Here is a 56392-nt window from a genome sequence, read left to right as displayed (position 1 = left end):
GTCGTTGAGGCCCCAGGCCCAGACGGTGCCGTCGGCCAGCAGCGCCACCGTGTGGTGGTAGGCGCCGACCAGCTGGGTGACCGAGCGCAGGCCCGCGACCTTCTGCGGGGCGGCGCGGTCCTCGGTGGTGCCGTCGCCGAGCTGGCCGCGGTCGTTGAAGCCCCAGACCGAGGCGGTGCCGTCGGCGTGCACGACCATGCTGTGGCCGCCGCCGGCGCTCAGCTTGACGGCCGGCTCCAGGTTCTCGATCACGGCCGGGCGCGGCCGGCAGTCGAAGGAGGCGGTCATGTAGGAGCGGACGATCCGGCCCTCGCGGGTCGAACCGGGGCCGTCGCCCAGCTGGCCGCGGTCGTCGCGGCCCCAGGACCAGACGGTGCCGTCGGCCTTGAGCGCGAGGTTGTGCGCACCGCCGACCGCCAGCTCGACGACGTCCTCCAGGCCGTCGACCCGGACCGGGACCGGCTGCACGCCGAAGTTGGCCTCGCCGAGGGCGCAGAAGAAGCCGGCGCCCCAGGCCCAGACGGTGCCGTCCTCCAGCAGGGCGGCGGTGTGGCCGCCGCCGGCGCCGACCGAGCGGACCCGGCCGGGCAGTCCGACGGTGCGGACCGGGGTGGCCTGGTTCTCGGTGGAGCCGTCGCCGAGCTGGCCGAAGGCGTTGCGGCCGAAGCCCCAGAGCTCGCCGTCGCCGGTCAGGGCCAGCGCGTGGCCGCTGCCGGCCGCCACCTTGACCACGTTCTCCAGGCCCTTGATGTCCTGCGCGGTGGTCCGGTTGACCGTCCCGCCGTCGCCGAGCTGGCCGTTGGTGTTGTCACCCCAGCTGCTGATGATGCCTGCCATGATGATGCGACCTCTCAATAGTCGGGGGGCGGTCAGGCCCAGAACTGGTCGACGGCGTACTGGTCCTCGGGGTAGGTCCAGAACTCGGCGATCAGGCCGTCCTGGATCCGCGCGACGTTGACGAAGGGCATCTCCAGGCTCTTGCCCTCACGCTCGTAGCGGGTGAAGACGGTGGCGAAGGCGAACGAGTCGCTCGCGCCGATCTCGTGGATCTCCATCGTGATCCGGCCCTGGCAGATCTCGAACATCCGGCCGGCGAAGGCCAGTGCGGACTCGATGCCCTCGTGCGCGCCGGACAGCTCGCTGGTGCCCGGGTAGTAGTGCACGCAGTCCTTGGTCCAGTAGCTGGCCGCCTTCTGCACGTCGCCCACGGTGAACGCGGCGTAGACCGCTTCCATGAGCTTGGCGTTGGGGTGGTCGACGACCTTCATGACTCTCCTCCTGTAGCTGTGCGACGGTGCGATGCGGGGCCGTGCGGTACAGCGGGGCCGTGCAACAGAGCGGGGCCGTGCGGTACAGCGGCGTCGCTCGACGAGGCGGAACCGGCGTCGCTCGACGCGATGGTGACGATGCGTCAGTTGGCGGCGCGGCGGACGATGTCGACCAGGGTCGCCCGGTCCGGGGCGGGGAACGGCGGGGGCCCGCCCGCGACCGCCTGCTTGACCCGCAGCCGGATCTCCTCGTCCTCGTACAGGCCGGCCGGGTTGTCGAGCGACATCATGGTGCGGACCAGCCGGCGCCAGACCACCTCGTCGGTGCCGGCCGCCTCGGCGACCGTGCCGAAGGTGAGCACGTCCGGCGGCAGCGGCGGCAGCTGCTGGCCGGCCACGGTGGCCCGCCAGAGCCGGGCCCGGCCCGCGTCGTTGCGGACGGCGTCCTCGAACCACGGACGGAAGGTCCGCCCGGCCAGGCCGGCCGCCAGTGCGGCCTGCTCGGCGTCCGGCTCCGGGTGCTCGCGCACCAGGTCGGCCAGGCCGAGCACATGGGCGATGGCCAGCGAGACGCCGCGGCCGAACGCCGGGTTGGTGGTGCAGACGGCGTCGGCGACCGGAAGGAAGCCGGGCACCGGCTGGGCGTCCTGCCCGTACAGCTTCAGCGAGTTGTCCAGGCCCGCCATCGCGTGCACCGGCGAGATCGGGTCGGAGGCCTCCGGCGACACCCAGGGGGCGAGCAGCGGGGTGGCCCGGACCACGGCGGTGAAGACGTCCTCGGCGCGCATCTGCTTCAGCTCGGTGTCGTCCGGCAGGATGCCGAACGAGATGGCGAAGGTGTTGTTGTCGCCGAGGAACATCACGCCGGTGTAGTGGTCCCAGAGCCCGCCGGCGCCGAAGCCCCGGTTGAGCGGGCCGACCGGGCGCGGGCCGTGCGCGCGGTAGTAGCGGGTGTAGTAGGTGATGTCGGCGCTCTGCGCGACGAGTTCCGGCTCGGCCAGGCCGTGCTCGCGCAGCCACTCGTGGCCCTGCGAGCGGCGGCCGCTGGCGTCGATCACCAGATCGGCGGCGATGGTGCGGCCGTCCTTGGTGACCACACCGGTCACCCGGGCCGGGCCGCGGTCGGCGACGGTCAGACCGCGCACCGTCTCGCCCCGGCGCAGCGAGATGCCCGGCTTGCGCAGCGCCTCCTGGCGGAGGACCAGCTCGAAGGTGGTCCGCCGGCTGCCGAGCATCCGCAGCTCGGCGTCGGCCGGGTGCGGCGTCTTGTCGGCCAGGGTCGGCGGCATCGCCTTGCCGAGCTCGATCTCCCGCACGCCGGCCGCGACCAGCGCCTGGTAGACGGAGGGCAGCCGCTCGCGCAGCAGGTTGGTGCCGAGCGAGCCGAAGGCGTGCGAGTGGTGGAGCTGCGGCACGGTCGGCCGCTGCCAGTCGCCGTGCGCCTCGTCGACGGTGTCGGGGGCCTCGTTGGCGTCCCGCTCCAGCACGGTGACGTCGTGCCCCAGGTCGGCGAACGCCAGCGCGGCCACCAGGCCGGCGACGCTGCCGCCGATGATCAGAGTCCGTGTCATGACCTCACCCCGCGGTGGTAGGAGTGGAAAGGCCCGCCTTCGGGGTGTCCCGCGAGGTCTCGGCCTTGATGTGGAAGCGGATGGACTTCGCGTCGCTGAAGCACTCGCGCATCGGGCGCACCAGGTCCCGGTGCTCCTCGGTCCGCTCCCAGGCGACGAAGTCGTCCAGCGAGCGCCACTCGCTGGTGATCAGCCACTGCTCCGGGTCGGTGGAGGACTGGCAGACCTGGTCGCGCACGTGTCCGGGGACGCCCTCGGCGACCAGGTGGCGGATCTGCTCGTACGCCTTGAGGAAGTCCTCCCGGCGCTCCTCCTTGACGGTGATCAGGAAGAGCACGCGGCCCTGTGCCGCGCCCTCGTCGACCGGCATGACGGTCTCCTTCCGGGTCGTGGTGCTCGTGGGTGTCAGGAGTGCGCGCGCAGCAGGACGGCGCTGTTGAAGCCGTCGAAACCGCGGGCGCCGATCAGCGCGGTGCGCACCTCGGTGGACTGCTCCTCGCGGACGAAGGCCAGGTCGCAGCCGTCCGCCGGACGGGCCGGGCCCGCCGAGGGCGGGATCAGGCCGTTGTCCATGGCGAGCACCGCGGTGGCCGCGTCCAGTGCGCTGCCGCCCTGGTAGAGGCGGCCGGTGAGCGGCTTCTGGGTGGTGACGGCGGCCGGGCCGGCGTCGCCGAAGACCGCGCGCAGCGCCTCGGCCTCGGTGCGGTCGTAGGCGGGCAGGCCCACCGCGTCCGGGAAGGTCACGTCGACGTCCCCCGGGGTCAGGCCGGCCCGTTCGACGGCGGTGCCGAGCGCCCTGGCGTACTGGCGGACCGAGCCGGAGGCCGTCCGGCTGGCGGCCACGGCGTCCTGGGTGGCGGACCAGCCGGCGATCTCGGCCCGGATCCGGGCACCGCGGGCGAGCGCGTGGTCGAGGTCCTCGACCACGAACACCACCCCGCCCTCGCCCGGCACGTAGCCGGCCGCCCGCTCGTCGAAGGGCAGGTAGGCCTCGGCCGGGTCGGAGCCGGTGTAGAGCCGGCCGCTGCGCTGCTGGCAGGCGAGCGCGTACGGGCCGAGCGGTGCCTCGGTGCCGCCGGCGAGCACCACGTCGGCGCCCCGGCGGACCAGCCGGGCGGCGTGGGCCAGCGAGTCCAGGCCGCCGGCGCCCTCCGAGACGAGGACGCTGGACGGGCCCTTGGCCTGGTGCTTGATGGCCAGCTGCCCGACCGTCGCGGCGTAGAACCAGGCGATCGACTGGTAGGCGCCGACGGTCCGCGAGGTGTCCGGCTGCCAGAGCCGCTGGAGCTCGCGCTGGCCGAACTGGTTGCCGCCGGAGGAGCTGGCGAGCGCCACCGACAGCTTGTACGGCTCGACCGTGGACGGGTCCAGCTCGGCCTCGCCGAAGGCCAGTTCGGCCGCCGCGTAGGCCAGGTGGGTCCACCGGTCGGTCTGCACCTGGAGCCGGCGCTCGACGTAACGGCTGACGTCGAAGTCCGGGACCTCGCCGGCCAGCGTGGTCTCGTACTGGCCGGCGTCGAAGAGCGTGATCGGAGCGATCCGGCTCTCCCCGCCGCAGACCGACTTCCAGTGCGCCTCGCTGCCGATGCCGCTCGGCGCGACCACGCCGATGCCGGTGATGACGGCACGTCGTGCGCTCATCGGCCCCTCCCCAGCTTGGCGAAGAGCATCGCGGACTGGAAGCCGCCGAAGCCGCTGCCGACCGAGAGCGCCGCGCCGACCCGCACCTCGCGGGCGGTGTTGGGCGTGTAGTCGAGGTCGCACTCGGGGTCGCGGTTCTGCCAGTTGGCGGTCGGCGGGACGACCCCGCGGTCGACCGCCAGCGCGCAGGCGGCCATCTCGATCGCGCCGATCGCGCCCAGCGAGTGGCCGACCATCGACTTGATCGAGCTGATCGGGACCCCGTAGGCGGCGTGGCCGAGCGAGCGCTTGAAGGCGCCGGTCTCGTGCCGGTCGTTCTGCCGGGTGCCGGAGCCGTGGGCGCTGATGTAGCCGATGTCCTCGGGGTTGAGCCGGGACTGGCGCAGCGTCTCGGTGATCGCCTCGGACATCTCCAGGCCGTCCGGGCGCAGACCGGTCATGTGGAAGGCGTTGCCGCGGTTGGCGTAGCCGACCACCTCGCAGTAGATCCGGGCGCCGCGCCGGCGGGCGTGCTCCAGCTCCTCCAGGACGAGCACCGCGCAGCCCTCGCCCAGCACGAAGCCGTGCCGGTCCCGGTCGAACGGCCGGGAGGCGTGCGCCGGGTCGTCGTTGTCCGGGGTGGTGGCCTTGATGGCGTCGAAGGAGGCGACGGTGACCGGGGAGATCGGGGAGTCCGAGGCGCCGGTGATCATCACCTCGGCCTCGCCGTCCATCAGCAGCTGGTAGGCGTGGCCGATGGCGTCGATGCCGGAGGTGCAGCCGGTGGAGACGACCACCGCCGGGCCGTGCGCCCCGTGCCGGACGGCCACGTCGGCGGCCAGGCTGCTCGGGATCAGGCCCTGGTAGAGGAACGGGCTGGTGACGTCGGGGTCGACCAGCCAGTTGCGGCCGGAGTCACTGGCGACGACGAACTCGTCCTCCAGGACGATGGTGCCGCCGACCGCCGAGCCGAGCACCACACCGGTGGCTTCCCGGGTGCGCTCGTCGAGCTCCAGTCCGGCGTCCAGCACCGCCTCCTGGGAGGCGGCCAGCGCGAACTGCACATAGCGGTCGGCGCGGCGCAGCTCGAGCGGGGTGAGGCCGGCCGCGACCGGGTCGAAGTCGGCCTCGGCGGCGATCTGCGAGCGGAACGCCGAGGGGTCGAAGGCGGAGATCCGACGGGTCGCGGTGCGGCCCGAGGTGATCAGTTCCCAGAAGGTCTCGCGGGTGGTGCCCCCGGGGGCCACCACGCCGATCCCGGTGACCACGACGCGGCGGTCACCCGTGGACGGGGAAGCGGTCATCGCTCCCCCAGCACTATGTGGCCCTCGGCCTTGGTGCCCGGGCCGTCCTCGGTGTCGACGTGGCCGAGCTCGGGGGACGGCGCCAGCGGGCCGAGGTGGAAGACCGCGAAGGCCTCCTCGGAGCCGGTGTTGCGCAGCCGGTGGCGGATGTCCTTGGGGATCAGCACGCCCTGGCCGGCGAACAGCTCGAAGGGCTTGTCGTCCAGGTCGAGGGTCAGCTCGCCGCGGACGAGCAGCAGGAACTCCTCGCTGTACGGGTGGTAGTGCTCGGTGATCCGCTCCCCCGGCTGGAGCCGGGCGGTCCCCATGAAGCCGGAGGTCGCGCCGCAGGTGGCGGGCGAGAGCACCGCGCGGGTCTCGCCGCCGCGCTTGCGGTTGGCGGGGACGTCGTCGGCGGAAATGATGCGGATGTTCCTGGCAGCCACGGCGCTCACTCCTTTTCGGCGGGGACGGCGGTGGAACCGGCGGCGAGGGCCTCGACCTTCTGCCGGATGATCTCCAGCTGCACGGGCGAGTTGATGTTCAGCCGCTCGGTCATGCCCTGGTCGTCGACCGGGGCGACGGGCTTCATGGAGAAGTCCTGGATCCAGGTCATCCGGACGCCGCCCTCGGGCAGCTCCTCGTACCGCCAGTGGATCTGCATGTAGGCGAACGGGCCGGTCTCCACCCGGTGGGCGTGGACGGTGCGGTCGGCGACGTTGACGGTGCGGTCGCTGACCCAGCTCCAGATCCGGCCCTCCTCGTCCGGGTGCATGGTGAGCCGGAACCGGACGGTCTCGCCACGGCGCTCGACGATCTCGGCGGACGCGTACTCGGTGAACAGATCCGGCCAGCCGGCGACGTCGTTGGTGACGTCCCAGACGAGCTTGAGCGGGGCCTGGATGACAATGCTGTTCTCGGTGTGTCCGGCCATCGCTCAGCCCACCGCCCCGGCGGTCTGCAGCTCGGCGACGATCTGGTCGACGCTGAGGGCGACGGCGCCGTCCGGGACCTTCAGGCCGTAACGGTCGGCGATCACCGCCTCCAGCTCCAGCACGGCCAGCGAGTCGAGGCCGAGCTCCTCCAGGGGGACGTGCCGGGAGCCCTCGAACACGTCCGGCGCCGCGCCGGCGCTGGTGATGAGGACGTTCTCGATCTCCTCCGCGGTGACGACCGTGGTCGTCCCGCCGGCCTGGTGGTCGGTCATGGTGCTGCCTCTCGTTTCTCCGGTGTAGGGACTGCTCCTGGGCCCCGCGGCGCGGCCGTCCGGGGTGAACGGGCCCCCGTTCGGCCGGCGCCGCCGGCGGAGGGCGGGCTCACCGACCGCCGGTGCCGGACTCCCAGGTGTAGAAGCACTGGGCGACCGCGTCCTGCGGCGAACGCCAGGTGGGCAGGTAGGGGGAGATGAACGGGGTGAGCCGTTCGCTGACCCGGGCGAACTCCGGGTGGCGGCGGGCGGCGTCGACCGCCTCCTGACCCGGGTCGTCGGTCTCCAGCAGGTGGACGTAGGCATCGCCGAGCTTGTACAGCGAGCGGTGGGTGACGCCGGCGAGACGGGGAAGTTCGGTCTCGTCGGACTCACCGAACACGCGGGCGACGTCGCCCTCCGCGCCGGGCAGCATCCGGGCGATGATCAGTGTGCGGTGCATGCGGGCTCCCCTCGGGGTACGGGCTCTCTCGGACTCTCTCGGACTCTCTCGGACTCTCTCGGACTCTCTCGGACTCTCGGCGGGCTCTTCCGGGCCGGTGTTCGGCGCCGCGGCTTCAGTGCTGCGGGCGGCCGACCGGCTGGATGGCGCCGATGTCGAGCAGGATCCGGGGCACGTTGTCGCCGATCCAGGACTCGACGACGCGGCCGTCGACGATCCGGTGGCAGGACATCTCGTGCACGGTGACCGGCTTGCCGGTCGGCGGGATGTCGAACAGCTGGCCCTGGTGGGTGCCGCGGGTGGTGAACCGGGCGTAGACGCGGTCGCCGTCGCCGGCCACGTCCTCCACGGTCACGTTGACGTCCGGGAAGGCGTTGCGCCAGAGCAGCACGGCCTGCCGGAAGGAGTCCGGGCCGGGGGGCATCGGGGGCAGGCCGGGGGCGTGCACCACGTAGTCCTCGGCGAAGCGGTCACCGATGGCGGAGAGGTCGCCGTCGTTGAACGCCCGCTCGGTCAGCTCGCGGATGAGGGCCTTGTTGGCCTCCACCGCGCTCTCGGTGGACGAGGTCATGACAGTCCTTTGCTCGGCGGACGGCCCCGGCCGGTGCGCGGCCGAGGGCGGTCCGGGTGGGCGTGGGGCGGCGGCCGGTCCTGGGTACGGGGAGGCTCCGGGAGCCGGCCGGTGCGCACTGCGGCGCGAGGTGCGGGGAGCGGACCGGTCAGATGAGCGAGGCGAGGACGAAGCAGGCCGCCGCGCCGATCGCGCCCATGGTCCGGGTCTCGTGCGCCAGGTGCCAGCGGCGGCGCTTGCCGCGCCACGCGGCATCGGTGTCGCGGTACGGGCTCCAGCGCTCGATCTGGCGCCAGATCGGCCGGTTGACACCCTCGGAGGCGACCGCGACGGTCGCCATGCCGACGGTGCCGGCCGCGTACAGCACCTTGGCCACCTTGCTCTCCGACCGGACGGCCTTGGTGGCGCCGACAGCGGCGGTGGCCAGGCCGTTCCAGAAGGCGATCGGGTGGAACACGTGCATGTCGATCAGCTGGCAGGTGTTGACGTACCGGTCGTAGGGCAGGGAGTTGAGCATCGGCAGGATCGAGGTCTTCATGATCCAGAGCGTGCCGAGCTGAACGCTGGACGAGGTAACCAACCAGACGTCCGAATTATCCTTCATGTCCTTCATATCGATTCCTCGAATCGATCCGGGATCGCGGAATGTCCGCCGCGTCGATGCGGCGAACCGGGGCGGGGTCGCCCGATGCGAGAGACACGGGACCCCGGGGGCCGGGGCATCTCGGCCCCCGGGGCTGCCCCGCCGCCTCATCCTTGCCGCCGGGCGGTCCCAGTGTCAGGAGGCATCCGTCTCCACCGGGCTGGGACGTCGCCCCGGCCGTCACGGACCGCGTCCCGGCCGTTCCGGGCCGTCCGCCCAGCCGGTTCGTTGCACCAACCTCCCGGATTCCGGGCCATGTTGACGCGCCCACCGGACGCACCCTACGGTGCGAGCGGGCACTCACTCACCGAGAGCCCAGGGCCCGCGACCACCCCGCCGTGCCGACCGGCCGGCGGACATCCCAGGAGGTGCCGAGCCGATGACGATCGATGTGCACGGCCACATCACGTCGCCCGAACTCTTCCGCCGCTTCCCCATGCCGCCGAGCCTCGTCGACGTCGACGGCATGGTGGAGCTCAAGGCGGCGGCCGGGATCACCATGTCCCTGGTCGGCAGTCCCGTCGGCGCGGGCACCATGGTGCGCACGCCCGGGCTGGACAACTACCGCCAGCCGCTGGACACCCTCGAACGCTTCCACGACTGGCTGGGCGAGCAGGTCCGGGCCCGGCCCGCGGCGCTGCGCGGCTACGTCTACACCAACCCGCTCGGCTCCGACGCCGAACTCGCTGCCGCCGCCAAGCGGTTGGAGCAGGACGAATTCGTCGGACTGATGGTCAACTCCAGCATCGAGGGGCGGTTCCTGGACACTCCGCAGGCCGACGCCTTCTTCGCGATGGCCGCGCAGTACCGCACCCCGGTGATGCTGCACCCGCCGGCCGAACCGGCCGGGGCCGGGGAGCTCGACGACCTGCGGCTGGTCGAGCAGATCGCCCGGCCGTGCGACGTCACGCTGGGGACGGCGGCGGTGCTGTTCGCCGGGTGGCTGGAGAAGTACCCGGAACTGCGGATCGTCGCCCCGGTCTGCGGCGGCGGGCTGCCGCTGCTGCTGGAGCGGCTGGAGCTGGCCCGGCGGATGCCGGTCACCTTCGGCCGGCCGGGCGCGGTCCCGGGCGGGCCTCCCGGCGGTGCGCCGGGCGGACCTCCGGCCGGCGCTCCCGGCGGGCCTCCGCCGGGGGTCGGCGGTCCCGGGGCCGGCGGTCCCGGCGGACCAGGGACCGGTGGGCCGGGCAGGCCGGGGGGACCCGGCGGACCGGGAGGCCCGGGCGCCGCGCCGACCGGGCCCGTCGTCCCGCCGCTGGCCGAGGCCCTGCGCCGGGTCTTCGTCGACACCGCGACCCCGAGCCTGCGGGCCGTGGCCGCCGCCGTCGACGCCTTCGGGGCCGGCAACGTCATGTTCGGCACCGACTCCCCGCCGATGAGCGCGCCGCTGGACGCCTCGCTGGCCCGGTTGGACGGGCTCGGCCTGGCCCCGGCCGATGTCGCGCGGATCCGGCACGACAACGCCGCCGGGCTGTTCGGCCTGCCCGGCGCACCCGACGCGAACTGAATCCGGTCCCGCCCGCACCGGGCGGGACCGGACCCGACGCCGGCCGAGCGGACCCGGACAGCACCGGGCCCGGGCTCATCACCACCCCCGGCGTCCCCCGATCCGACGCCCCGTCGGATTCCCCGCACCACCGACACGCGACAGGGAGGTGCTGTCATGACGGCAGCCGCACCGACCCCACCGTCCGGGCCGCCCGGCGGACGCCCCGGCGGCGGACCGCCCCCCGGCGCCGGCGGACCGCCCCCTGGCTTCGGCGGGCCACCCCCGGGGGCCGGCGGGCCGCCGCCGGGATTCGGAGGACCGCCCGCCGGCTTCGGCGGCCCCCCGCCGGGAGCCAGCGGGCCGCCCCCCGGCTTCGCCGCCCCGCCCCGACCTGCACCCGAACGCGTCCCCGCCGACCGGGAGTTCCTCGGCAGCCGGGTCCTGCTGGTCGGCGGCTACGGCAGCATCGGCGCCGCCGTCGCCGAGGACCTCGCCGCCCAGGGCGCCCGGGTCGCGGTGGCCGGCCGTTCGCTGAAGAAGGCCGAGGAGACCGCCGAGCGGCTCGCGCCGCTGGCCGCCCGCGGCGGCACGGTGGCGCCCCACGCCGTGGACGTCGCCGACCGCGCCGACGTGGACCGGCTGGTGGCGGCCGTGACCGCCGACTGGGGCGGCATCGACGTCCTGGTGAACTGCGCCAGCGCGCTGGTCACCGTCGGCGCCGAGGAGATCTCCGAGGAGGACTGGCGCACCATCGTCGACACCAACCTGCTGGGCGCCTTCTGGCTCTCCCAGTCGGTCGGCCGGGCGATGATCGCGGCCGGCGGCGGCCGGATCGTCCACCTCTCCTCGGTGCGCGGCAAGTTCGGCGCCCGGCGCGGCTTCAGCGCCTACGGCGCCAGCAAGGCCGGACTGGACCTGCTGGTCAAGCAGCTGGCCGCGGAATGGGGCCGGCACGGGATCGCGGTCAACGCGGTCGCCCCCGGCTTCGTCCGCACCGACTTCGTCCAGGAGAACGCGAGCAACCCGGAGTTCATGCGGATGGTGCTCGGCCGGATCCCGCTGGGCCGCACCGCCGAACTGCACGAGGTGGCCGACGCGGTCACCTTCCTCGCCTCGCCGCGGGCCGGCTTCATCAGCGGCCAGGTGCTGTACGTGGACGGCGGCGTCACCACCAGCCAGTGAGACCCCGCCCGCACCGCCCCACACCCACCGACGGGCCGAGCCCGGCCCGGAGAACCCAGGAGACGACCATGAGCACGTGGCACGCGCTGTACTACCCGCTGCTGCCGGGCAGCGAGGACATCGTCAAGGACCTGTTCCGCAAGAGCGGCCGCCCGGACTTCGACGTCAAGAGCCCCGACGGCACCGTGGTCGGCAAGCTCCTCGGCACCCAGGCCTTCGTCGGCAAGGAACTGGCCGTCCGGGTGATCGAGATCGAGGGCCCGCTGCCGCTGGTCGCCGCGCACATGAGCCAGCAGCCCGCCGTCCGCGAGTTCGAGCGGGAGCTGGAGAAGCACCTCGCCGTCCCGCGCGACATGACCAGCCGTGAGGGCGCGCAGGCGTTCTTCCGGCTGGCCTCGATGGAGAACGTGCTCTCCCGCCGCCACGACCAGCCGCTCGAAGGCGAGTGAACGCGATGAAGATCGGAATCGGACTCCCCACCTCGCTGGCCGGTGCGGCCGGCGCCGACGTGGTCGCCTGGGCCCGGCTCGCCGAGCAGGCCGGCTACTCCACCCTCGGCACCATCGACCGTCTGGTGCACAGCAGTTGGGAACCGCTCACCACGCTGGCCGCGGCCGCCGCGGTGACCGAGCGGATCGGCCTGGCGACCAGCATCCTGATCTCGCCGCTGCGCGCCAACACCGCGCTGCTGGCCAAGCAGGCGGCCACCGTGGACCGGCTCTCCGGCGGCCGGCTCACCCTCGGCATGGCGGTCGGCTCGCGGCCGGACGACTTCGAGGTCGGCCAGGTGGAGAAGGCCGGCCGCGGCGCCCGGACCGGCACCCAGGTGGCCGAGCTGCGGCGGCACTGGGCCGACGCGCAGTCCGGCCGGGAGCCCTCGGTCGGACCGGCCCCGATCCGGCCGAACGGGCCGGAGCTGATCCTCGGCGGGCACTCCCCGGCCGCGCTGTCCCGGGCGGCCCGGCTGGGCGACGGGTGGATCGGCGGCGGCACCGGCCCGATCATGTTCGCCCAGGGCGCCCAGGCGCTGCGCGAGCAGTGGGCGGCCGAGGGCCGGGAGGGGGCACCCCGACTGGTGGCGCTCGCCTACTTCGCGCTCGGCGCGGACGGCACCAAGCACACCGAGGGGTACCTGCGGTCGTACTACCGCGACGCCGGGCCGTTCGTCGAGCACATCCTGCGCGGCGCGGCCGACAACCCCGGCAAGCTGCGCGGGCTGGTCGGCAAGTACGCCGAGTCGGGCTGCGACGAGCTGCTGCTGATGCCCTGCGCCGGGGACCTCGGCCAGGTCGAGGCGGCGGCCCAGGTGCTGGGGCTCCAGGGCTGACCACGGCGGGAGCGCGGGGAGGGGCGGGCGGCCACGGGCCGTCCGCCCCTCCCCGTTGCCGCACGCCCGCGCGGAGTCCGGTCCCGGGCGTGCGAAGCCGGCACCGGCGCGGATCCGGTCCCGGGCGTGCGAAAAGCCCGTCGCCCGGCGGTTCTCGCCGGGCGACAGGCCACTCCGCGGTTCGGCGGGCCCGGTGGTTCAGCGGGCCCGGTGGTTCAGCGGGCCTTGGCGCGGCCCCGCGCCGGCGCCGGCGCCGACTGGGCCGGGGCCAGCGTCCGCCAGAGCTGCCGGACGAAGGCCTCCGCCTCCCGCAGCGGCTCCGACCCGGTGCCCGGGGCGGCGAACACGCCCCCGTAGGCGGCCAGGTAGCAGGCGCCGAGCAGGAGTTGGGAGGACGCCACCGGATCCGCGTCCCGGCTGACCAGATCGGTCCGCTGGGCCCGGCGCAGGTAGTCGGCCAGCAGCTCGACGGCCCGGTGCGGCCCGGCGTTGTTGGCCTGCATCCACTCCCGGTGGCGGTCGAGCAGCTTGGGCTCGGCGAAGACGGACAGCAGCATCGGCATCGACGCGCGGTAGAACGCGAGCGCCTCCTCCGCCACCTGCTGGAGGGACGCCCGCACCTCGCCCTCGCTGCCGATCTCCTCCGGCAGCGCCCGCAGCACCGGCAGCAGGCCGGGCAGCCGCTCGGCGAGGACGGCCAGGAAGACGTCCTCCTTGCTGCGGAAGTGCCGGTAGATGGTGCCCTCGGAGCAGCCCGCCACCTCGGCGATCTCCTTGGTGGTGCAGCGGGCCAGGCCGAGGTCACGGATCACCCGCTCGGCGGCGTCGACGATCTGCTCGCGCATACTCATGAAGGCTCCGAAGGAACGGGGCGGCCGGCTTCCGAGCGGGCCGCGGCTGCGGAGGGGCACCCGAAGGATAGCGTGCAGGTGAGTACCCGCTCACCTCTTTCGCCGGGCACCCCGAACGGCGCGCCGGCCCCGCCGCCCACGAGGGGCGCCGGGGCCGGCGAGGCAGGCTTCAGCGGTGGCACCGCTCAGCGCGGCGGCCCGGCGGGCCCGCCGACACCGGGCGGCGGCCCGACCAGCTGCACGCCGAGCGGCGCCAGCTCACCGAGCAGCCGGGCGAAGTCCGGCGGGCCCTGGAGCGGCGGCGGCAGCTCCAGGCTGGTGGCCGGCTCGCCGGTCTTGAAGAACCACTCCTCGAAACCGGCCGGGGTGCCGAGCACCAGGAAGCGGGTGCCCTCGGTCTCCACCCGGTACTGGTGCGCGATGCCGCGCGGCGCGAAGACCGTGGCGCCCGGGCCGACCTTGTGCTCGTCGTCGCCGATCCGCAGCACCATCTCACCCTCCTGGACGATGAAGAACTCGTCCTCGCGGGTGTGCAGGTGGACCGGCGAGGCGTAGCCCGCCGGGGAGAGCTGCTCGGCGAGCCAGAACTGTCCATTGGTCTCGGCGCCGGTCGCCTTGAACTGGAGCAGCGCGCCCACGTGCCAGATGGCGCGGCCCTCGTCGGGCTGCTTCACGAACGGTTGGGACGTCACTCGGTTCCTCCTCGGTCGGCGGGCCCTCGTTCGGGGCCCGGCAGCACAGCGGTACGGAAACTGATCGATCGTCAGCGCGGCTGGACGGCCGCGTCCTTCACCAGGCCGGTGGCGCGCACGGCGGCGGCCACCTGGTCCGGGCCGGGGGCGAAGGCGTCCTCCAGCTCGGGGCTGAACGGCACCGGCGCGTGCGGCCCGGTGACCATCCTGACCGGCCCGCGCAGGGCGGCGAAACGGTCCTGCGCGACCTGCGCGGCGATGTCGGTGGCCAGGCTGCAGCGCGGGTGGGCCTCGTCCACCACGACCAGCCGCCCGGTCCGCTCGACGCTGCCGTAGATGGTCGAGGTGTCCAGCGGCGACAGGGTCCGGGGGTCGATCACCTCGATCTGCACGCCCTCGGCGGCCAGCTGCTCGGCGGCGGCGAGCGCGACCGACACCATCCGGCCGATCGCGACCACCGTGCAGTCGGTGCCGGGCCGGACCACCTTGGCCGAGCCGAACGGGATCGCGTACGGCTCCTCGGGCACACCGCCGGGCACGAAGTAGAGCATCTTGTGCTCCAGGAACAGCACCGGGTCGTCGTCCACCAGCGCCTGCGCCATCAGCCCCTTGGCGTCGTACGGGTTGGACGGCGCGACCACCTTGAGGCCGGGCAGGTGGACGAAGAGCGGGTGCAGCGCCTGCGAGTGCTGGGCGCCGCGGCGCAGGCCGGTGCCCCACATCGCGCGCAGCACCAGCGGCACCGAGATCCGGCCGCCGGCCATGTAGCGCAGCTTGGCGGCCTGGTTGGCGATCTGGTCGAAGGCGACGGTGGCGAAGTCGATGAACAGCAGGTCGACCACCGGCCGCAGTCCGGTCGCGGCGGCGCCGACCGCGGCGCCGACGAAGGCCGCCTCGGTGATCGGCATGTCGAGCACCCGGTCCGGGAACTCCAGGTGGAGGCCCTTGGTCGGGCCCCAGGCATTGGTGCTGTCCTCGCCCATCAGAACCACCGAGCGATCGAAGCGCATCTGCTGCGCCAGCGCCTCGCCGATGGCCTGCTGGTAGGTGATCGTGCGCATGGGACTCCCTCCTCGGAGCGGGTCAGCGGGTGTAGACGTGGTCGAGCAGGGTGCGCGGGTCGGCCGTGAAGGGCTCCGAGGCGGCCGCGACGGCTGCCTCGACCAGGGCGGTCGCGTCCCGGTCGACCCGGTCCAGCTCGAAGGCGGCGGGTCCGGCCACGGTGCCGTCGGCGATCCGGGAGCGGAGCAGCAGCAGCGGGTCGGACTCGGTGCGCAGCCGCTCCGGGTCGGCGTCCGGCCGGTAGGACTGGTCGTCCCAGAGCTCCATGTGGCCGTGGAAGCGCTCGGCCCGGAACTCCAGCACGGTCGGGCCCTCGCCGGCCCGTGCGCGCCGGACCGCCTCGGCGGTGGCGGCGTGCACGGCGATCACGTCGTAGCCGTCCACCACCGCGCCGGGGATCCCGAAGCCGGCCGCGCGCTGGGCCATGTCGGTGCCGGAGAAGTGGGCGGCGGCCGGGGTCGCCTGGGCGTAGCCGTTGTTCTCGATCGCGAAGATCACCGGCAGGTCGAGCATCCGGGCCAGCACCAGGCTCTCCAGCACGGCGCCCTGGTTGGCACCGCCGTCGCCGGTGAAGGCCACCGACACCTGGCCGGTGCCCTGCTGACGGGCCGTCAGTGCGGCCCCGCAGGCGAGCGGGACGCCGCCGCCGGCCAGGCCGTTGGCGCCGAGCATGCCGCGGTCGAAGTCCGCGATGTGCATCGAGCCGCCCTTGCCGCCGCAGATCCCGTCCGGCCGGCCGTACAACTCCTTCATCATCGCCTCGACGTCGCAGCCCTTGGCGATCGCGTGACCGTGGCCGCGGTGGGTGCTGGCGAGGTAGTCGTCCGGGGCGAGGGCCGCGCAGACACCAGCTGCGACGGCCTCCTGCCCGCTGTAGAGGTGGACCGCGCCGGGGAGGCTCTTCGCCAGTCCGTGCAGACGGTCCTCGAAGGCCCGGATCACACTCATCGTGCGGTAGATCTCGACGATCTGGTCCAACGTCAGATCGGTGGTGCGGGATGTGCCCATGGGGTCGCCTCCTCGGCTCTCCGGGGGACGGCCGGCGGGGCGCCGCGCGCCTCGTTCGCCGGTCTCGCTCGTGGCCCGACTCCATGAGGGTAAGTGCTCACTCACATGGGTGCAACCAAGTGTCCGAATCCGTCACCGCCCCCTCCCCCACCCGGCCCTCCCACCCTTGCGCCCTGCGCAACCACGCCCCTAAGGTCTTGTCCCGGGTGGATTGGGATCACGGCATGGAAACGAACGACGGACCGATACTCAGAGGTCCGCCGTGCCTGTTTTCGGACATGCCCGAGGAATTCCATTTCCCCGCGCCAGGAACGCCCGTGCACAGTGGGTAAGACGCGAGCGACGGGGGGATCTCAGGAACCATGCTGGACCAGATACTCAAATCCTCCGGCAGGGCCGACCGAAGACCGACAAACCTGGCCATGAGCGGCGTCGGAGCGCTCGCTACGCGCGGTGAACGGAACACCTCCGACCGGATCGGTCGGCTGGTGAACACCCTGCTCGGGCTGGTCACCGGCCTCGGCGCAGCCGGCCTGCCACCGGCGCAGCCACGGCCCCGACCGGCCGGAACGCCGGTCGACGAAGCGGAGTCCGGCTGTCCGGCCGCCGCCGCCCGACTCGACGAACGCCGCCGTGTCCGCAGGGAGTTGCACGACTCACTGGCGCCCAGGCTGGCCGCTCTGCACATGCGCATGGAACTCGCCGGTATCGACCTGACCGGCGACGCCGACCAGGCCCCGGCCCTGCTGGCCCAGGCCCGGGAGGATGTCAGCACCGCGATCGCGGATGTCCGACAGGTGATCCGGGACCTCGACACCTCCGAGCCCCGGACCGTCGCCGCCGCCGGCACACTGCGCCAGTTCCTGCACCGGCAGGCCCGCGCCTTCGAGGAGGCCGGGGCCGGCCGGCTCCGGGTCGTCACCGAGCTCCCGGCCGTGCTGGACGATTTTCCGACACGTGTCCAAAAAGAATTGAAGAACATCTCCGGCGAGGCCGTCGCGAATGTCGTCCGGCATGCCGGGGCATCGTTCTGCCGGATCTCCGCGTCGATCGGCCCGGAGGGCCTCGTCCTTTCCATCGAGGACGATGGGATCGGCATTTCCGGCGACGCGGTCGGCGGAATCGGACTTCCTTCGATGTGCCTGCGCACCAGAGAACTCGGCGGCTTTTTCTCGATCGGGACCAGGGCCCCGCACGGCACCGTGGTCCGGGTCCGGCTGCCCCACTCGGCGCTCGTCGACGGCACCCACCGGCTCGACTGACCGCCCTCGTCCTCCCTCCCCCGCCACCGGCGGCCACGGACTCCGTGCCCGACCGACCCGTGCCGTTTCCCTGTGTCCCCGTGCGCCCACCGAGTTGACCGTGTTCCCTCACCCTCCCCTTAGGAGCCCCCATGGATCCGGCCGTACCTCGAAACCTCCGCATCCTGGTCGTCGACGACCATGAGCTGTTCCGGGCGGGTTTGCGCCAACTCCTCGACCGGATCGACTCACTGACGGTGGTGGGCGAGGCCTCCAGCGGGGCCGACGTGCTCTCCGCGGTGGAGCGGCTCGCGCCGGACGTCGTACTGATGGACATCAGCATGCCCGGCACCGACGGCATCGAGGCGACCCGGACCCTGCTCGCCCGCCACCCCCGGGTGGCGGTGGTGATGCTGACGGCCGACGACAACGACGACTCCATCGTCTCGGCGGTCCGCGCGGGCGCGCGGGGCTACCTGGTCAAGGGCGCGGGCCTGGACGACGTCCGCCGGGCGATCACCGCGGTCAGCCAGGGCGGGGCGCTGTTCGGCCCGGAGGCCGCCGCCCACCTGCTGGCCCAGGTGCGCCGGCCGGCTCCGGAGCGCGAGCCGTTCCCCGACCTGACCCCCCGGGAGATGGCGGTCCTGACCATGCTGGCCGACGGCCGCAACAACGCGCACATCGCCAATGAGTTCGGGCTCTCCATGAAGACGGTGCGCAACTACCTCTCCCGGATCTTCAGCAAGCTCCAGGTGGCCGACCGCGCCGAGGCCGCCGTCCGGGCCCGGCGGGCCGGGCTCGGCAGCTAGGGCCCGGCGCCGGTCACTCCCGGCCCGGGCCGATCCGGGCCGGGCCGGCCGATTCGTTTTGGGCCGATCCGGCCGATCCGATCCGATCCGGCCGATCCGGGCCGATCCGATCCGGGCCGATCCGGGCCGATCCGGGCAGCCGTTCGCTCCCGGGTCCGAGCCGGTCGAGGGAACGGGCGCCCGGGGCCGGGCCGCAGGGGCCCGGTCAGCGCTCCAGCAGCTGCGCCCAGAGTTCCTCCTCGCGCCGGCTCAGCGGCTCGGCCGGCGCCGAGGTCCGTTCCGGGTGCCACTCCGGCACCCCCACCGGAGGCAGCACGTCCTCCGGCTTCCGCGCCCCCGGCAGGGCGGACGGCGAGGTCATCGCCCCCATCGCCAGACCGAGCCAGATCAGCCCGTCCGCCAGGTAGCGGCCGCCCCGCCGCATCCAGCGGCGCAGCAGCAGACGGCGGTGGGCACGGCGCAGGGCGGTTCGCATCGGGGAGCCTCCGACGGGACGGCAACGGGGGGAAGCGGTGCTACCGCCATCCTGCGGACCGGCCGTCCCACCGTCATGGGTCGGGAATCCCCAACACGCTGGGAACCTTTCCTGCCCCGTCCCCGGCCGCCGCCCCCCTGACCGGGGACAGGAGTACGGCGGCCCGGGCGCGCCCCGTGCCCTGGAGGCGCGCCCCTTCGGTCAGGCCGCGGCCGGGACGAGCACGATCTTCCCGGTGATCGCGGCGGTCTCCATCGCCCGGTGCGCGTCCGCCGCCTCCTCCAGCGGCATGGTGCGGCCCACCCGCGGCTTGACCAGGCCCTTCTGCAGCAGCTCCAGCACGGTCGCGAGGTCCTGCTGGTACGCGGCCGGGTGGGACTTCTCCAGACTCCAGGCGTTGTAGAACAACGTCCGCTTGCCGTCCGGGACCAGCTTCGGCAGCACGATGCCGCCCAGGAAACCCTGGGCGCCGGTCAGCAGGTCCCGCTGGTTGCCGCGCAGCGCGGCGTTCTGGCCGAAGCCGACCATCACGCCGCCGCGCCGCACCGCCTGGTACGAGCGGAGGAAGTGCGGGCCGCCGATCGGGTCGAACACCGCGTCCACCGCGCCGCCCGGCAGGCCGCGCACCACCCGGCGGAAGTCCTCGGCGTCCCGGTCGATCGGGCGGCCGCCGAGCGCCCGCACCTGGTCGGCCCGGGCGGCGGAGCAGGTGCCGTAGACGGTGACCCCGGCGAGCGCGGCCAGCTCCAGGAAGGCGGTGCCGACGCCGCCGGACGCCCCGTGCACCAGGACGGTGCTGCCCTGCCGGACCTCGGCCACCCGGTGCAGCATCTGCTGGGCGATGAAGTAGTTCAGCGCGAGCGCCGAAGCCTCCACCGGGTCGACGCCCTCGGGCAGCGGGACCAGCCGGTTGGCGGCCACCAGCGCGTACTCCGCGTAGCCGCCGCTGCGCACCAACGCGACCACCCGGGTGCCCGGTTCGGGGGCCCTGGTGCCCGGTCCGACCTGGTCCACCACCCCCACCAGGTCGTATCCGGGGGTGAAGGGCCGCTTGGGCCCGCCGGGGATCACGCCGGCACGGAGCAGAATGTCACCGTAGGAGACGCCGGCGGCGAGCACCCGGACCCGGACCTGGCCGACGGCCGGTGCCGGGAGTTCGTCGCTGGACAGCCTCAGGACCTCGGCTCCGCCGAGCCTCGGCACACTCACATGGCGGTACCTCATCGTGGCCTCCGCAGTATGGGGGATGTCGTGATGGGAGTGGCGCCGGTCCTCTGCGGGGGGCGGGCACGGGAGGCGGACACCGCCGCACCGTTCCCTGCCCCCGTATTTTTATATAGACTGAGTGTACAATGAATGTGATAGCACCCGCCTCAGGAGACGTCAACAGCCCATGAGCCCACGCCAGTACCGAGCCGGCCAACGCCAGGTAGCCGCCGAACAGACCCGCACCCGCATTCTGGAGGCGGCCTGCGAGCTGCTCACCGGGGAGAAGGGCCCGGCCTCGTTCAGCATGGACGCCGTCGCCAAGACCGCCGGAGTGGCGCGGATGACCGTCTACTACCAGTTCGACTCGAAGACCGGCCTGCTGGAGGCACTCTTCGACGATCTGGCCCAGCGCGGCGGAATGGCCAGGATGCCCGCGGCATTCATGGCCCCCAGCGGCCGCGAGGCGCTCACCGCGCTGCTCGACGTGCTGAACGGCTTCTACGCCTCCGGCCGGGTCGCCCTGCGCCGGCTGCGCGGCCTGGGAATCCTCGACCCGGAACTCGACACCGCACTGCAGAGCCGCAGCGAGCGGCGGCGCGGCGGCCTCCAGGTGGTCCTCAACCGGCTGCTCGCCGACCGGGGCGCCGAGGTCGACGAGGCCGGGCTCGACGAACTGGTGGAGATGCTGTTCATGCTGACCAGCTTCGAGACCTTCGACCTGCTGGCCGGCCCCGGCGGCGAGAGCGATCCGGTCGCCCGCCGTGTCGAGGAGCTGATTCTCGCCGTTCTCGACCGCCGTCTGACGGCGGCCTGACAGCCGGGCGGCTCCCTCGCCCATGACTCAGGGGTCCGTCGAGCGGACCCCCTTCACCTGCGTCACTCCCGCACCATGCGCGTCCGCCCCCCGGACCGCACCGCACCACCCCGCCGCCGGCCGGCGACCCCCCTCCGGTCGCCGTACGACGGTAGGCGGCGCGGCGGCCTTCCTCCCCAGGACACCGCCGCGCCGCCCTCCCTTTTCCTCACGAGCCCTGCGGCCCGCTCGGTAGCGACCGGGTCCGCCGCGCCTCCCGGCGCCGCGCCCCCGCCGCCCGCCCCCGACCGGGACGGCCCTGCCCCGGAGCACCACCAACGGGGGTCCGGGCCGTCACCGCGCCGGAGCAGTCAGAAACACCGGGTACCCGGTCAGGCCGGGTCGACCTCGGCGCCCGGCGTGCGGCGCGGACGCTGCTTGGGCAGGATCACGCTGGCCGCGATGAGCCAGATCAGGCCGCCGAAGCGGGCGATCGGCAGGAAGAAGCCGAGGCTGGTGGAGAGCAGGGCCAGGGTGCCCAGCACGCCGATCCCGGCGAGCACCAGGCCGGCCCAGGCGAAGCCCTTCGGCCCGAAGCCGAGCAGCAGCATCGGCACGGCCACCCCGGCCAGCATCACGGCGAACGGCACCACGTGCCCGGGCCCGCCGGAGGCGAAGGTGAGGTCGGCCAGCGAGCGGGCCAGCGAGGCGTCGCCGAGGTCCCCGGACCGGGAGGCGGCCCAGACGGTGAGGCCGCACAGCGCCATCGCGGCGGAGGCGAGCACTCCGGACACCAGCGCGATGCCGGGGCCGGGAGCGGTGACGCCCAGGCGGCGCAGCCGCTGGTAGACGATCGCGGCCCAGACCGCGAGCGGCAGCGAGGCGGCGAACTGCAGCGTCCCGGACACCTTGGCGGCGGTCGCGTGGTCCTTGTAGTAGGCGAGGGTGTCGGCCGCCGAATCGGTGGGCAGCGGGGTCTGCCGGGCCAGCACGATGGACACCACCATCAGCGCCGCGAACGCCACGGCGGGGAGCAGCAAGGGGGGACCTGACTGCTGTCGCCGGGCGGAGGCGGCCGGCACCGCAGATGTCGTGGTCATGAGGGGCACTCCAGTCGAAAACGGGTCGATGGGTGGTCCGGAGGCCGACGACGGTCGGGTCGGCACCGACGCCGGTAGTTCCTTGTCCAGAATAGTTCACCCGGGGACATCATTGTCCACTGGTATCGTGTTTCCATGACCGAATCTCCCGACCGCGCCCCGTCGCCCCATCCGGGACCGCAGGGAGCCCAAGTCGCATTTCTGCTGTCCCAGTTGGGTGAGCACGCCTCGCAGGCCTTCGCCCGGCGGGTCGCCGAGCTGGATCTCACCCCGGCCCAGGCGGGTCTGCTCCGGGCGGTCAGCCTGGCCCCCGGCCAGCACCAGCAGGAGCTCGCCCGGCGGCTCGGCATGTCGCCGAGCCGGTTCGTGGCCTTCATCGACGCCATCGAGGAACGCGGACTCGTCGAGCGCCGGCGCAACCCCAAGGACCGCCGGTTCCAGGACCTCTACCTCGCGCCCAAGGGCGAGGAGGCGATGCGCGGGCTCGCCGAAGCGGCGCTCGCCCACGAGGAGGCCCTCTGCACCGGCCTCGACCCGCAGGAACGTATCGCCCTGGCCGGACTGCTGCGCCGGATCGCCGAGGCGCAGCAGCTCACCGCCGGGGTGCACCCCGGTTACCGGCGGCTGAACCCCCGGCGCGACAGCGTCTGAGCGGCCGGGTCCGGGCACGCGAAAGCCCCCGGCCGACGGCCGGGGGCTTCGTACGGCGGGCGCCGGAGGGCTCTCAGCCCTTGACGCAGACCACCTGCTTCAGGTGCGCCACGACCTCGACGAGGTCCCGCTGCTGCTCGATCACCTTCTCGATCGACTTGTAGGCGCCCGGGATCTCGTCCACCACCCCGGCGTCCTTGCGGCACTCCACGCCCGCGGTCTGCTCGACCAGGTCGCTGGTGCTGAACCGCTTCTTCGCGGCGGTGCGGCTCATCTTCCGGCCGGCGCCGTGCGAGGCCGAGTTGAACGACGCCTCGTTGCCCAGCCCGCGCACGATGTACGACCCGGTGCCCATCGAGCCCGGGATGATCCCGTAGTCACCGGCCCCGGCCCGGATCGCACCCTTGCGGGTGACCAGCAGGTCGACGCCGTCGTAGCACTCCTCCGCGACGTAGTTGTGGTGGCAGCTGATCACCTGGTCGAAGGCGACCTTCGCCCGGGGGAACTCGCGCCGGACCACGTCCTGGAACAGTGCCATCATCAGCGCCCGGTTGCGCTTGGCGTACTCCTGCGCCCAGAAGAGGTCCTGCCGGTACGCGGCCATCTGCGGGGTGTCCGCGATGAACACCGCGAGGTCACGGTCGATCAGGCCCTGGTTGTGCGGCAGCGACCGCGCCACGCCCATGTGGTGCTCCGCCAGCTCCTTGCCGATGTTGCGCGAGCCCGAGTGCAGCATCAGCCAGACCGCGCCGGTGTCGTCGATGCACACCTCGATGAAGTGGTTGCCGCCGCCGAGCGTCGCCATCTGCTGGGCCGCCCGGTCCCGGCGCCACTTCACCTCGGACGCGACCCCGTCGAACCGCTGCCAGAAGTCGTCCCAGCCCCCGGTCGGGGCGCCGTGCAGCTTGCCCGGGTCGACCGGGTCGGTGTGCAGACCGCGCCCGACCGGGATGGTCCGCTCGATCTGCGAGCGCAGCCGCGACAGGTCGTCCGGCAGGTCCTTCGCGGTGAGCGAGGTCTTCACCGCGCTCATCCCGCAGCCGATGTCCACGCCGACCGCGGCCGGGCAGACGGCGCCGCGCATGGCGATCACCGAACCCACGGTCGCCCCCTTGCCCAGGTGGACGTCGGGCATCACGGCGAGCCCGTGCAGCCAGGGCAGCGAGCTGATGTTGCGCAGCTGCTGCATGGCCTGGCCCTCGACGGTGGCCGGGTCGGTCCACATCCGGATCGGAGTCCGGACGCCGGGTACCTCGGTGTACGACATGGTTCAACGACCTCCTGGGGTCGGACGGTTCAAGCGTAGGCGGGTGCCGCGCGAAAGACCCGGCGCGGTTCGGGGACGTCAGTGGGGGCGGCGGCGCTCGGCCGACGCGGGAGCGGTGCTCAGACCGCGAGGGGGCATCGGGAGGACAGTCTCGGGGAGCACTGTCGATAGGGCTCGACCCGCATGGTGACCGCCTCCTCTCCGTGTGTGCACCGGTTGCCGGGGATATCTAGCCATGCACCGCACCACCCCGGCAAGGGAATTAACGCCGGCACGCGAAAGGGCCCGGCGGAGCGTCGTAACGCTCCACCGGGCCCTCGGGGTCCGCTGCCGGACCGGGCGCCGGATCAGGCCCCGATCACGGTCACCTCGCCGATGCCCAGCTCACGCACCTGCTCCGCGAACGCCGAGGCGTCGCCGACCAGGACCGTCACCAGCCGGTCCGGCGGGAAGGCGCTCACCACGGCCTCGGTGGCGGCGGCGGTCGACAGCTCGGCCAGCTGCCGGTAGACCTCGGCCTGGAAGTCGTCCGCCAGGTACTGCTCGACCTGGTCGGCCAGGGTGCCGGCCACCGAACCCGCCGTCTCGTACTTCAGCGGCGCCACCCCGACCAGGAACTGCACCGCCTCGTCGCGCTCCGCGTCGGTGAGCCCCTCCGCGGCCAGCGTGCGCAGGATGGTCCAGGTGTCGGCCAGTGCCGGGGCGGTGGAGGCGGTGTCCACCGAGCCGCTGATCGCCAGCATGGCGCGCCCGCTGCCGTCGGGGACCGAGCGCAGCGGCTGCGCGAACGCCCGCACGCCGTAGGTGTAGCCCTTCTCCTCCCGCAGCACCCGGTCCAGCCGGGAGGTGAGGGTGCCGCCCAGGCAGTAGGTGCCGAGGATCTGCGCGGCCCAGGCCGGGTCGTGCCGGTCCGGGCCGATCCGCCCGATCAGCAGCTGGGTCTGCACCGAACCGGGCCGGTCCACGATGATCACCCGGCCGGTGTCGTCACCGGTCACCGGGGCGTGCACGGCCGGCGCGGCCGGGGCGCCCTTCCAGCCGCCGAGGGTGGACTCCAGCAGGGCCGGCAGATCGGTGCCGGTGAGGTCGCCGACCACCACCACGGTGGTGGTGGCGGGCCGCACATGCCCCTCGTAGAAGGCCCGGACGGCGGCCCGGTCGATGGTCTTGACCGTCTCGGCGGTGCCGCCGCGCGGGCGGGAGAGCCGGTCGGCGGCGTCGAACAGCGAGGCGTAGAGCGCCTTGGCGGCCCGTCGGGCCGGGTTGGCCTGCTCGTGCACGATCTCGTCCAGCCGGTTGGCGACCAGCCGCTCGATCTCGTCCTCCGGCAGCGCCGGGCTGCCGAGCGCGGCGGCCAGCAGGTCCAGGCCGCGGGCCAGCCGGGAGGCCGGGACCTCCAGCGAGACCCGGATGCACGGGTGGTCGGCGTGCGCGTCCAGGGTGGCGCCGGCCCGCTCCAGCTCGGCCGCGAACTCCTCGGCGGTCAGCGTGTCGGTGCCCTCGCTGAGCGCCCGGGCCAGGATCGAGGCGACGCCGTCCAGGCCCTCCGGCTCGGCGGCGAGCGGGGCGTCGAGCAGCACGTCGACGGCCACCAGCTGCTGGCCGGGGCGGTGGCAGTGCAGCACCGTGATGCCGTTGCCGAGCGCGGCGCGCTCCGGCGCCGGGAACGCCCACGGGGTGGGCGTGCCGGGCTGGGGCTGCTCGTGGAAAGTCATGGCGGGGACGTACTCGGTGCTCATACGGCGGCGCCCTCCTCGTCGGTCTCGGCGGTGGCAGCGGTGTCGGCGGCGGTGTCCTCGGCCGGGGTCGGCTCGTACACCAGGACCGCCCGGTTCTGCGGGTGCAGCCGGGCCGCGGCGACGGCCCGCACCTCCTCGGCGGTGACGTCGAGGACCTTCGGCAGCGCCTCGTTCAGCAGCTTCGGGTCGCCGAACAGCACGGCGTAGCGGCAGAGTTCGTCGGCCCGGCCGGCCACCGTGGTGAGCCGGTCCAGCCACTCCCGCTCGATCTGCGCCTGGGCGCGCTCCAGTTCGGCCGGGGTCGGGCCCTCGGCCGCGAACCGGGCCAGCTCCTCGTCGACGGCCGCCTCGATCTGCTCGACGGTGGCGTCGCCCGAGGTCTTGACGTCCAGCCAGCCCAGGCTCGGCGCGCCGGACAGCCGCAGCAGGCCGAAGCCCGCGGCGACGGCGGTGCGGTCCCGGCGGACCAGCCGGTTGTACAGCCGGCTGGACTCGCCGCTGCCGAGGACGGTCAGCGCCAGGTCGGCGGCGTCCGCCTCGCGGGTGCCGTCGTGCGGCAGCCGGTAGGCGGCCATCAGCGCACGGGAGGGCACGTCCTCGCGGATCAGCTCGCGGATCTCCCGGCCGATGCTCTCCGGCAGGGCGCCGTCGCGCGGCGGCTGCTTGCCGTCGTGCGCGGGGATGCTGCCGAAGTACTTCTCCACCCAGGCGATCGCCTGCTCCGGGTCGATGTCGCCGACCACCGAGAGCACCGCGTTGTTGGGCGCGTAGTACGTGCGGAAGAACGCCCGGGCGTCCTCCAGGGTGGCCGCGTCCAGGTCGGCCATCGAGCCGATCGGGGTGTGGTGGTAGGGGTGGCCGTCCGGGAACGACAGCGCGGTGAGCCGCTCGAAGGCGGTCCCGTAGGGCACGTTGTCGTACCGCTGGCGGCGCTCGTTCTTCACCACGTCGCGCTGGTTCTCCATCGACGCGTCGTCGAGGGCGGCCAGCAGCGAGCCCATCCGGTCCGCCTCCAGCCAGAGCGCGAGCTCCAACTGGTGGGCCGGCATGGTCTCGAAGTAGTTGGTGCGCTCGAAGCTCGTGGTGCCGTTGAGCGAGCCGCCGGCGCCCTGGACGAGCTCGAAGTGCCCGTTGTTGGACACGTTGGCGGACCCCTGGAACATCAGGTGCTCGAACAGGTGGGCCAGCCCGGTGCGGCCCTTCACCTCGTGCCGGGAGCCCACGTCGTACCAGAGGCAGACCGCGGCCACCGGGGTCAGGTGGTCCTCGGAGAGGACGACGCGCAGGCCATTGGCCAGGCGGTGCTCGGTGATGGCGATGCCTCGCTGCTCGGAGGCGGGGGCCGGGTTGGCCATGCGCTCGGGTCCTTCCCGTCGTCGACGTCGGGGGTCTTTCGTGTGGCGTCCCCCATTGTGGTGCAACGCGCGAGCGCCGTGGATGTGTCCGCGCGGACAGGACGTTCGCCAGGGGCGGAAGAGGGGCGCTGGGCGGGACTGTCGGCGGGAGGGTCCACAATGGGGGCGCCGAGCCCTGTTGACAACACAGCCGACAGCCCGGCGAGACCGCGCCGACGAGACGTGGACGAGAAGCAAGCGAGACGTAAGGGAGCCCCGCCGCGATGGCCCGCCGCAGTTCGCAGACCCCGCCCCCCGGAGACTTCGAGGAGCGCATCCTCGACGTCGACGTCGTGGACGAGATGCAGGGCTCGTTCCTCGAGTACGCCTACTCCGTCATCTACTCCCGGGCCCTCCCGGACGCGCGGGACGGCCTCAAGCCGGTGCACCGCCGCATCCTGTACCAGGCCAACGAGATGGGCCTGCGCCCGGAGCGCGGGCACGTCAAGTGCGCCCGCCTGGTCGGCGAGGTGATGGGCCGGCTGCACCCGCACGGCGACGCCTCCATCTACGACTCGGTCGTCCGCATGGCCCAGCCGTTCTCGATGCGGCTGCCGCTGATCGACGGCCACGGCAACTTCGGCTCGCTCGGCAACGACGACCCGCCGGCCGCGATGCGCTACACCGAGTCGCGGCTCACCGCCGCCTCGATGGCCATGGTCGAGTCGATCCACGAGGAGACCGTCGACTTCGGGCCCAACTACGACGGCAGCGAGCAGGAGCCGCTGGCCCTCCCCGCGGCCTTCCCCAACCTGCTGGTCAACGGCGCCACCGGCATCGCCGTCGGCATGGCCACCAACATGCCGCCGCACAACCTCTCCGAGGTCGTCGCCGCCGCCCGGCACCTGATCAAGCACCCGACCGCCGACCTCGACACCCTGATGCGGTTCGTCCCCGGCCCCGACCTGCCCACCGGCGGACGGATCGTCGGCCTCTCCGGCATCAGGGACGCCTACGAGTCCGGCCGAGGCACCTTCAAGATCCGCGCCACCACGACCGTCGAGGCCGTCAGCGCCCGCCGCAAGGGCATCGTGGTCACCGAGCTGCCGTACAACGTCGGCCCGGAGAAGGTCATCGCCAAGATCAAGGACCTCGTCAACGCGAAGAAGCTCCAGGGCATCGCGGACGTCAAGGACCTCACCGACCGCGAGCACGGGCTGCGCCTCGTCATCGAGGTCAAGAACGGCTTCGTGCCCGAGGCGCTGCTGGAGCAGCTCTACAAGCTGACGCCGATGGAGGAGACCTTCGGCATCAACAACGTGGCGCTGGTCGACGGCCAGCCGCTCACCCTCGGCCTCAAGGAGCTGCTGGAGGTCTACGTCGACCACCGCTTCGAGGTGGTCCGCCGGCGCAGCGACTTCCGCCGCCGCAAGCGCCAGGAGCGGCTGCACCTGGTCGAGGGCCTGCTGGTCGCCCTGGTCGACATCGACGAGGTCATCGCCCTCATCCGGTCGAGCGACAACGCGGCCCAGGCCAAGGAGCGCCTGATCGAGCGCTTCTCGCTGAGCGAGACGCAGACCGCGTACATCCTCGACACCCCGCTGCGCCGGCTCACCCGCTTCGACCGGGTCGAGCTGGAGCAGGAGCAGGCCAAGCTCAACTCGGAGATCGCCGAGCTGACCGAGATCCTGGAGTCCGACACCAGGCTGCGCAGCGTGGTGTCCGGCGAACTCGGCGCCGTCGCCAAGCAGTTCGGCACCGAGCGGCGCACCGTCCTGCTGGAGGCCGGCGCCGCTCCGGCCGCCTCGCTGACCGTTCCGCTGGAGGTCGCGGACGACCCGTGCCGGGTGCTGCTCTCCTCCACCGGCCTGCTGGCCCGCACCGCCGACGGCGAGCCGTTCGAGGTGTCGGAGAAGCGCGCCAAGCACGATGTGATCGTCTCCGCGGTGCCGACCACCGCCCGCGCCGACATCGGCGTGGTCACCTCGGCCGGCCGGGTGCTGCGGCTGCCGGTCATCGACCTGCCGGCGCTGCCGCCCACCCCGTCGCCGACGCTGGCCGGCGGCGCGCTCGTCACCGAGTTCCTCCGGCTGGAGGACGACGAGCGGGTGCTCGCGCTGACCACCCTGGACGAGTCCTCCCCCGGCCTGGCGCTGGGCACCGTCCAGGGCGTCGTCAAGCGGGTGGTCCCCGAATGGCCCGCCAACAAGGACGAGTTCGAGGTGATCGGGCTCAAGGACGGCGACGAGGTGGTCGGCGCGGTCGAGCTGCGCACCGGCGAGGAGGACCTCGTCTTCATCACCTCCGACGCCCAGTTGCTGCGCTACCCCGCCGGGCAGGTCCGCCCGCAGGGCCGGCCGGCCGGCGGCATGGCCGGCGTCAAGCTGTCCGACGGCGCCCGGGTGCTCTCCTTCACCGCCGTCGACCCGGCCGTCGACGCGGTGGTCGTCTCGGTGGCCGGCGCCGCCGGCACCCTCACCGGCGAGGCCCAGTCCAGCTGGAAGGTCACCCCCTTCGAGCAGTACCCGCGCAAGGGCCGGGCCACCGGCGGGGTGCGCTGCCAGCGCTTCCTGCGCGGCGAGGACGCGCTCGCCTTCGCCTGGGCCGGACCGGCTCCCGCCCGCGCCGCCGGCCCCAAGGGCGCGCCGGTCGACCTGCCGGAGCGCGACCCGCGCCGGGACGGCTCCGGCACCCCGGTGAGCAGCCCGATCAGCACCGTGGCCGGGCCCGTCTAGGGCAGGCCCGCCACCGCCGGGGGGCGCCGACCGACCGGGTCGGCGCCCCTGCGGCGTTCCCGGGAGCGCGGGGCCTCCCGTTCCGGCCACCGGCCCGCCCCCGGTCCGCACCGTACCGCCGCAGTTGGCCACACCCCGGCGGCCGGGCCACGAAGGGCGGGCAAGGGTAGCCTTACCGCCGTGAGCACCTGTGCGACGCTGTCGCGTGAACTGTCGGAACCCCTCGCCGCCACCGCCGCGACCGCCACCACCTGGCTGCTGGTCGAACAGACCGGCCCGTGGGGGGCCAAGGCGCTCGCCGAGAGCCACCTGGACCCGGCGGTCGGCCGCGCGCTGGACACCGCGACCGCCGGCACCGGTGTCCGGGTCGCGCTGATCCGCCGCCCCGGCCGGCACGCCGACTGCCTGCCGACCGCCCGGCACGAGGTGGTCGTGGCGCACACCGTCCCGACCCCCGGCCGGAGCTGGGTGCGCCGGGGCCAGGTGGCGGACCCGGCGGAGCTGCTCGCCCTGGACTTCACGGCGCTGGGCGCCGGCGACCACGGCGGCTTCGGCGCTCCCCACGTCGGCGGCCCGATCGCCCTGGTGTGCACCAACGGCCGCCGCGACCGCTGCTGCGCCCTGCTGGGCCGCCCCCTCGCGGCCGAGCTGGCCGCCGCCGGGCACAGCGAGGTGTGGGAGGTGACGCATCTGGGCGGGCACCGCTTCTCCCCCACGATGCTGGTCCTGCCGTACGGCTACACCTACGGACGGCTGACCGCCGAGTCGGCCAAGGAGGTGCTGGCGGCCACGGCGGCCGGTCACATGGCGCCGGAGTGGTCGCGCGGCTGCTCCGGCTGGGACCGGCCGGGCCAGGCCGCCGACCAGGCCGTGCGACTCGTCACCGGCGAGACCCGGGCGGACGCGCTGACCCTGGCCCAGCGGGCGGACGGCGCGGGCCGCTGGCGGGTCGACGTCCAGCACGAGGACGGCCGGTCCTGGGAGGTCGAGGTGGCCGAGGGCGTCAGCGAGCCGGCCCGGCCCGAGAGCTGCGGCAAGGCGGCGGGCACGCCGTCCCGGATGGAGGTCACCTCCCTGCGCGAGCTCTGACCGCCCCGGCGCCGCCCCCGCCCCGGCCCGCCCGCCTCCTGCCGCCCCGGAGGCGGAGGAACGGCACGACCCCCGGCGGGGTCCGCCGGGGGTCGTGGAAGTCGGCCGCCCCGCCGTCAGGCGGCCCCGGCCCCGGTCAGGGACCGGACCTCCAGCTCGGCGTACCGGTCCGGATCGGCCGGCTCGGGCGAGGTGAGGGTGCCGATCCACCCGGCCAGGAAGCCGAGCGGGATGGAGACGATGCCCGGGTTCTCCAGCGGGAACCAGTGGAAGTCCACACCGGGGAAGAGGGCCACCTTGGTACCGGACACGACCGGTGAGAAGGCCACCAGCACCACCGCCGGAATCAGCCCGCCGTACACCGACCAGACCGCGCCGCGCGGGGTGAACCGCCGCCAGAACAGGCTGTAGAGCAGCACCGGCAGATTGGCGGAGGCGGCCACCGCGAAGGCCAGGCCGACCAGGAAGGCGACGTTCAGCTGCTGCGCGAAGAGGCTCAGCACGATCGCCACCGCGCCGATCCCGACCGCCGCGATCCGGGCGACCAGCACCTCCTGGCGCTCGGTGGTCGCCGGCGCCCCGTCCGCCGTCGCCCCCGCCGCTCCGGTCGCGGCGTCCGCGCCGCCGCGGGCCCGCCGGGAGGCCGGGACGAGCGCCCGTCCCCCGCGCGCCCTCCGCACCCCGCGGCCGCCGCGCGGGCGGCGGGGACGCCCCCGCCAGGCACCCGCCCAGATGTCGTGGGCGAAGGCCGCCGAGGAGGCCAGGGTGAGCCCGGCGACCACGGCGAGGATGGTGGCGAAGGCGATCGCCGAGATCACCGCGAACAGCACCACCCCGCCGGTGGAGCCGTTGCCGCCGCCGAGCACCAGGGCGAGCAGCGGGACGGCGGTGTTGCCCGCCGCGTTGGCGTGCCGGACCTCCGCCGAGCCGACCAGCGCGGTGGCGCCGAGGCCCAGCGCGATGGCCATCAGATAGAAGCCGCCGACCAGCCCGATCGCCCACATCGTCGAGCGCCGGGCGGCCCGGGCGGTGGGCACGGTGTAGAAGCGGGACAGGATGTGCGGCAGACCCGCGGTGCCGAGCACCAGGGCGAGGCCGAGGCTGAAGAAGTCCAGCCGGCTGGTGAAGCTCTTGCCGTACTTCAGCCCGGGCTCCAGGTACCGCTGGCCGGCGCCGCTGTGCTGGGCCGCCTGCCGCATCAGCTCGGCGACGTCGCCGTGGAAGCGCAGCAGCAGCAGCACGGTCAGCAGCACCGAGCCGGCGACCAGCAGGAACGCCTTGACGATCTGGATCCAGGTGGTGGCCCGCATCCCGCCGACCGTGACGTAGACGATCATCAGACCGCCCACCGCCACGATGGTCCAGGTCCTGGCCTCGGCGCTGTTGGTGCCGAGCAGCAGGGCGACCAGGCTGCCCGCGCCGACCATCTGGGCGACCAGGTAGAACAGCGTGACCACGACACTGGCGCCGCCGGCCGCGGCCCGGACCTTGCGCCGGCGCAGCCGCAGCGCCAGCACATCGGCCAGGGTGTACCGGCCGGCGTTCCTGACCAGCTCGGCGACCAGCATCAGGACCACCAGCCAGGCCACCAGGAAGCCGATGCTGTAGAGCACGCCGTCGTACCCGAACAGCGCGATCAGCCCGGCGACGCCGAGGAAGGAGGCGGCGGAGAGGTAGTCGCCGGAGAGCGCGAAGCCGTTCTGCAGCGGCGTGAAGTCGCGGCCGCCGGCGTAGAAGTCGTCGGCGCCACCACGGCGGCGGCGGCCGGCCCAGAAGGTGATCCCGAGGGTGACCAGGACGATGACGGCGAACAGCACCACGGCCAGGTCGTGGTGGTCGCCGGCGGGGGCGACGGGGGGCGGGGTGGCGGTCCTCATCGCAACTGGTCCTGGGTGTCCCAGCGGAGCGACAGGGCGGCCCGGTCGCGCTGGGTGCGGGCGTTGCGGGCGTAGAGCCAGGTCAGCAGGAAGGTCGTGGCGAACTGCAGCAGACCGAGCAGCCAGGCCACGTTGACCGGCCCGGCCACCGGGGTGCGCATCAGCCCGGGGGCGGCGGCCTGGGCGGCCACGTAGAGCAGGTACCAGGCGAGGAACACGCCGCTGACCGGGAAGACGAAGGACCGGTAGCTGTGGCGGATCCGCTGGAAGGCCAGGCTGTTCTGGACGGAGCGGTAGACCTCGGTGCTGGCGTCGTCCGAGGGGCCGGCCTCGGGATCGGACCCGGCCGACGGTGCGGGCGGTGCCGGGGGCACCGGCACCGATACCGGTGCTGATGCCGGTGGTGATGCCGGTGCCGAGGCCCACCAGTCCAGTTGTCCGCCCGGCTCGGGACTTCTCGTCTGCGGTTGTGGCACGGCTGCTCCTGGACCGGGGGGTTGTGACCCGAACCATCATGGGGTCGCCCCAACTCCCCAAACTCCCAACGCAGATACGTTCACTCGATGAGGTGATCGATGATCCGACAGACGCTCATCCGACTACTGCGGCGACCCGGTGATTCCGTGTCGGAAGGCGTACGCGACCGCTTGCGCCCGGTCCCGCACGCCGGTCTTGGCGAACAGATTGTTGATGTGGGTCTTCACCGTCGCCGGACCGACGTACAGCCGACGGGCGATCTCGGTGTTGGAGAGGCCCTCCGCGATCAGCCCCAGCACCTCCGCCTCCCGCGCGGTCAGCCCGTCCGGCGGCTCCCCGGACGGCACCGCGGACGACACCGCGACCGACTCCCCGGACGGCACCGGGCCGGGCACCCCCGCCTCCCCCGACAGCCGCTCCAGCAGCCGCAGTTGCACCTGCGGCGAGAGCCCGGCCGCCCCCGAGCGGACGTCCGCGATCGCCCGGGCGATCTCCTCGCCGCCCGCGTCCTTGGTCAGATACCCCCGCGCCCCGGCCCGCAGGGCCGGGAACAGCGACTCGTCGTCGGCATAGGTGGTGAGCACCACGACCTCGGTGCCCGGGTACCCGGCCCGGATCCGCCGGGTCGCCTCGACGCCGTCGCAGCGAGGCATCCGCAGGTCCATCAGCACCACGTCCGGACGGTGCCGCGCGACCAGCGCGACCGCCTCCTCGCCGTCCGCCGCCGCGCCGACCACCTCGATCCCCGGCAGCAGCCCGAGCAGCATCACGATGCCCTCGCGGACCACGGTCTGGTCGTCCGCGACCAGCACCCTGGTCACCGCCCGCCCCGTCATGCCGGCACTCGCAGCAGCACGCGCCATCCTCCCTCGTGCGGGCCCGCCAGCAGGCTGCCGCCGAGCAGTTCAGCGCGTTCGCGCATCCCCAGCAGACCGTACCCGCCACCGCTCGCCGCCAGCCCGCCGGGCGCACCCGCGCGCCCCGCGCCCTCGTCCCGCACCTCCAGCTCCACCTCCTCGGGCCGATAGCGCAGCTCGACCGCACAGCGCGCGCCCGGGGCGTGTTTGCGCACATTGGTCAGTGCCTCCTGCGCCGTGCGCCGGACCGCGAGCCCCACCTCGGCGGCCAGTGGACGCGGTATCCCGGCCACCCGGAACTCCGCGCCCTCCCGCCCGGTCAGCTCCACCAGGTAGTCGCCGACCGGGGTGAACTCGCCGCGCAGCGCCGACAGCGCCTGCCGGGTCTCGGCCAGCCCGTCCTGCGCCATCCGCCGGGCGGCCACCACCCGCTCCCGGACCTGCGCCCGGTCGGTGCCGGCGTCCAGCATCAGCCGGGCCGCCTCCAGGTGCACCAGCTGGGCGGAGAGGCTGTGCGCCAGCACGTCGTGGATCTCCCGGGCGATCCTGGCCCGTTCGGCGAGCGCGGCACTCTCCGCCTCGGCGGCCCGCGCGGCCCGCTCCTGGACGAGCAGCCGCCGCGCCGTCCCGCGCGCCTCGACGTCCAGCCGCAGCAGGTAGCCGAGCAGCAGCAGTCCGCCACAGGTGGCCGTGATGCTCAGCGGGCCCGCCCAGCTGACCGCCGCGTACGAGCCGAGCGCGGCCCCGGCGGTGATCAGCGCCGGCCCCGGCGGCAGCCGGATCAGCGCGGTCACCGCCAGCCCGTACCAGAGCACGTCGGCGAGCAGGTAGGCGTGCCCCGCGTTGGCCAGCCAGGCGGCCGCGGACAGCCCGGCCGCCAGCGCGTACGCCGGCACCGGGCGCTGCTCCCGGCAGGCGTGCAGGAAGCCGGCGGCGAGCACGACCGCCGTGACCAGCCCCGCGACCTCGACCGCCACCGCCCAGCCGGAGTACCGGCCGTCGGAGAAGGTCCCCCAGCAGACGGTGGTCAGCAGGGCGAGCCGGCCGAGCCCGGCGAGGATCCGCCGGGGGCGGCTGTCGGCGTCGTGCTCCAGCCCCTCGCGGGACGGCCAGCGGGTCCAGAACCGGTCGACCTCGACCAAGGGGGTGCCTCCTCGTGCTTACGGCGGTGGTCAGGACAGCAGGGTGACCCGCCCCGGGGGCACGAGGGCCCGCGCCCTCCAGTGCACCACCAGCGAGCGGACCAGCAGCAGCACCGCCAGGCTCAGCAGCAGCGCGCTGCCCGACTGCCGCAGGTGCAGCGCCACCCCGAGCCCGAACAGGCCGAACCTGATCGCGATCATCCCGCCCCAGGCGGCCAGCGTGGCCCGGGTGCCCTGGGCCCAGAGCGCCCCGTCCGCCTCCCGCCACAGCCGGACGGTCCAGCCCCACACCGAGCCGGCCGCGAGCACCGCGACCACCCCGCAGCCGAGCAGGACGACGGACCAGACGGTGTCCCGCCGGTCGATCAGCTGCGGATCCCTCAGCGCGACGGCGGCGAGGACCAGCGGCAGCACCCAGAAGCGGCGGTCGGTGTCCAGGCGCCGGGGGCGCATCTGGCGCCGGAGCACGAGCAGCATCACCACGACCACGAGAGCGGCGTCGACCAGGGTGGGCATCGGGGTTCTCCGTCCGGGGAGGCTCTGTCTGACCTCTCCGACGCTACGGATCCGCCGCCCGCGGCTGATCGGCTCCGGGGTGGACGGCGGGTGGAACCGACGCGAAGGGGCCCTCCACCCACGGGTGGAGGGCCCCTTCCGGCGGGGTCGCTCAGGCGTCGATGCGCGAACGGTCCAGGGTGGCCGCCGAGTCCACGATGAACTCCTTGCGCGGCGCCACGTCGTTGCCCATCAGCAGGTCGAAGACCTTCTCGGCCTGGTCCAGGTCACCCAGGTTGATCCGGCGCAGCGTGCGGTGGCGCGGGTCCATGGTGGTCTCGGCCAGCTGGTCGGCGTCCATCTCGCCGAGGCCCTTGTACCGCTGGACCGGGTCCTTCCAGCGCAGGTTCTTGCGCTGGAACTCCAGCAGGGTGGAGCGCAGCTCGGCGTCCGAGTAGGTGTAGTGGTACTTCTCCTGGCCACGCTTGGGGTTGGTGAGCTCGATCCGGTGCAGCGGCGGCACCGCCGCGAAGACCCGGCCCTGCTCGACCATGGGCCGCATGTACCGCTGGAACAGGGTCAGCAGCAGGCAGCGGATGTGCGAACCGTCGACATCGGCGTCGGCCATGAAGATGACCCGGCCGTAACGGGCCTGGTCGATGTCGAAGGTGCGGCCCGAACCGGCCCCTATCACCTGGATGATCGCCGCGCACTCGGTGTTCTTGAGCATGTCGCTCACGGACGCCTTCTGCACGTTGAGGATCTTGCCGCGGATCGGCAGCAGGGCCTGGAACTCGGAGTTGCGGGCCAGCTTGGCGGTGCCGAGCGCGGAGTCGCCCTCGACGATGAAGAGTTCGCTGCGCTCGACGTCGTCGCTGCGGCAGTCGGCCAGCTTCGCCGGCAGCGAGCTGGTCTCCAGCGCGGTCTTCCGGCGCTGGGCCTCCTTGTGCTGGCGGGCGGCGACCCGGGTGCGGGCGGCGGCCACGACCTTCTCCAGCACCGCCCGGGCCTGGACTTTCTCGTCCCGCTTGCCGGAGGTGAGGAAGGTCTTGAGCTCCTTGGCGACGACGGCCGCGACGATCCGGTTGGCCGCCGAGGTGCCGAGCACCTCCTTGGTCTGGCCCTCGAACTGCGGCTCTGCCAACCGGACGGTGACCACGGCGGTGAGGCCCTCGGTGGCGTCGTCCTTGGTGACGTCGTCCTCGGCGACCCGCAGCAGCTTGGTGGCCCGCAGCACCTCGTTGACGGTCTTGGCCAGCGAGCGCTCGAAGCCGGTGACGTGGGTACCGCCCTTGGGGGTGGCGATGATGTTGACGAAGGAGCGCAGCGTGGTGTCGTAACCGGTGCCCCAGCGCAGCGCGATGTCCACCCCGAGCTGCCGGGTGACCTCGGTCGGCGTCATGTGCCCGAGCTCGTCCAGGACCGGCACGGTCTCCTTGAAGGTGCCCTCGCCGTGCAGCCGCAGCACGTCGCTGATCGGCTTGTCCGGCGCCAGGAACTCGCAGAACTCGGCGATGCCGCCGTCGAAGTGGAAGGTGCTCTCGTCGACCTTGTCGCTCTCGGTCAGCCGCTCGTCACGCACCAGGATGGTCAGGCCGGGGACGAGGAAGGCGGTCTGCCGGGCCCGGTTGTGCAGGTGCTCCAGCGAGAGCTTGGCGTCCTTGAGGAAGATCTGCCGGTCCGCCCAGTACCGGATCCGGGTGCCGGTGCGGGTCTTGGGCACCTTGCGGGCCCGGCTGAGGCCGTTGGCCGCCTCGAACGGGGCGTCCGGGCCGGCCTCGGTGAAGATGCCGGGGGTGCCGCGCCGGAAGCTGATCGCATGGGTGTGGCCGCTGCGGTCGACCTCGACGTCCAGTCGGGCCGAGAGGGCGTTGACCACGGAGGCACCGACACCGTGCAGGCCGCCGGAGGCCGCGTAGGAGCCGCCGCCGAACTTGCCGCCGGCGTGCAGCTTGGTCATCACGACCTCGACGCCGGACAGCCCGGTCTTGGGCTCGACGTCCACCGGGATACCGCGTCCGTTGTCGCGGACCTCGACCGAGGAGTCCTCGTGCAGGACGACCTCGATCCGGTCGCAGTAGCCGCCCAGCGCCTCGTCCACCGAGTTGTCGATGATCTCCCAGAGGCAGTGCATCAGGCCCCGGCTGTCGGTCGAGCCGATGTACATGCCGGGACGCTTGCGGACCGCCTCCAGACCCTCCAGGACGAGCAGGTGCCGAGCGGTGTAGTTGGAACCGTCGTCGCCGGCCAGCAGAGCGGACGGCACGGTCGTTTCGGCACTCACGCGGCACTCTCCTCGGTGAAGTTCTGTCTCATCGGTCACATACGGGCACATCCGGACAGGTCCGGAGCGTCCGCCAGTGCAGCACACCACACCGACAGCCGTTCCCCTCCGTGTGCACACCCCTCCGCTGGGTGCACAGCACGGCAAGCCGGTCCCGCGCAGCTTGTACGCGCTCCGCGAACAAGAGCCGTGCCGGATTGGGGGCGCCGGGGCTCCATCTCCTCCCGGTACCACTGCTCCTGGCGGACCGTGGGACCGGGCACAGGCTCCGGAACTGCCGTTATGCAGGCTACCGGGGCCCGGGACGGGGCTTATGCTCCAACCCAGCAGAGGATTATGCTACGCGGACTCCCGCACCCGGTTCCGATCGGGCGTTCGAGCCGCAGGCGGATCCTGGGATCCGGTACGCATGAACCACCGGCCCCCGGGGCACGTCCTCATCAACACAGCAGAATCCTCAGAGAAGAAAAGCCACGAGCGGGAACGTTTTCGGCCTGGTTGGATGTTGACCCTGGTACGACAGCTCGTCGAGCTAGAGAAGAGGCGACGTGACTACTGTTCTGACCCCTGCGAGCCCGCTCACCGCGGCTGACCGCTGCGACCGCTGCGGCGCCCAGGCTTACCTGCGCGTCGTACTCGCCAGCGGTGGAGAGCTGCTCTTCTGCGCCCACCACGGCCGGAAGTTCGAGCCGGAGCTCAAGAAGATCGCCGTGGAGATACAGGACGAGAGCAACCGCCTCGGCACCACTGCCGCCACGGCCAACGACGACGAGCGCTGATCCCGAGCGCCTCCAGCAGCAGACCGACGTCGAGCTGTGTCCGGTCACACACCGCGTGTGACCGGGTGAGCCGGGCGACCGCCCTCCCGAGGGGCGGCCGCCCGGCTTCGTCGTTCCCGGACCGCTCGCTTCCGTACCGCTCTCTCCAGGACCGCCCGGCCCAGGACCCCTGGGCCTCGGACCATGGGCCCCGGATCCCTGGGCCCCGCAGGCGGCCCGATCGGGCGGCGCCCCGTGCCCGTTCGGCTACAGGAGGGAGCGGACCGCGTCGGAGACCGAGGCGATCCTGGTGTAGACACCCGGGTGGGCGGCCTCGGCACAGCCCGTTCCCCAGGACACCAGCCCCGCGAGCCGGCCCGCGACCACCAGCGGCCCGCCGCTGTCGCCCTGGCAGGCGTCCTTCCCGCCCCGCTCCTCGCCCGCGCACACCATGCCCCGGGCGTCGAAACGCCCGTCCTGGCCGCCCGGGTAGGCCTGGGCGCAAGTCTGGTCCGCGATGATCGGCACGTCCACGCCCCGCAGCTGGGGCGAGTAGTCGCCGTGGCCGGTGGTGTCCCCCCAGCCGTAGACCCGGGCCGGGGTCCCCGCGCGGTACGGCTCGGTCTCGCCCTGGCCGACCAGGTCGATCACCGGCCGGCTCCCCTGCGACTCGGCGAGGGTGACCACCGCCACATCGTTCATATTGGTGGTGAAGGAGTAGTCGGGGTGGATCCGGACCTCCCGCACCTCCACCTCCCGGCCGACCGTGCCGCGCAGGTCGTCCCGGCCGACCACGACCCGCAGCCCGGGCCGGTCCACCTGGTGCCCGCCGGACTCGTCGTAGAAGCAGTGCGCCGCCGTCACCACCTTGGTGGGGGTGACCAGCGCTCCCCCGCAGAACTGGCCCGAGCGGCCGGAGCCGAACTGCTGCCGACTGGCCAGGGCCACCACCCACGGGTGGTCGCCCGTGCTCTCGGTCGTTCCGCCGACGATCCGCCCCTGCGGCCGGGCCTGCGCGGCGGCGGCGGCCGGGCCGAGGGCCAGCAGCGGCGCGGGCAGCGCGGCCAGCAGGGTCAGCACGGCGGCCCGGCGGTACCGGGGCACCCGGGCGGGAGCCGGCCGGGCGGCGGCCCGGGCCGCGCGCGCGGCGGGGCGTACGGCGCGGGGCGCGTCGGTCGGCAGGTCGGCGCGGTCCGGACGGTCCGGGGTGGGCGGCACCGTGTCTCCAGGTGGCTCGGCAGCAGGCAACCGGCACAGCGTAGGTGACCGACCACGGTCCGCGACCGCTCTGCCCCGCACCGCCACCCGGACGAGCGACAACGGCCACCCGGACGGTGACGTCCACCCCTCCCGAACAGCCGGAAGGCCCGGAGCGCGGAGCTCCGGGCCTTCCGGTCGGACGTCGGTGCCGAACCGTCGATCAGTCCAGGTAGTCGCGCAGCACCTGGGAACGCGACGGGTGACGCAGCTTGGACATGGTCTTCGACTCGATCTGGCGGATGCGCTCACGGGTGACCCCGTACACCTTGCCGATCTCGTCGAGCGTCTTCGGCTGACCGTCCGTCAGGCCGAAGCGCATCGAGACCACGCCCGCCTCGCGCTCGGACAGGGTGTCCAGGACCGAGTGCAGCTGCTCCTGGAGCAGGGTGAAGGAGACCGCGTCGGCCGGGACGACCGCCTCGGAGTCCTCGATGAGGTCACCGAACTCGCTGTCGCCGTCCTCGCCGAGCGGGGTGTGCAGCGAGATGGGCTCGCGACCGTACTTCTGGACCTCGATGACCTTCTCGGGGGTCATGTCGAGTTCCTTGGCCAGCTCCTCCGGGGTGGGCTCGCGGCCCAGGTCCTGGAGCATCTGGCGCTGGACGCGGGCCAGCTTGTTGATGACCTCGACCATGTGCACCGGGATACGGATGGTGCGGGCCTGGTCGGCCATCGCGCGGGTGATCGCCTGGCGGATCCACCAGGTCGCGTAGGTGGAGAACTTGTAGCCCTTGGTGTAGTCGAACTTCTCGACCGCACGGATCAGACCGAGGTTGCCCTCCTGGATGAGGTCCAGGAAGAGCATGCCGCGACCGGTGTAGCGCTTGGCCAGCGAGACCACCAGGCGGAGGTTGGCCTCCAGCAGGTGGTTCTTGGCCCGGCGGCCGTCCTCGGCGATGATCTCCAGCTCGCGCTTGAGCTTGGGAGCGAGCTTGTCGGCGGCCGAGAGCTTGTCCTCGGCGAACAGGCCGGCCTCGATCCGCTTGGCGAGCTCGACCTCCTGCTCGGCGTTGAGCAGCGGGACCTTGCCGATCTGCTTCAGGTAGTCCTTGACCGGGTCGGCGGTGGCACCGGCGACGGCGACCTGCTGGGCCGGAGCGTCGTCCTCGTCGTCGTCGGAGAGGACGAAGCCCTCCGACTCCTCCTCCGGGGCGTCGCCCTCGGCGGCGGGCTTGTCGCCGGGCAGGGCCACGTCCTCGAGGATCTCCTCCTCGCCGAGGGCCTCCTCCTCGCCGCCCTTGCCCGCGGTCTTGGCGGTGGTGGTCTTCTTGGCGGCGGCCTTCTTGGCCGGCGCGGCGGTCTTCTTGGCGACGGCCTTCTTGGCCACGGCCTTCTTGGCGACGGCCGCCTTCACCTCGGTGCCGACGGTCGCCCCCTCGACGGTGATCTCGGCGGAGACGGTGCTGACCGGCGCGGCGGCGGCCGCGACCGTCGGAGTGGAGACGGGCGCACCGGGCGCGATGCGCACGGGCGGCTTGGTCGGGGCCGACGGAGCGGCCGGGTTCCGGGTGGTGACCGCCTTGGTCGCGGTGCGCTTGGCGGGGCTCTTGGCAGCAACGCTCTTGCGCTTGGCGCCGGCCGGTTCGGCCGCGCTGACCATGAGGTCCACCCCCTCCTCAATCAGAACCTGGTTGAGGCTGCGCATGACGTTCTTCCACTTGGTGACCGGGATCTGGTCCGCCTCGAACGCCTGGCGTACGTCGTCACCGGCGATCTGCCCCTGGGCCTTGCCCCGCTCGATGAGCGCCAGCAGAGCCGCGGACTCGGCGATCTCGGGGGGAAGCGAACGGGATGTGCTGGCCGACACGAACAACCTCTCGGACGATGAGTGGACTCGAACCCGTACCGGCCGCCCGAGCGGGCGGGGAAGGAGATCGCGCGTCGGGCACGCGGTGTCGATTCCGACCGACTCGGGTTTGAGGTCTGGGTTTGCAGGACGGCAGCAGCGCCGCGGACCAACACAGCATTCTGACACGTTGGGTTATTCCGGAGCTGCTCCCGCTCAGGAGACATCGCTGCTGCTCGTCAAGTGTTACGCATGGCCTTCGTGTCGCGGGTCACACCGGTCGGCGGCCGCGGCACGGGGCCGACCTCCATCATCCCCCACCCGCGACCGAACCATTCACCATGGACACGCCATTCCACTGTCCGGCGGGTGCGGGCCCGCTCCGAACCGCCCTCGAACCACCGCCGAGCCGGCGTCGAACTACCGCCGAACCGCCGCCGGGACATCCCTTCCGCCCCCTCCGCCTCCTTTTCGCCATCCGGCTTCCGCCGCCCCCTCCGCCCCTCGGCTTCGTGCGGCCCCGGACGTACGGAGACCCCCCGGCCGCACCGTGGCGGCAGCCGGGGGGTCGGGGGTCGCGAGGGGGACTGCGGGAGGCCGCGGAGGAATCGCGGACGTCGGATCACGACGGGGCGGATCGGGGAGCTGGTCGCGGGGCGGGGCGGCGGTGTCCGGTCGCCCTACGGTCCGCTCAGTGCTCCCGGGGCGCCGGAACGGACGGCTCGATCTCGGGGTGGACGGTGAGCAGCGCCCGCATCGTGTTCTCGGCGGCACTGCCGTCGCCGGAGCCGAGCGCCTCCACCAGCCGGGCGTGCATCCCGACCGAGGACTCCGAGGGCCGCTCGCAGGCGGTGGCCGGACCGCCGGACACCTGGAGCGCGCAGGCGACGATCCCGGAGAGGTGCTCCAGCATCCGGTTCCCGGCCAGCTGCAGGATGAGCACGTGCAGCTCGGTGTCGGCCCGGGCGTAGGTGGAGAGGTCCGCCTGGGCGCAGGCGTGGCCCATGATCTCGATCAGCTCGGCCAGCCGCTGCTGGACGTCCTCCCGGCCGTGGCCGGAGGCCAGCCGGGAGGCCAGCGGCTCGATCGCCCAGCGCAGCTCGAACAGCTCCCGGCGCTGCTCGTCGCGCTGCGGGCCGAAGGCGCGCCACTCGATGATGTCCGGGTCCAGGAGGTTCCAGTCGCTGACCGGGCGGACCCGGGTGCCGACGTTGGGGCGGGCGCTGACCAGGCCCTTGGCCTCCAGCACGCGCAGCGACTCGCGGACGACGGTGCGGGAGACCTCGAACCGCTGGCCGATCTCCTCCGGGACGAGCGGCCGGTCGGCGCCGAGGTCGCCGGAGACGATCATCTGGCCCAACTGCTGGACGAGCTGGCCGTGCAGGCCGCGGCCCCGGCTGCTGGTGGTCTTGCGGCCGACCCGGCCGAGGTCCGACTCGGCGCCCTCCCAGCGGGGCGCCGGCGGGACGGGCCGGTCGGCGTAGGAGTAGCGGTCCAGGTCGGCGGAGCCGTGGATGGCCCCATCGGCGGAACGGGCGGGGGTCATGGTGGGGTGCGCAAGGGTACTCACAGCTCCTTTGTCGGCGATCGGCGGGCACAGCTTGAGAATTCTCGTGAAAAGCACACGAAAGGGTGATCGCCCGTGACTGGATAATTGACTTCTTATCAGGGTGAACCACTCATTACGGTCACCCTTGGTCGATCTTGGCGAACCGCCCCGGCCCGCCGCGGGCTCAGAGCGCCCGGCGCCGGGCCTGCACCACCAGGGTGACCAGCAGCAACACCAGCACCGGCGTCACCACGGCGGCCAGCAGCGCCGGATCGGTCAGCGCCGGAGCCGCCGACACCACGCCGCCGCTCGCAACCCGGCCGTCCCCGCCGTACACCCATCCGTACGCCCACTCGATCCCCGACGGGAACGGCAGCAGTTCCGCCGCCCGGGCCGGCCAGGGCGTCCCGCTCTGCCGCAGCACCAGCGCCACCACGGACTCCAGCAGCGGCGGCAGCGCGCAGAGCAGCAGCACCCCGGCGGTGGCGCTCCGGGTCAGCGCGGCGGTCAGCACGCCGGTCCAGCCCGCCACGACCACCAGCAGCACGAAGGCCAGCAGCGCCGTCGGCGCCCCCTGCCCGGCCACCAGGGCCAGTGGCGCCGCCACCGGCGGCAGCACGTCGAGCCCGCCAGGACCGGACGGGGCCAGCGCCTCCGCGACCCGGGCGGACAGGGCGGCCGGGTCCGACCAGGCCGCCACCGCCACCCCGGCGGGCAGGGCGAAGTGCACGGTCACCGCGTCGACCAGCACCGTGACCAGGGCGAGCAGCGCCGCGAGGGCACCGGTCACCGCCAGCTTGGCCGTCAGCAGCCGGACCCGGCGCGGGTAGGACACCTGCGAGGCCGCCAGCCCCCGGTGCCGCACCTCGTGGCCGTAGGCCAGCGCGCCCAGCACCCCGGCGCCCAGCGCCGCGAAGGGGAGCGGCACCAGCGGCACCGCCGCCGTCAGCAGCCGCACCGCGGCCGCGCCCCCGAGGGTCCGGTCCCCCACCTGCCCCGCCAGCACGCCGGCGACCACCGCGTCGCAGACCACCACGAGCCCGAGCAGCAGCCAGGTCGAACGCAGGCCGCGCACCCGGCGCAGCTCATAAGCCAGAACACGCACGGTTCACTCGCTCCGAAGGTCAGAGGTGACGGGAACAACGGGCCCGGTCGGGTCCGACCCGGCCGGGTTCGCCCCGGTCGGGTTCGCCCCGGTCGGGTTGGCCCCCGGTGAGGCCGACCGGTCGGGCGCGGGCCGCTCGGCCCGGTCGGGCTGCGGGCGGGTGACGCGGCCCAGACGGACGGTGTCGTCGCCCAGCAGTCCGTCGACCGCCTCCCCCGGGCGCCCGTGGGCCTCGGCCTTCGGGACGGCCACCGGGGCCGTTGCCGAACGCGCCAGGCCGGTCAGCCCGTCCCGGAAGAGCCGGTCCACCGCGACCACCGGAGAGGTCTCGTCCTCCCGCCGCCCGCTGCTGCGGCGCCCGGTCCGCGCGGTCCCGGCGGCCGCGCCGGCCGCCTCGGCCGCGCGCCGGGTGACGGCCCGGGCGCCGAGGCGGGGCCCCGGCGCGGCCGGCGCCGCCACGGCCGACGAGCCGCCTGCCGGGGACGGCGCGACCGGCAGGGCGAGGGTGGGTGCGGGCTCCAGGTCCCGGGGTCGCGCCACCGGCATCGCCACCGTCCCGTCGGCCCGTTCGCCCAGTCCGGCCCATTCGCCCAGTCCGGCCTGGTCGGCCCGTCCGGCTGTCACCGCCGCCGGGGCCGCCGGCGCGTCTGCGGCTTCGGGCGTCCGGGGGCGGCCCGGGCCGCTCGCGACCACCCGCAGGTCCGCCCGGGGGGCCGGCCGCTCGACGACCCGGTCGGCGAGTTCGTGCAACAGGATGCCGTGGCGGTAGGCGAGTTCGCCGATCTCGGTCCGGCCGACGCCGGACACCGCGAGTTCGGTCCCGCCGTCCCGCCGGACCTGCCCGCCCTGACCGGCCAGCAGATCGGCGAGCCGGGCCATCTGGGGACCCCGCACCACGACCTCCGGGCTGAGCCGGGTGCGCCGGAACTCCGTCACCGACTGGTCCGCCGCCATCCGCCCCCGGTCCAGCGTCACCACCCGGTCGGCGAGCTGCGAGGCCTCCTGCGGGGTGCGGGTGGTGACCAGGACCGTCCCCCCGTCCGCGGCGAAGGACCGCAGGAAGGCGTGGAACCACTCCACATTGCGCGGCGAGAGGCCTTCGGTGGGCGCGTCCAGGAGCAGCGTGCCGGGCTCGCCGAGCAGAGCGGCCGCGAGGGCGAGCCGCCGGTGCATGCCCGGCGAGTAGGTGCGCAGGCGCTGCTCGGCGACGGCCGCGAGCCTGGTCCGCTCCAGGAGTTCGTCCGCCCGCCGGGCGGGCGCGCCGACCGCGGCCGCCAGCATCCTGAGGTGTCCCCGGGCCTTCCGGCCGGGGTGTCCGGCGAGGTCGGCCGCCCCGGGGACGTCGCCGGGTCCGGACAGGAGCACGCCGACCTCGCGCTCCGGCCGGCGCAGCCGGCGGTAGGTGCGGCCGTCGAAGAGGGTGACGCCCCGGCCCCGTTCGAGCTCCAGCATCAGCCGCAGCGCGGTCGACTTGCCCGCCCCCTCGGGGCCGAGCAGGGCCGTCACCGCGCCCGGGCGGGCCTCGAAGGTCAGGTCCAGCAGCACCGGGGGGCCTCCCCCTCGGTGAACCTTGGTCAGTCCGGTGATCTGGATCATCGCTGGCTGCTCCCATGCCCTCGGCCGACCTGGTCCGCGGCGCGCCGGGTCGCACCCGCACGGTTCCGCGCCAGCACATTAGGGGCCCGCGACGGAGATTCCGGGCATTACGGGAACGCCACGGGCCGACCGCCCGCACACCTCACCCGATCAGGGGACAATCCGATCCTGCGACCGAGACCCGCGGACCGGGCGGCTCAGGACTCCGGACGCAGCATCGGCGGGTTGAGCACACTGGCCCCGCCGGAGGTGAACAGCTGGGCCGGGCGCCCGCCCTGACGGGTCGTCGTGCCGCCGGAGGGCAGCAGGAAGCCCGGGGTGCCGGTGACCTTGCGGTGGAAGTTCCGCGGGTCGAGCACCACGCCCCACACCGCCTCGTAGACGCGGCGCAGCTCGCCGACGGTGAACTCGGTGGCGCAGAACGCCGTCGCCAACGAGGAGTACTCGATCTTGGAACGGGCGCGCTCCACCCCGTCCGCCAGGATCAGCCCGTGGTCGAAGGCGAGCGGGACACCGTCGGCCCGGTCCGGGCCGAGGAGTTCGGTGACCGGCGCCCAACGGGCGCCGCTGGCGTCGCCGCCCGCGCGCGGGGTCGGCAGGTCGGGTGCGAGCACCAGGTGGGCGACGCTGACCACCCGCATCCGCGGGTCGCGCTGGGGGTGGCCGTAGGTGGCGAGCTGTTCCAGGTGGGCGCCGGCGGCACCGGGCCCGGCCGTGTCGTGCCCGGGGGCGGTGGGGGCCCGCAGGCCGGTCTCCTCGGCCAGCTCCCGCGAGGCCGCCTCGGCGAGGCCCTCGTCGGGGCGGACGAAGCCGCCCGGGAGCGCCCAGTAGCCCTGGTAGGGCGGCTCGCCCCGGCGGACCAGCAGGGCACAGAGCGCGTGCTCGCGCACCGTCAGCACGACCAGGTCGACCGTGACTGCGAACGGGGGGAAGGCCGACGGGTCATAACGCGACATGGCGACGATCATAGTCGTCTCTCTGACGATAAGCACAGGCCCGCGTACGGACCGTGCTGCGACGGCCCTCCCGACCGTCCGCCGCGCCCGGCCCGGTGCGGACCGGGCCGCGGGCGCGCGGGCGGCAGCGGTGACAGTGGTGGTGGCGGTGGCGGTGGCGGTGTCAGCGGGCCACCAGCTGGAGTTCCGCGGACGCCTCCTCGACCATCGCCACGCCGATCCGGCTGACCCGCACCGAGAAGGGCTCGCCGGCGACCCGCAGTCCGGTCAGCTCCAGCTCCCCGAGCGGCGCGGTGCTGGCCGGGCGGACGAGCACCCGCCCGCCGGGGACGTCCGGCCGGACCCCGGCGAGTGCGAACACCGCGTGCGCGGCCCCGGCGGACGAGACCGCGGCCGGCCGGCAGGCACCCGGGTGCGGGACCGGCGGGGAGCCGGGCGTCCACTGCTCCCCCGCGTACATCTCGGGCAGCCGCCCCTCGAAGTGGGCCGCCGCCGCGAGCAGCCCCTCCAGCAGGGCCCCCGCCTCGTTCTCGTGGCCGGCCTCGGCGAGCCCGGCGACCGCGAGCGCGGTCTCGTGGACCCGCACCGCCCCGCTGCGGTGGCCGAGCGGGTTGAACCGGGGGGACTTGGCGCTGAGCGTGCGCAGCCCCCAGCCGCTGTCCAGCTCGGGCGCCGCCAGCCGCTGGGCGAGCAGCCTGGTCTGCTCTCGGTCCAGCAGGGTCTCGTGGCGGCCGCCGTCGGCGGCGAGGCCGGGGTCGAGCAGGTGGACCAGGGCGGCGGCCACGGCGGGCAACGGCTGCCCGCCCGGGGCGAGCCCGGCGGCCGGGCGCCCGCCGGACAGGTCGTCCAGCCAGAACCGCTCGCGGAACCGGCCGCGCAGGGCGGTCGCCCAGCCCCGCCACTCCTCGGCGCCGGGCCGGCCGAAGGCCGCCAGCAGGTCGGCTCCGTGCAGGGCCGCCCGGTGCGCCTGGGCCTGGACCTCGGCCCTGGCCGGCACCGGGTGGGCGGCGCGCTCCTCGACCGGGCGGCTCAGGTCGGTGACGAAACCGTCCACCAGGCCCTCGCGCAGCGCGGCGAGCGCGCGCTCGGCGGCCGGGAGGAGTTCGGCGACCTCCGCCCGGGGCAGGCCCCACCGCCAGGCCTCGGCCAGCACGGTGACGAACAGCAGGGTGGCCTCGGTGGCGGTGCAGGTCGGCGGCAGCTCGGGGCCGCCGTGCCGCAGCGCGCCGGGCAGCAGCCCCTCCGGGCGGCGGCCGCCCTGGCCGGGCCCGCCCGCCCCCGCGGCCGGCTGCTGCTGACGGCGGGCCAGGGCGCGCAGGGTGCCGGCGGCGAGCCGGGTGCCGAGCGGCAGGGTCAGCCGGGCCGCCCAGAGCGCGTCGGCCGGGGCGAGGCCGAACCGCCAGGGCGCGCCGGACGCCAGGTAGAGGTCGGTCGGCCGGTCCGGGTCGGCGAACAGCAGACCGCCCAGGGAGTCCAGGGAGCGCGACACCACCAGGGCCACCCGCGGGTCGTCGCAGCGCACCTCGGGCTCGGCCCAGGGCAGCGGGACGCCGGGGCCGCGGCCGCCGGGCGGGCGCGGGGCGGGCACCGTGCTCTCCAGCTCGGCCCGGAGCTCGACCGACCAGCGCGCGCCCGGCTGGACGTCGAGGTCCCAGCGCAGCACACCGGCACCGGCCAGCACGGCGTGCGGCGAGGGCTGGGCGCTGACCGTGGCACTGTGCGTGGGCCCCGCCCAGCGCAGCCCCGCGGACTGGACCTGGCCGGGCAGGTCCGGGGAGCGGTGGCCGGCGGCGATCTCGGCGACCGGGCCGAGGTCGGTGGAGAGCGCGATCTCCAGCGGCAGCCGGGCCGGGCGTCCGCCGGCGTTGCGCACCGTGACGGTCTCCACGCCGTCGGCGTGCCGCAGCCGCTCGACGGTGAGCGCCGGGTCCGGGTCGAGGTCGCCGGGGAGGCGGACGGCCCCCAGGAAGCGGGCCTGGGCCGCCGTGGTCAGGGTGCCCTGGAGCGGGAGCGGTTCGATCCCGCCGAGCCGCAGCTCCATCCGGGCCACCACCCGGACGCCGGAGCGGTAGAACCCGTGCAGGCCGTGCCCGCGCAACTGGCCGTCGGGGTCCGAGGCGGCCATCGCCGGCGCCTTCACACACAGCACCGCGTGGTGGACCGCGGCCGGCTGCGGGCGCGGCGGCGCGGACCTGGCCGGACCACCGGCGCCGGCCGGGTGGGCCTGGTCCGGCCGGCCCGCCGGTCTCGGCGCGCCGACCACACTCTCGGCCGGTGCGGCCTGTGGCGGCCTCATCGCGGTCACCGGACTCTCCTCCCCTCGGCGGTCCGGTGGCCGGTCAGGCCGATGGGCCGCGAGCATGCTCGATCGCGTGCTGGTTCCGGACCGGCGGGATCCCCCGCCGGTCTGTGCCGTGTCTGGCCGTACCCGGTGCCGGGCCGTGCCATGCGGTGCCGGGTACCCGGTCGGTACCCGCCCCGCGCCGTTGGTCCCCGGGCGTTCTCGCGCCCGGAGGCCCCCGCCTCCCCGTTGCCCGGTCGGGCCCGACGGTCCGACCGCACCCCGCCGCCGACCGCGGCGCCGGCGTCCGGCCCCGCCCCGGCGACCGCCGGGCGGCGGCCCGTTCCGCGCCCCGCCCGACGGCGCCGTCACCGGTGCCGGGTCGGGTCCCGGTCCACCCCGCCCGGGGCGGTGGCGCCCGGGCGCAGGGCCCCCGGGGTCAACGCCGGAGACCGGCCGCAGGTCACGCCCGCCGGGCGTCCTGGGCCCGTCCGGTGCACCGCGACCGCGCGCTGCCCGCCGGGGCTGCCGATCCGTGGTTCCGGCCCGGCCGCACGGGCCCGCCGGGTGGGCGGTCGCGGGCGGCTGCCGCCGGAGGCGGCCCCGGGCCGCGGCCAGGATACGGTGCGGGGGTCGCGGGCCCGCCACCGGCAACCCCGGGCGGAGCCGACGCGACCGCTGTGACCAGCAGAGACCGAGGAGTTGTATGTCGACCGCCAGCCGGCTGCCCGGGATTGCCTTCACCGACCACGTCTTCCAGGTGCCGCTCGACCACGCCGCCCCGCAGGGCGAGCAGATCGAGGTGTACGCCCGCGAGGTGGTGGCCTCGGGCCGGACCGGGGACACCGACCTGCCCTGGCTGCTGTTCCTCCAGGGCGGACCGGGGGGCAAGGCCGGCCGGCCGCTCGGCCGGGACGGCTGGCTGGAGCGCGCGCTCGACGACCACCGGGTGCTCCTGCTCGACCAGCGCGGCACCGGGCGGTCCACGCCCGCCACCCGGCAGACGCTGGCCCGGCGGGGCGGGGCCAAGGAGCAGGCGGAGTACCTGGCGCATTTCCGGGCCGACTCGATCGTGCGGGACGCCGAACTGATCCGCCGCCGACTGCTCGGCGGGGACCGCCGCTGGAGCGTGCTCGGTCAGAGCTTCGGCGGCTTCTGCACCCTCACCTACCTCTCGATCGCTCCCGAGGGACTGGACCGGGCCTTCGTCACCGGCGGCCTGGCCGGTCTGCGCAGCTCCGCCGACGATGTCTACCGGGCCGCGTACCCGCGGGTCGTCGGCAAGAACGAGGGCCACTACGCGCGGTTCCCGCAGGATGTCGACGCGGTGCGGCGGATCGCCGGGCACCTCGCCGGGACCCCGGCCCCCCTGCCCGACGGCGGGCTGCTCACCGTCGAGGCGTTCCAGGCCCTCGGGATGCTGCTCGGCACCGGCAGCGGCTCCGGGACCCTCCACTACCTGCTGGAGGAGGCCTGGGTGGAGGGCGTGGAGGGCCCCGAACTCTCCGACACCTTCCTCGCCGGCGCCCAGGCGCAGCTCTCCTTCGCCCAGGGCCCGCTCTACGCCGTCCTGCACGAGTCGATCTACGGCCAGCGCTCGGTGGATCCGGCCGGAACCGCCTGGGCGGCCGAGCGGGTGCGCGCGGAGTTCCCGGAGTTCGACGCCCGCGCCGCGCTGGAGTCGGGCGCGCCGGTGCTGTTCACCGGGGAGATGATCTACCCCTCGATGTTCGACACCGATCCGGCGCTGCGCCCGCTGAAGGAGACCGCGGAACTGCTCGCCGCCCGCACCGACTGGCCGGACCTGTACGACCCGGCCGTGCTCGCCGCCAACGAGGTGCCGGTGTTCGCGGCGGTGTACCACGACGACATGTACGTCGACACCGCCGACTCGCTGGAGACCGCGCGAGCCGTGCGGGGGGTGCGGACCTGGATCACCAACGAGTGGGAGCACGACGGCCTCCGGGTCAGCGGGGGCAAGGTACTGGACCGGCTGATCGCGATGGCGCGCGGCGAGGTGTAGCGCACCCGCGCCCCGGGCCGCCCGGCGGCTCCCCGGCCGGCCGTCGGGGAGCCCGGCCGGGCAGCCCCGGAGGTCACCGCGCACGGCGCTGCCCCCGCTCCGCCCCGCACGCGCCCCGGCGCCGGCGGACCCCGGGCAGGACGGCCGCCGCCCTGGGCGCCGGACCGGGGACCCTCGCCCGGCAGAGCCCGCCCCGCTCGACCTCGTCCGGCCCGGCCGGGTGGCCGGGGTGCTCCGTCCTGTCGGTGGGGTCGGTGCTGTCGCCGGTACCGGAGGCGGGCCCCGGCGGGTTGTCGGCGGGCGGCGAGCCCGCCACCGGGCGACCGCGCCGCCGTCGGCCCCGCCGGGCCTTCCCCCGTGCCGGAGGTCCCGCCGCCGCGCCACCGGACCCGGGCTCCGCCGCTCCTCCCCCGGCCGGGTCGGTGCCGGGACCGGGCGCACCACCGAGCCCCGGCCCGGCGGACAGGTCCGGGGCCGCCTCGCCCTCCGCCCGCTCCCGCTCGGTGCGGCGCCACCGCTCCTCCTCGATGCTCGCCAGCAGCACCTCGGGCGCGAACCCGCCGTTCATCGACTCGTAGAGCAGCTGCGCGAGCAGGTAACCGGGGGCACGGCGGAGCGTGTGGCCGAGCACCACCCGTGCGGTCGCGGCGTCCCCCGCGACCCACGACACCCAGGCCAGCAGGGTGAGCGGCGGGGCGGCGAGGCGCTCGTGGGGCGCGACGCAGCGGGTGGCCAGGAAGGTCCAGAGCCGCCGGGTGGACGCGAGCTCGGCCGGCCGGGCGTACTCGGCGGCGCGGTCCCGCAGGACCCGGTCCTGGAGCGCCAGCAGCAGCCGGGCCGCCCGGTCGTCGTCGAGCGAGACGGCCCCGGCCATGAACTCGGCGACGGCCGTGTCGATCAGCCGGGCGCCCTCCCGTCGGTCGACCGGCCGCCGTCCGCCCGGGGCGGCCCCAGGTCCGGCCCCGGCCCGGGCGAGGGCCGCCCGCACGGACTCCGCCCCGGGCGGCCCGATCGGGGCCAGCCCGGCCATGATCTCCTTGCGGCTGCCGCGCGGTGCCAGGCCGGCGACGGTCGCCGCGACCGCGACCGGACCGGGCCCGGGCTCGCGCCGGATCGGGTGTCCCCCCGGATCGCAGCAGCCCTCCCGGGTGCAGAGGTAGGACCACCAGCGGCCCGCCGAGACGCAGAGCGACTCCTTGACCCGCACGCCCCGGCTCTCGAAGGACTGCCGCAGGCGCTCGGCGAGCGGCCGCAGCCGCTCCGCCACCGGCGGGCCGTGCTCCCGCCCCGGCCCGCGCACGGCCGGATCCTGGCAGAGGTAGAGGAGCACCTGGACCGGCCGCTGCTCCTGCCGCTCGGAGAGCTGGACCATGAGCGCGGCCGTCTCCTCCGCGGCGGCCGGCCACTCGGCCGCGGACTCGGGGATGTCCAGCCGGATCACCCCGCCCTGGTGCAGGCCCGGCGGCTGCAGCCCGACGGCGACGATGCTGTCGTCCGGGAAGAAGCCGAGGAGGTAGGGCAGCGCCTCGGCCATGTCGGCCGGGCCCCGCATGGTGAGCGAACGGCCACCGGGACCGTCGCCGAAGGGAAGCGCGATGTGTTCGTTGGTCATGGCCCGAAGGCTGTCCCAATTTCCCGGGACCCTCGGAAAATTCTTCGGAATCTGTGGATAAACCCGGCCTGTGAATAACTCCTCCCTCGTTCGGCGTATGGTCGCCCCACTCTCCCGAGGGAAAAATGACGTCCGTTCAGCAGAAGAACGGATGAAATACCTCCGAACTTCGCCCGCTTCTCACCCATCGCCGTTCGCCCGCTGTCGGTCCCTCGGGGTTTCATGGACGCCATGGAGCAGCCGAAGACCCACACCACCGCCACCACCGCCGACCGGGCCGAGGTCCGGGCCCGGGCCGAGGCCGTCCTGCGCGAGCTGGCCGGCCCCGGCGCGACCCTGCGCGAGGACCAGTGGACGGCCATCGAGGCCCTGGTCGTCGACCACCGCCGGGCCCTGGTGGTGCAGCGCACCGGCTGGGGCAAGTCCGCCGTCTACTTCATCGCCACCTCCCTGCTGCGTGCCCGGGGCGCCGGCCCGACGGTGATCGTCTCGCCGCTGCTCGCCCTGATGCGCAACCAGGTGGACTCGGCCGCCAGGGCCGGCATCCACGCCCGCACCATCAACTCCGCCAACACCGACGAGTGGGACGCCGTCCAGGCCGAGGTCGCCGCCGGGGCCGTCGACGTCCTGCTGGTCAGCCCCGAGCGGCTGAACAACCCCGACTTCCGCGACCACGTGCTGCCCAAGCTCGCCGCCTCCACCGGCCTGCTGGTGGTCGACGAGGCCCACTGCATCTCCGACTGGGGCCACGACTTCCGCCCCGACTACCGCCGACTGCGCACCATGCTCGCCGAGCTCACCCCCGGGGTCCCGGTGCTGGCCACCACCGCCACGGCCAACGCCCGGGTCACCGCCGACGTCGCCGAGCAGCTCGGCACGGGCGCCGGCGACGAGCACGCCCTGGTGCTGCGCGGCCCGCTCGACCGCGAGAGCCTCACCCTCGGCGTGCTCACCCTGCCGGACCCGGCGCACCGGCTGGCCTGGCTCGCCGACCACCTCGACCGGCTGCCCGGCTCCGGCATCGTCTACACCCTCACGGTCGCCGCCGCCGACGAGGTGACGGCCTTCCTGCGCGAGCGCGGCTTCGCGGTGGCCGCCTACTCCGGCCGCACCGAGGACGCCGAGCGCCGCACCGCCGAGGCCGACCTGCTGGCCAACCGGGTCAAGGCGCTGGTCGCCACCTCCGCCCTCGGCATGGGCTTCGACAAGCCCGACCTCGGCTTCGTGGTCCACCTCGGCTCGCCCAGCTCCCCGATCGCCTACTACCAGCAGGTCGGCCGGGCCGGGCGCGGGGTCGACCGGGCAGAGGTGCTGCTGCTGCCCGGTCGCGAGGACGAGGCGATCTGGCGCTACTTCGCCTCGCTCGCCTTCCCGCCCGAGGAGCAGGTCCGCCGCACCATCGACGCGCTGGCCGAGGCCGGTCGGCCGCTCTCCACCGCCGCACTGGAGCCCCGGGTGGACCTCCGCCGCGCCCGGCTGGAGACCATGCTCAAGGTGCTCGACGTGGACGGCGCCGTCCGCCGGGTCAAGGGCGGCTGGACGGCCACCGGCCGGAGCTGGGAGTACGACAGCGCCCGCTACGCCAAGGTCGCCGCCTCCCGGGAGGCCGAGCAGCGCGCGATGCGCGAGTACGCGACCGGCAGCGGCTGCCGGATGGAGTTCCTGCGCCGCCAGCTGGACGACGAGGAGGCCGTGCCGTGCGGGCGGTGCGACAACTGCGCCGGGCCGCTGCACGGGCCCGAGGTCTCGGACCAGGCGCTGGAGGCGGCCCGGGCCGCGCTCGGCCGCCCCGGCGTGGGCTTCGAGCCGCGGCGGCTCTGGCCCACCGGCATGGACGCCCTGGGCGTCCCGCTCAAGGGCCGCATCCCGGCCGGGGAGCAGGCCGAGACGGGCCGCGCGCTCGGCCGCCTCTCGGACATCGGCTGGGGCAACCGGCTGCGGTCCCTGCTCGCCGACCAGGCCCCGGACGGGCCGGTCCCCGGCGAGGCGGTGGACGCGCTGGTCACCGTGCTGGCCGACTGGGCGCGCGGGCCGGGCGGCTGGGCCGGCCCGGCGGCGGCCGACGGCGCCCGGCTGGACCGGCCGGTCGGCGTGGTCACCATGGCCTCCTCGTCCAGGCCCCAGTTGGTCGGCAGCCTCGGCGCCAGGATCGCCGAGATCGGGCGGATGCCGCTGCTCGGGCGGATCGAGTACGCGACCGGGCAGCCGCCGCACGGCTCGCGCAGCAACAGCGCCCAGCGGCTGAACTCGGTGGCGGGCGCGCTCACCCTGCCGCCGGAGCTGGCCTCGGCGCTGGCGGCCGCCGGCGGACCGGTGCTGCTGGTGGACGACCTGGTCGACTCGGGGTGGACGGTCACCGTGGCTGCCCGGCTGCTGCGCCGGGCCGGGGCGAGCGCGGTCCTGCCGCTCGTCCTGGCGGTCCAGGGCTGACGGAGAGCATCGTCCACGCTCCGGCGCGGGTCGGACGCGGGCACCGGAACGGCCGGGGAGGAGGAACGGCGGGAGAGCGGGACCAGCAACGAGGACGGACCGGCCGCGGCGCCGGAACCGGCGGGATCCGCCGGGCGGATCAACGGAGACCGTCGCGGGAAAGGAGGAAGGGAGATGTCGGAGATGCTCCGGAGTGCGCTGCGACGCGGCCGGACCGCGGTCCGGAGGCGTCCTGGCCGGTTTCGCGCGACCGTGGAATATATCCGGCAGAACGTTGGCTTTCGGGCGGCGTTCATCATTTCATCATTGCCGCTCCACCCCTCCTACCCTGAGAATTGGACCGTACCCGGAGCCCGGTCCCATGGACCGTGCCTCCGGCGTACGCATGCACCCGCGCGCCCGTGGGTCGGGAAGGAGGATCGTGATCAGCGGCATCGACCGAGGTCAGTATCCCCTCGCCCGGAGCTCGTCGCCCAGACGGATGCTCGACCTGGAGGCCTGGGCGGACTCGGGGATCCCACTGCTCCGCGACCCCCGCGACTTCGTGCTGGAGCTGCACCAGCGGCACCTGCCGCAGCCGGGCACGGTTGTCGTCGCCGTCCTGGACCCCGAGCACCGGGTGACCGCCTCGGCCTCCTTCGCCCCCTGGCCGCACGATGCGGACGGCTGGCAGCACCGCAACGCGATCCTCGCCCACCTGCGCCAGGTCACCCCGCACGACCTGCGCCTGCCCAGCCCGGCCCGGACGGCCGTGCTGCTGCGCTGCCGCGAGGGCGCGGCCGGCTGGACGGAGCAGGACGGCGCGTGGATGTGGGCCCTGCGGGACGCCGCCGCCCTGCACGGGCTGCGCTGCGGAGCGTACGTGGCGCTGACCCCGGCCGGCTGGCAGATCCTCGGGGACGGACGGGGCGGCCGCAATCCGCACGCGGGTTCGTGGGCGGAAGGTCCGGTCCACACCGTGACCGAGCTGCCACCGCGCACGGCACTGGAGGGTTCGCACGGCCAGCGGCCCCTGCGGCCGGCACCCGAGCGGCTGCAGCACGGCGAACGGCCCCAGCGGTCCCGCCAGGGCGACCGCCCGTGGACGCCCGCCCGGGTCACGGCGATCGAACCGGCCCGGCGCACCGGCACCCGCTGACCGGACGGCCTCCCGTCCGCGGTCCGTGACGGCCGACGCCGGTCCGGCACGCGTCGGGTCCGGCGTGCGCCGCCGCCCCGCCGGTCGAGCGGCCCGCGCCCCTGCCTC

General features: G+C 74.2%; 50 protein-coding genes (1 of these 50 cut by a window edge). 14 read left to right on the top strand and 36 right to left on the bottom strand.

Features of this window, described 5'->3' with window-relative positions; all coding sequences use genetic code 11:
* The 12 genes from ADK60_RS39200 to ADK60_RS39145 form a co-directional block, all read right to left on the bottom strand.
* A protein-coding gene (locus ADK60_RS39200) for an RCC1 domain-containing protein (protein ID WP_030396585.1) crosses the window boundary here: on the bottom strand, positions 1-837 show its 5' portion. 342 nt of this gene lie to the left of the window's left edge; 837 of the gene's 1179 nt are visible here — the first part of the coding sequence; the start codon lies at positions 835-837; its stop codon lies off the left edge, out of view.
* Positions 838-869: 32 nt separating this feature from the next.
* A complete protein-coding gene (locus tag ADK60_RS39195; RefSeq protein WP_030301365.1) occupies positions 870-1268 on the bottom strand; it encodes a nuclear transport factor 2 family protein in 399 nt (132 codons plus the stop codon).
* Between the two features lie 143 nt (positions 1269-1411).
* The gene (locus tag ADK60_RS39190) at positions 1412-2839 is read right to left on the bottom strand and encodes an FAD-dependent oxidoreductase (RefSeq protein WP_045942341.1); all 1428 of its coding nucleotides are present in this window, start codon (positions 2837-2839) and stop codon (positions 1412-1414) included.
* A gap of 4 nt (positions 2840-2843) precedes the next feature.
* A complete protein-coding gene (locus ADK60_RS39185; protein ID WP_030396587.1) occupies positions 2844-3209 on the bottom strand; it encodes an antibiotic biosynthesis monooxygenase family protein in 366 nt (121 codons plus the stop codon).
* Positions 3210-3244: 35 nt separating this feature from the next.
* Positions 3245-4480 (bottom strand): beta-ketoacyl synthase N-terminal-like domain-containing protein, encoded by a 1236-nt coding sequence (locus ADK60_RS39180; protein WP_053651674.1) that lies wholly within the window; start codon positions 4478-4480, stop codon positions 3245-3247.
* Complete coding sequence (locus ADK60_RS39175; RefSeq protein WP_045942343.1) at positions 4477-5763, bottom strand: beta-ketoacyl-[acyl-carrier-protein] synthase family protein; 1287 nt, start codon at positions 5761-5763, stop codon at positions 4477-4479. Before ADK60_RS39175 ends, ADK60_RS39180 begins: the two co-directional genes overlap by 4 nt.
* Positions 5760-6188, bottom strand: coding sequence for a cupin domain-containing protein (locus tag ADK60_RS39170; protein WP_045942344.1), 429 nt, complete (start codon positions 6186-6188; stop codon positions 5760-5762). The genes ADK60_RS39175 and ADK60_RS39170 overlap by 4 nt, the downstream gene beginning before the upstream one ends.
* A gap of 5 nt (positions 6189-6193) precedes the next feature.
* On the bottom strand, positions 6194-6676 hold the full coding sequence (locus tag ADK60_RS39165; RefSeq protein ID WP_053651672.1) for an SRPBCC family protein: 483 nt from the start codon (positions 6674-6676) through the stop codon (positions 6194-6196).
* 3 nt (positions 6677-6679) lie between these two features.
* A complete protein-coding gene (locus tag ADK60_RS39160; protein WP_030301380.1) occupies positions 6680-6949 on the bottom strand; it encodes an acyl carrier protein in 270 nt (89 codons plus the stop codon).
* Positions 6950-7058: 109 nt separating this feature from the next.
* A complete protein-coding gene (locus tag ADK60_RS39155) occupies positions 7059-7391 on the bottom strand; it encodes a TcmI family type II polyketide cyclase (protein ID WP_030396592.1) in 333 nt (110 codons plus the stop codon).
* A 115-nt stretch (positions 7392-7506) separates the two neighbouring features.
* On the bottom strand, positions 7507-7962 hold the full coding sequence (locus tag ADK60_RS39150; RefSeq protein WP_030396593.1) for an ester cyclase: 456 nt from the start codon (positions 7960-7962) through the stop codon (positions 7507-7509).
* A 148-nt stretch (positions 7963-8110) separates the two neighbouring features.
* Entirely contained in the window at positions 8111-8575 is a 465-nt protein-coding gene (locus ADK60_RS39145; protein WP_231978553.1) for an anthrone oxygenase family protein, read from the bottom strand.
* A 409-nt stretch (positions 8576-8984) separates the two neighbouring features.
* Between ADK60_RS39145 and ADK60_RS39140 the strand changes: the two genes are divergently transcribed.
* The 4 genes from ADK60_RS39140 to ADK60_RS39125 all read left to right on the top strand — a co-directional run bounded on the left by ADK60_RS39140 (position 8985) and on the right by ADK60_RS39125 (position 12603).
* Positions 8985-10112: an amidohydrolase family protein gene (locus ADK60_RS39140; RefSeq protein WP_053651671.1), complete on the top strand. Its 1128-nt coding sequence runs from the start codon at positions 8985-8987 to the stop codon at positions 10110-10112.
* A 156-nt stretch (positions 10113-10268) separates the two neighbouring features.
* Entirely contained in the window at positions 10269-11276 is a 1008-nt protein-coding gene (locus ADK60_RS39135) for an SDR family NAD(P)-dependent oxidoreductase (protein WP_234371471.1), read from the top strand.
* Positions 11277-11344: 68 nt separating this feature from the next.
* A complete protein-coding gene (locus ADK60_RS39130; RefSeq protein ID WP_030396597.1) occupies positions 11345-11725 on the top strand; it encodes a SchA/CurD-like domain-containing protein in 381 nt (126 codons plus the stop codon).
* Positions 11726-11730: 5 nt separating this feature from the next.
* On the top strand, positions 11731-12603 hold the full coding sequence (locus ADK60_RS39125) for an LLM class flavin-dependent oxidoreductase (RefSeq protein WP_045942352.1): 873 nt from the start codon (positions 11731-11733) through the stop codon (positions 12601-12603).
* A gap of 215 nt (positions 12604-12818) precedes the next feature.
* Here ADK60_RS39125 and ADK60_RS39120 read toward each other — a convergent pair whose 3' ends face one another.
* From ADK60_RS39120 to ADK60_RS39105, 4 genes are all read right to left on the bottom strand, one after another.
* Positions 12819-13454 (bottom strand): TetR/AcrR family transcriptional regulator, encoded by a 636-nt coding sequence (locus tag ADK60_RS39120; RefSeq protein ID WP_045942347.1) that lies wholly within the window; start codon positions 13452-13454, stop codon positions 12819-12821.
* 185 nt (positions 13455-13639) lie between these two features.
* Positions 13640-14146: a quercetin 2,3-dioxygenase gene (locus ADK60_RS39115; RefSeq protein ID WP_030396600.1), complete on the bottom strand. Its 507-nt coding sequence runs from the start codon at positions 14144-14146 to the stop codon at positions 13640-13642.
* Positions 14147-14217: 71 nt separating this feature from the next.
* A complete protein-coding gene (locus tag ADK60_RS39110) occupies positions 14218-15207 on the bottom strand; it encodes an alpha-ketoacid dehydrogenase subunit beta (protein ID WP_045942348.1) in 990 nt (329 codons plus the stop codon).
* 22 nt (positions 15208-15229) lie between these two features.
* Positions 15230-16216: a thiamine pyrophosphate-dependent dehydrogenase E1 component subunit alpha gene (locus tag ADK60_RS39105; RefSeq protein ID WP_045942349.1), complete on the bottom strand. Its 987-nt coding sequence runs from the start codon at positions 16214-16216 to the stop codon at positions 15230-15232.
* 422 nt (positions 16217-16638) lie between these two features.
* Here ADK60_RS39105 and ADK60_RS39100 point away from each other — a divergent pair, with 422 nt between their 5' ends.
* Together ADK60_RS39100 and ADK60_RS39095 are read left to right on the top strand one after the other, a co-directional pair.
* Complete coding sequence (locus tag ADK60_RS39100; protein WP_052709497.1) at positions 16639-17478, top strand: sensor histidine kinase; 840 nt, start codon at positions 16639-16641, stop codon at positions 17476-17478.
* Between the two features lie 131 nt (positions 17479-17609).
* Complete coding sequence (locus tag ADK60_RS39095; protein ID WP_045943132.1) at positions 17610-18266, top strand: response regulator; 657 nt, start codon at positions 17610-17612, stop codon at positions 18264-18266.
* A gap of 205 nt (positions 18267-18471) precedes the next feature.
* Here ADK60_RS39095 and ADK60_RS39090 read toward each other — a convergent pair whose 3' ends face one another.
* Positions 18472-18741 carry a DUF6059 family protein gene (locus tag ADK60_RS39090; RefSeq protein ID WP_045943131.1) on the bottom strand — a complete coding sequence of 90 codons (270 nt, stop codon included), beginning with the start codon at positions 18739-18741 and terminating at the stop codon, positions 18472-18474.
* A 201-nt stretch (positions 18742-18942) separates the two neighbouring features.
* Complete coding sequence (locus ADK60_RS39085) at positions 18943-19965, bottom strand: medium chain dehydrogenase/reductase family protein (protein WP_053651669.1); 1023 nt, start codon at positions 19963-19965, stop codon at positions 18943-18945.
* A 169-nt stretch (positions 19966-20134) separates the two neighbouring features.
* Here ADK60_RS39085 and ADK60_RS39080 point away from each other — a divergent pair, with 169 nt between their 5' ends.
* Positions 20135-20764 (top strand): TetR/AcrR family transcriptional regulator, encoded by a 630-nt coding sequence (locus ADK60_RS39080; RefSeq protein ID WP_045943129.1) that lies wholly within the window; start codon positions 20135-20137, stop codon positions 20762-20764.
* 371 nt (positions 20765-21135) lie between these two features.
* Here the strand turns inward: ADK60_RS39080 and ADK60_RS39075 are convergent, their stop codons facing one another.
* The gene (locus ADK60_RS39075; protein WP_030396608.1) at positions 21136-21843 is read right to left on the bottom strand and encodes a hypothetical protein; all 708 of its coding nucleotides are present in this window, start codon (positions 21841-21843) and stop codon (positions 21136-21138) included.
* A 135-nt stretch (positions 21844-21978) separates the two neighbouring features.
* On the opposite strand from ADK60_RS39075, the gene ADK60_RS39070 reads away from it, so the two are divergent.
* Entirely contained in the window at positions 21979-22494 is a 516-nt protein-coding gene (locus ADK60_RS39070) for a MarR family winged helix-turn-helix transcriptional regulator (protein WP_045943128.1), read from the top strand.
* A gap of 73 nt (positions 22495-22567) precedes the next feature.
* Here the strand turns inward: ADK60_RS39070 and ADK60_RS39065 are convergent, their stop codons facing one another.
* The 3 genes from ADK60_RS39065 to ADK60_RS39055 all read right to left on the bottom strand — a co-directional run bounded on the left by ADK60_RS39065 (position 22568) and on the right by ADK60_RS39055 (position 26855).
* Positions 22568-23761, bottom strand: coding sequence for an RtcB family protein (locus ADK60_RS39065; RefSeq protein ID WP_053651667.1), 1194 nt, complete (start codon positions 23759-23761; stop codon positions 22568-22570).
* A 347-nt stretch (positions 23762-24108) separates the two neighbouring features.
* The gene (locus tag ADK60_RS39060; RefSeq protein ID WP_045943126.1) at positions 24109-25500 is read right to left on the bottom strand and encodes a M16 family metallopeptidase; all 1392 of its coding nucleotides are present in this window, start codon (positions 25498-25500) and stop codon (positions 24109-24111) included.
* A complete protein-coding gene (locus tag ADK60_RS39055; protein ID WP_053651665.1) occupies positions 25497-26855 on the bottom strand; it encodes a M16 family metallopeptidase in 1359 nt (452 codons plus the stop codon). The genes ADK60_RS39060 and ADK60_RS39055 overlap by 4 nt, the downstream gene beginning before the upstream one ends.
* Before the next feature lie 263 nt (positions 26856-27118).
* On the opposite strand from ADK60_RS39055, the gene ADK60_RS39050 reads away from it, so the two are divergent.
* The gene (locus ADK60_RS39050; RefSeq protein WP_045943122.1) at positions 27119-29569 is read left to right on the top strand and encodes a DNA gyrase/topoisomerase IV subunit A; all 2451 of its coding nucleotides are present in this window, start codon (positions 27119-27121) and stop codon (positions 29567-29569) included.
* Positions 29570-29749: 180 nt separating this feature from the next.
* Positions 29750-30658, top strand: coding sequence for a ferredoxin family protein (locus ADK60_RS39045; protein ID WP_053651663.1), 909 nt, complete (start codon positions 29750-29752; stop codon positions 30656-30658).
* Positions 30659-30774: 116 nt separating this feature from the next.
* On the opposite strand, the gene ADK60_RS39040 is transcribed toward ADK60_RS39045, so the two are convergent.
* From ADK60_RS39040 to ADK60_RS39015, 6 genes are all read right to left on the bottom strand, one after another.
* A complete protein-coding gene (locus ADK60_RS39040) occupies positions 30775-32535 on the bottom strand; it encodes a solute symporter family protein (protein WP_053651661.1) in 1761 nt (586 codons plus the stop codon).
* The gene (locus ADK60_RS39035; RefSeq protein WP_045943119.1) at positions 32532-32915 is read right to left on the bottom strand and encodes a DUF485 domain-containing protein; all 384 of its coding nucleotides are present in this window, start codon (positions 32913-32915) and stop codon (positions 32532-32534) included. The genes ADK60_RS39040 and ADK60_RS39035 overlap by 4 nt, the downstream gene beginning before the upstream one ends.
* A gap of 219 nt (positions 32916-33134) precedes the next feature.
* A complete protein-coding gene (locus tag ADK60_RS39030) occupies positions 33135-33848 on the bottom strand; it encodes a response regulator transcription factor (RefSeq protein WP_053651660.1) in 714 nt (237 codons plus the stop codon).
* Entirely contained in the window at positions 33845-35011 is a 1167-nt protein-coding gene (locus tag ADK60_RS39025) for a sensor histidine kinase (RefSeq protein ID WP_053651658.1), read from the bottom strand. Before ADK60_RS39025 ends, ADK60_RS39030 begins: the two co-directional genes overlap by 4 nt.
* A 30-nt stretch (positions 35012-35041) precedes the next feature.
* On the bottom strand, positions 35042-35527 hold the full coding sequence (locus ADK60_RS39020) for a DUF1453 family protein (RefSeq protein ID WP_053651656.1): 486 nt from the start codon (positions 35525-35527) through the stop codon (positions 35042-35044).
* A gap of 151 nt (positions 35528-35678) precedes the next feature.
* Positions 35679-37790: a DNA gyrase/topoisomerase IV subunit B gene (locus ADK60_RS39015; RefSeq protein WP_053651654.1), complete on the bottom strand. Its 2112-nt coding sequence runs from the start codon at positions 37788-37790 to the stop codon at positions 35679-35681.
* A 548-nt stretch (positions 37791-38338) separates the two neighbouring features.
* On the opposite strand from ADK60_RS39015, the gene ADK60_RS39010 reads away from it, so the two are divergent.
* Positions 38339-38569, top strand: a complete 231-nt coding sequence (locus ADK60_RS39010) for a DUF7455 domain-containing protein (RefSeq protein WP_030396621.1) — start codon at positions 38339-38341, stop codon at positions 38567-38569.
* Between the two features lie 246 nt (positions 38570-38815).
* Here ADK60_RS39010 and ADK60_RS39005 read toward each other — a convergent pair whose 3' ends face one another.
* From ADK60_RS39005 to ADK60_RS38975, 7 genes are all read right to left on the bottom strand, one after another.
* A complete protein-coding gene (locus ADK60_RS39005; protein WP_502687480.1) occupies positions 38816-39625 on the bottom strand; it encodes a S1 family peptidase in 810 nt (269 codons plus the stop codon).
* A 343-nt stretch (positions 39626-39968) separates the two neighbouring features.
* On the bottom strand, positions 39969-41615 hold the full coding sequence (locus tag ADK60_RS39000) for an RNA polymerase sigma factor (RefSeq protein ID WP_053651652.1): 1647 nt from the start codon (positions 41613-41615) through the stop codon (positions 39969-39971).
* Positions 41616-42285: 670 nt separating this feature from the next.
* Entirely contained in the window at positions 42286-43218 is a 933-nt protein-coding gene (locus tag ADK60_RS38995; protein ID WP_079009062.1) for a FadR/GntR family transcriptional regulator, read from the bottom strand.
* 109 nt (positions 43219-43327) lie between these two features.
* Complete coding sequence (locus ADK60_RS45465) at positions 43328-44248, bottom strand: hypothetical protein (protein WP_159400765.1); 921 nt, start codon at positions 44246-44248, stop codon at positions 43328-43330.
* Between the two features lie 3 nt (positions 44249-44251).
* Complete coding sequence (locus ADK60_RS47335; RefSeq protein ID WP_053651646.1) at positions 44252-45844, bottom strand: ATP-binding cassette domain-containing protein; 1593 nt, start codon at positions 45842-45844, stop codon at positions 44252-44254.
* A gap of 197 nt (positions 45845-46041) precedes the next feature.
* Positions 46042-46800 carry an NUDIX hydrolase gene (locus tag ADK60_RS38980; RefSeq protein WP_053651696.1) on the bottom strand — a complete coding sequence of 253 codons (759 nt, stop codon included), beginning with the start codon at positions 46798-46800 and terminating at the stop codon, positions 46042-46044.
* A gap of 163 nt (positions 46801-46963) precedes the next feature.
* Entirely contained in the window at positions 46964-49096 is a 2133-nt protein-coding gene (locus tag ADK60_RS38975; protein WP_079009068.1) for a glycogen debranching N-terminal domain-containing protein, read from the bottom strand.
* A gap of 691 nt (positions 49097-49787) precedes the next feature.
* Here ADK60_RS38975 and ADK60_RS38970 point away from each other — a divergent pair.
* Positions 49788-51104: an alpha/beta fold hydrolase gene (locus tag ADK60_RS38970; protein ID WP_053651643.1), complete on the top strand. Its 1317-nt coding sequence runs from the start codon at positions 49788-49790 to the stop codon at positions 51102-51104.
* Positions 51105-51177: 73 nt separating this feature from the next.
* Here ADK60_RS38970 and ADK60_RS38965 read toward each other — a convergent pair whose 3' ends face one another.
* Complete coding sequence (locus ADK60_RS38965; protein WP_053651641.1) at positions 51178-52716, bottom strand: DUF4192 domain-containing protein; 1539 nt, start codon at positions 52714-52716, stop codon at positions 51178-51180.
* A gap of 222 nt (positions 52717-52938) precedes the next feature.
* Here ADK60_RS38965 and ADK60_RS38960 point away from each other — a divergent pair, with 222 nt between their 5' ends.
* Together ADK60_RS38960 and ADK60_RS38955 are read left to right on the top strand one after the other, a co-directional pair.
* A complete protein-coding gene (locus tag ADK60_RS38960; protein ID WP_053651639.1) occupies positions 52939-55146 on the top strand; it encodes a RecQ family ATP-dependent DNA helicase in 2208 nt (735 codons plus the stop codon).
* 481 nt (positions 55147-55627) lie between these two features.
* Positions 55628-56284 (top strand): hypothetical protein, encoded by a 657-nt coding sequence (locus ADK60_RS38955; protein WP_053651637.1) that lies wholly within the window; start codon positions 55628-55630, stop codon positions 56282-56284.
* Positions 56285-56392: the final 108 nt, after the last annotated feature.

It is taken from the genome of Streptomyces sp. XY431 (assembly GCF_001279805.1).
GTDB classification, from domain to species: domain Bacteria; phylum Actinomycetota; class Actinomycetes; order Streptomycetales; family Streptomycetaceae; genus Kitasatospora; species Kitasatospora purpeofusca.
The sequence above is the reverse complement of the archived record's forward strand: the minus strand, read 5'-3'. Positions and strand labels throughout refer to the sequence as shown.

Excerpts from the sequence above, each read along its gene's own strand:
- ADK60_RS39065 (WP_053651667.1), bottom strand. The coding sequence starts at position 23,761 with ATGTCGTACACCGAGGTACCCGGCGTCCGGACTCCGATCCGGATGTGG.
- ADK60_RS39110 (WP_045942348.1), bottom strand. The coding sequence starts at position 15,207 with ATGCGCACGATCACCTACCAGCAGGCCATCGGCGAGGCGCTGGCGCAG.
- ADK60_RS39175 (WP_045942343.1), bottom strand. The coding sequence starts at position 5,763 with ATGACCGCTTCCCCGTCCACGGGTGACCGCCGCGTCGTGGTCACCGGG.
- ADK60_RS39125 (WP_045942352.1), top strand. The coding sequence starts at position 11,731 with ATGAAGATCGGAATCGGACTCCCCACCTCGCTGGCCGGTGCGGCCGGC.
- ADK60_RS39145 (WP_231978553.1), bottom strand. The coding sequence starts at position 8,575 with ATGAAGGACATGAAGGATAATTCGGACGTCTGGTTGGTTACCTCGTCC.
- ADK60_RS39030 (WP_053651660.1), bottom strand. The coding sequence starts at position 33,848 with ATGACGGGGCGGGCGGTGACCAGGGTGCTGGTCGCGGACGACCAGACC.
- ADK60_RS39120 (WP_045942347.1), bottom strand. The coding sequence starts at position 13,454 with ATGAGTATGCGCGAGCAGATCGTCGACGCCGCCGAGCGGGTGATCCGT.
- ADK60_RS38960 (WP_053651639.1), top strand. The coding sequence starts at position 52,939 with ATGGACGCCATGGAGCAGCCGAAGACCCACACCACCGCCACCACCGCC.
- ADK60_RS39105 (WP_045942349.1), bottom strand. The coding sequence starts at position 16,216 with ATGGGCACATCCCGCACCACCGATCTGACGTTGGACCAGATCGTCGAG.
- ADK60_RS47335 (WP_053651646.1), bottom strand. The coding sequence starts at position 45,844 with ATGATCCAGATCACCGGACTGACCAAGGTTCACCGAGGGGGAGGCCCC.
- ADK60_RS39090 (WP_045943131.1), bottom strand. The coding sequence starts at position 18,741 with ATGCGAACCGCCCTGCGCCGTGCCCACCGCCGTCTGCTGCTGCGCCGC.
- ADK60_RS39050 (WP_045943122.1), top strand. The coding sequence starts at position 27,119 with ATGGCCCGCCGCAGTTCGCAGACCCCGCCCCCCGGAGACTTCGAGGAG.
- ADK60_RS39085 (WP_053651669.1), bottom strand. The coding sequence starts at position 19,965 with ATGAGGTACCGCCATGTGAGTGTGCCGAGGCTCGGCGGAGCCGAGGTC.
- ADK60_RS39060 (WP_045943126.1), bottom strand. The coding sequence starts at position 25,500 with ATGAGCACCGAGTACGTCCCCGCCATGACTTTCCACGAGCAGCCCCAG.
- ADK60_RS39155 (WP_030396592.1), bottom strand. The coding sequence starts at position 7,391 with ATGCACCGCACACTGATCATCGCCCGGATGCTGCCCGGCGCGGAGGGC.
- ADK60_RS39130 (WP_030396597.1), top strand. The coding sequence starts at position 11,345 with ATGAGCACGTGGCACGCGCTGTACTACCCGCTGCTGCCGGGCAGCGAG.
- ADK60_RS39055 (WP_053651665.1), bottom strand. The coding sequence starts at position 26,855 with ATGGCCAACCCGGCCCCCGCCTCCGAGCAGCGAGGCATCGCCATCACC.
- ADK60_RS39190 (WP_045942341.1), bottom strand. The coding sequence starts at position 2,839 with ATGACACGGACTCTGATCATCGGCGGCAGCGTCGCCGGCCTGGTGGCC.
- ADK60_RS39160 (WP_030301380.1), bottom strand. The coding sequence starts at position 6,949 with ATGACCGACCACCAGGCCGGCGGGACGACCACGGTCGTCACCGCGGAG.
- ADK60_RS38970 (WP_053651643.1), top strand. The coding sequence starts at position 49,788 with ATGTCGACCGCCAGCCGGCTGCCCGGGATTGCCTTCACCGACCACGTC.
- ADK60_RS39075 (WP_030396608.1), bottom strand. The coding sequence starts at position 21,843 with ATGACCACGACATCTGCGGTGCCGGCCGCCTCCGCCCGGCGACAGCAG.
- ADK60_RS38975 (WP_079009068.1), bottom strand. The coding sequence starts at position 49,096 with ATGAGGCCGCCACAGGCCGCACCGGCCGAGAGTGTGGTCGGCGCGCCG.
- ADK60_RS39195 (WP_030301365.1), bottom strand. The coding sequence starts at position 1,268 with ATGAAGGTCGTCGACCACCCCAACGCCAAGCTCATGGAAGCGGTCTAC.
- ADK60_RS38965 (WP_053651641.1), bottom strand. The coding sequence starts at position 52,716 with ATGACCAACGAACACATCGCGCTTCCCTTCGGCGACGGTCCCGGTGGC.
- ADK60_RS39070 (WP_045943128.1), top strand. The coding sequence starts at position 21,979 with ATGACCGAATCTCCCGACCGCGCCCCGTCGCCCCATCCGGGACCGCAG.
- ADK60_RS39095 (WP_045943132.1), top strand. The coding sequence starts at position 17,610 with ATGGATCCGGCCGTACCTCGAAACCTCCGCATCCTGGTCGTCGACGAC.
- ADK60_RS39020 (WP_053651656.1), bottom strand. The coding sequence starts at position 35,527 with ATGCCCACCCTGGTCGACGCCGCTCTCGTGGTCGTGGTGATGCTGCTC.
- ADK60_RS39185 (WP_030396587.1), bottom strand. The coding sequence starts at position 3,209 with ATGCCGGTCGACGAGGGCGCGGCACAGGGCCGCGTGCTCTTCCTGATC.
- ADK60_RS39165 (WP_053651672.1), bottom strand. The coding sequence starts at position 6,676 with ATGGCCGGACACACCGAGAACAGCATTGTCATCCAGGCCCCGCTCAAG.
- ADK60_RS39135 (WP_234371471.1), top strand. The coding sequence starts at position 10,269 with ATGACGGCAGCCGCACCGACCCCACCGTCCGGGCCGCCCGGCGGACGC.
- ADK60_RS38955 (WP_053651637.1), top strand. The coding sequence starts at position 55,628 with ATGCTCGACCTGGAGGCCTGGGCGGACTCGGGGATCCCACTGCTCCGC.
- ADK60_RS38980 (WP_053651696.1), bottom strand. The coding sequence starts at position 46,800 with ATGTCGCGTTATGACCCGTCGGCCTTCCCCCCGTTCGCAGTCACGGTC.
- ADK60_RS39100 (WP_052709497.1), top strand. The coding sequence starts at position 16,639 with ATGAGCGGCGTCGGAGCGCTCGCTACGCGCGGTGAACGGAACACCTCC.
- ADK60_RS39180 (WP_053651674.1), bottom strand. The coding sequence starts at position 4,480 with ATGAGCGCACGACGTGCCGTCATCACCGGCATCGGCGTGGTCGCGCCG.
- ADK60_RS39150 (WP_030396593.1), bottom strand. The coding sequence starts at position 7,962 with ATGACCTCGTCCACCGAGAGCGCGGTGGAGGCCAACAAGGCCCTCATC.
- ADK60_RS39040 (WP_053651661.1), bottom strand. The coding sequence starts at position 32,535 with ATGAGGACCGCCACCCCGCCCCCCGTCGCCCCCGCCGGCGACCACCAC.
- ADK60_RS39140 (WP_053651671.1), top strand. The coding sequence starts at position 8,985 with ATGACGATCGATGTGCACGGCCACATCACGTCGCCCGAACTCTTCCGC.
- ADK60_RS39080 (WP_045943129.1), top strand. The coding sequence starts at position 20,135 with ATGAGCCCACGCCAGTACCGAGCCGGCCAACGCCAGGTAGCCGCCGAA.